Annotated in this window: 50 protein-coding genes (1 of these 50 running past the window's edge); 33 read left to right on the top strand and 17 right to left on the bottom strand. The window is 34.5% G+C overall.

From position 1 onward, the window contains the following. The 13 genes from sprA to AP058_RS11720 all read left to right on the top strand — a co-directional run. Window positions 1-4,353, top strand: the 3' portion of a protein-coding gene (gene sprA / locus AP058_RS11780) for a cell surface protein SprA (RefSeq protein WP_066310895.1). It extends 2,796 nt beyond the left edge of the window; the window shows 4,353 of its 7,149 coding nt (coding positions 2,797-7,149); its start codon lies beyond the left edge, outside the window; it ends in the stop codon at window positions 4,351-4,353. Between the two features lie 84 nt (window positions 4,354-4,437). Then, window positions 4,438-4,818: a glycine cleavage system protein GcvH gene (gene gcvH, locus AP058_RS11775; protein WP_066310891.1), complete on the top strand. Its 381-nt coding sequence runs from the start codon at window positions 4,438-4,440 to the stop codon at window positions 4,816-4,818. After that, window positions 4,811-5,188 carry a VanZ family protein gene (locus AP058_RS11770; RefSeq protein ID WP_066310887.1) on the top strand — a complete coding sequence of 126 codons (378 nt, stop codon included), beginning with the start codon at window positions 4,811-4,813 and terminating at the stop codon, window positions 5,186-5,188. The genes gcvH and AP058_RS11770 overlap by 8 nt, the downstream gene beginning before the upstream one ends. 168 nt (window positions 5,189-5,356) lie before the next feature. Further along, entirely contained in the window at window positions 5,357-6,100 is a 744-nt protein-coding gene (gene deoC, locus AP058_RS11765) for a deoxyribose-phosphate aldolase (protein ID WP_066310885.1), read from the top strand. Between the two features lie 19 nt (window positions 6,101-6,119). Continuing rightward, window positions 6,120-8,237: an energy transducer TonB gene (locus AP058_RS11760; protein ID WP_066310881.1), complete on the top strand. Its 2,118-nt coding sequence runs from the start codon at window positions 6,120-6,122 to the stop codon at window positions 8,235-8,237. Between the two features lie 150 nt (window positions 8,238-8,387). Continuing rightward, window positions 8,388-9,290, top strand: coding sequence for a heme o synthase (gene cyoE / locus AP058_RS11755; RefSeq protein ID WP_066310880.1), 903 nt, complete (start codon window positions 8,388-8,390; stop codon window positions 9,288-9,290). A gap of 4 nt (window positions 9,291-9,294) precedes the next feature. Continuing rightward, window positions 9,295-9,882, top strand: coding sequence for a cytochrome c oxidase subunit 3 (locus AP058_RS11750; RefSeq protein WP_066310873.1), 588 nt, complete (start codon window positions 9,295-9,297; stop codon window positions 9,880-9,882). A gap of 42 nt (window positions 9,883-9,924) precedes the next feature. Beyond that, window positions 9,925-10,905, top strand: coding sequence for a cytochrome c oxidase subunit 3 (locus tag AP058_RS11745; protein WP_066310870.1), 981 nt, complete (start codon window positions 9,925-9,927; stop codon window positions 10,903-10,905). Between the two features lie 19 nt (window positions 10,906-10,924). Next, on the top strand, window positions 10,925-11,275 hold the full coding sequence (locus AP058_RS11740; protein WP_066310867.1) for a cytochrome C oxidase subunit IV family protein: 351 nt from the start codon (window positions 10,925-10,927) through the stop codon (window positions 11,273-11,275). A gap of 78 nt (window positions 11,276-11,353) precedes the next feature. Next, window positions 11,354-11,995, top strand: a complete 642-nt coding sequence (locus AP058_RS11735; RefSeq protein ID WP_066310866.1) for a hypothetical protein — start codon at window positions 11,354-11,356, stop codon at window positions 11,993-11,995. Window positions 11,996-12,005: 10 nt separating this feature from the next. After that, entirely contained in the window at window positions 12,006-12,692 is a 687-nt protein-coding gene (locus AP058_RS11730) for an SCO family protein (protein WP_066310864.1), read from the top strand. 2 nt (window positions 12,693-12,694) lie between these two features. After that, complete coding sequence (locus tag AP058_RS11725; RefSeq protein ID WP_066310861.1) at window positions 12,695-13,237, top strand: DUF420 domain-containing protein; 543 nt, start codon at window positions 12,695-12,697, stop codon at window positions 13,235-13,237. Next, window positions 13,227-13,496, top strand: a complete 270-nt coding sequence (locus AP058_RS11720; protein ID WP_066310858.1) for a hypothetical protein — start codon at window positions 13,227-13,229, stop codon at window positions 13,494-13,496. Before AP058_RS11725 ends, AP058_RS11720 begins: the two co-directional genes overlap by 11 nt. Window position 13,497: 1 nt before the next feature. Here AP058_RS11720 and AP058_RS11715 read toward each other — a convergent pair whose 3' ends face one another. Next, window positions 13,498-14,907 carry a DUF4403 family protein gene (locus tag AP058_RS11715; protein ID WP_066310856.1) on the bottom strand — a complete coding sequence of 470 codons (1,410 nt, stop codon included), beginning with the start codon at window positions 14,905-14,907 and terminating at the stop codon, window positions 13,498-13,500. 171 nt (window positions 14,908-15,078) lie between these two features. On the opposite strand from AP058_RS11715, the gene AP058_RS11710 reads away from it, so the two are divergent. The 7 genes from AP058_RS11710 (at window position 15,079) to tsaB (ending at window position 22,937) form a co-directional block, all read left to right on the top strand. Beyond that, complete coding sequence (locus tag AP058_RS11710; RefSeq protein WP_066310853.1) at window positions 15,079-15,780, top strand: ABC transporter ATP-binding protein; 702 nt, start codon at window positions 15,079-15,081, stop codon at window positions 15,778-15,780. Next, window positions 15,773-17,017, top strand: coding sequence for an ABC transporter permease (locus AP058_RS11705; protein ID WP_066310848.1), 1,245 nt, complete (start codon window positions 15,773-15,775; stop codon window positions 17,015-17,017). The genes AP058_RS11710 and AP058_RS11705 overlap by 8 nt, the downstream gene beginning before the upstream one ends. A gap of 1 nt (window position 17,018) precedes the next feature. Then, window positions 17,019-18,284 carry an ABC transporter permease gene (locus tag AP058_RS11700; protein ID WP_066310845.1) on the top strand — a complete coding sequence of 422 codons (1,266 nt, stop codon included), beginning with the start codon at window positions 17,019-17,021 and terminating at the stop codon, window positions 18,282-18,284. Between the two features lie 46 nt (window positions 18,285-18,330). After that, window positions 18,331-19,455, top strand: a complete 1,125-nt coding sequence (locus AP058_RS11695) for an efflux RND transporter periplasmic adaptor subunit (protein WP_066310842.1) — start codon at window positions 18,331-18,333, stop codon at window positions 19,453-19,455. Between the two features lie 81 nt (window positions 19,456-19,536). Further along, window positions 19,537-20,904: a TolC family protein gene (locus tag AP058_RS11690; RefSeq protein WP_066310836.1), complete on the top strand. Its 1,368-nt coding sequence runs from the start codon at window positions 19,537-19,539 to the stop codon at window positions 20,902-20,904. 5 nt (window positions 20,905-20,909) lie between these two features. After that, the gene (locus AP058_RS11685) at window positions 20,910-22,205 is read left to right on the top strand and encodes an efflux RND transporter periplasmic adaptor subunit (protein ID WP_066310833.1); all 1,296 of its coding nucleotides are present in this window, start codon (window positions 20,910-20,912) and stop codon (window positions 22,203-22,205) included. A 63-nt stretch (window positions 22,206-22,268) separates the two neighbouring features. Then, the gene (gene tsaB / locus AP058_RS11680; RefSeq protein WP_066311157.1) at window positions 22,269-22,937 is read left to right on the top strand and encodes a tRNA (adenosine(37)-N6)-threonylcarbamoyltransferase complex dimerization subunit type 1 TsaB; all 669 of its coding nucleotides are present in this window, start codon (window positions 22,269-22,271) and stop codon (window positions 22,935-22,937) included. 2 nt (window positions 22,938-22,939) lie between these two features. Here the strand turns inward: tsaB and AP058_RS11675 are convergent, their stop codons facing one another. Both AP058_RS11675 and AP058_RS11670 read right to left on the bottom strand, forming a co-directional pair. Next, the gene (locus tag AP058_RS11675) at window positions 22,940-23,782 is read right to left on the bottom strand and encodes a mechanosensitive ion channel family protein (RefSeq protein WP_066310825.1); all 843 of its coding nucleotides are present in this window, start codon (window positions 23,780-23,782) and stop codon (window positions 22,940-22,942) included. 64 nt (window positions 23,783-23,846) lie between these two features. Next, on the bottom strand, window positions 23,847-24,746 hold the full coding sequence (locus tag AP058_RS11670) for a NifU family protein (RefSeq protein ID WP_066310820.1): 900 nt from the start codon (window positions 24,744-24,746) through the stop codon (window positions 23,847-23,849). Window positions 24,747-24,897: 151 nt separating this feature from the next. Between AP058_RS11670 and AP058_RS11665 the strand changes: the two genes are divergently transcribed. Together AP058_RS11665 and AP058_RS11660 are read left to right on the top strand one after the other, a co-directional pair. Next, window positions 24,898-25,884 carry a type IX secretion system membrane protein PorP/SprF gene (locus AP058_RS11665; protein WP_066310816.1) on the top strand — a complete coding sequence of 329 codons (987 nt, stop codon included), beginning with the start codon at window positions 24,898-24,900 and terminating at the stop codon, window positions 25,882-25,884. Between the two features lie 12 nt (window positions 25,885-25,896). Continuing rightward, on the top strand, window positions 25,897-26,421 hold the full coding sequence (locus tag AP058_RS11660) for a gamma carbonic anhydrase family protein (protein ID WP_066310814.1): 525 nt from the start codon (window positions 25,897-25,899) through the stop codon (window positions 26,419-26,421). A gap of 40 nt (window positions 26,422-26,461) precedes the next feature. Here the strand turns inward: AP058_RS11660 and murI are convergent, their stop codons facing one another. The 8 genes from murI to AP058_RS11620 all read right to left on the bottom strand — a co-directional run bounded on the left by murI (window position 26,462) and on the right by AP058_RS11620 (window position 34,812). Beyond that, on the bottom strand, window positions 26,462-27,238 hold the full coding sequence (gene murI, locus AP058_RS11655; protein ID WP_066310808.1) for a glutamate racemase: 777 nt from the start codon (window positions 27,236-27,238) through the stop codon (window positions 26,462-26,464). Window positions 27,239-27,354: 116 nt separating this feature from the next. Next, window positions 27,355-27,855, bottom strand: a complete 501-nt coding sequence (locus tag AP058_RS11650) for an OmpH family outer membrane protein (RefSeq protein WP_066310807.1) — start codon at window positions 27,853-27,855, stop codon at window positions 27,355-27,357. Between the two features lie 46 nt (window positions 27,856-27,901). Next, the gene (locus AP058_RS11645) at window positions 27,902-28,876 is read right to left on the bottom strand and encodes an OmpH family outer membrane protein (protein WP_066310804.1); all 975 of its coding nucleotides are present in this window, start codon (window positions 28,874-28,876) and stop codon (window positions 27,902-27,904) included. Between the two features lie 40 nt (window positions 28,877-28,916). After that, window positions 28,917-31,661 carry an outer membrane protein assembly factor gene (locus AP058_RS11640; protein ID WP_066310801.1) on the bottom strand — a complete coding sequence of 915 codons (2,745 nt, stop codon included), beginning with the start codon at window positions 31,659-31,661 and terminating at the stop codon, window positions 28,917-28,919. Further along, window positions 31,594-32,334 carry an isoprenyl transferase gene (locus AP058_RS11635; protein WP_066310799.1) on the bottom strand — a complete coding sequence of 247 codons (741 nt, stop codon included), beginning with the start codon at window positions 32,332-32,334 and terminating at the stop codon, window positions 31,594-31,596. The genes AP058_RS11640 and AP058_RS11635 overlap by 68 nt, the downstream gene beginning before the upstream one ends. Before the next feature lie 3 nt (window positions 32,335-32,337). After that, window positions 32,338-33,021, bottom strand: coding sequence for a DUF6089 family protein (locus AP058_RS11630; protein WP_066310796.1), 684 nt, complete (start codon window positions 33,019-33,021; stop codon window positions 32,338-32,340). Between the two features lie 173 nt (window positions 33,022-33,194). After that, window positions 33,195-34,079, bottom strand: coding sequence for an NAD kinase (locus AP058_RS11625; protein WP_066310794.1), 885 nt, complete (start codon window positions 34,077-34,079; stop codon window positions 33,195-33,197). A gap of 73 nt (window positions 34,080-34,152) precedes the next feature. Beyond that, complete coding sequence (locus AP058_RS11620; RefSeq protein WP_066310791.1) at window positions 34,153-34,812, bottom strand: CBS domain-containing protein; 660 nt, start codon at window positions 34,810-34,812, stop codon at window positions 34,153-34,155. A gap of 114 nt (window positions 34,813-34,926) precedes the next feature. Here AP058_RS11620 and AP058_RS11615 point away from each other — a divergent pair, with 114 nt between their 5' ends. From AP058_RS11615 to AP058_RS11605, 3 genes are all read left to right on the top strand, one after another. Then, entirely contained in the window at window positions 34,927-35,640 is a 714-nt protein-coding gene (locus AP058_RS11615) for a pyridoxine 5'-phosphate synthase (protein WP_066310786.1), read from the top strand. A 219-nt stretch (window positions 35,641-35,859) separates the two neighbouring features. Then, a complete protein-coding gene (locus AP058_RS11610; RefSeq protein WP_066310783.1) occupies window positions 35,860-38,136 on the top strand; it encodes a carboxypeptidase-like regulatory domain-containing protein in 2,277 nt (758 codons plus the stop codon). A gap of 4 nt (window positions 38,137-38,140) precedes the next feature. Next, window positions 38,141-38,995: a DUF4249 domain-containing protein gene (locus AP058_RS11605; RefSeq protein WP_066310781.1), complete on the top strand. Its 855-nt coding sequence runs from the start codon at window positions 38,141-38,143 to the stop codon at window positions 38,993-38,995. Window positions 38,996-39,046: 51 nt separating this feature from the next. On the opposite strand, the gene AP058_RS11600 is transcribed toward AP058_RS11605, so the two are convergent. Further along, window positions 39,047-40,399, bottom strand: coding sequence for a hypothetical protein (locus AP058_RS11600; RefSeq protein WP_066310779.1), 1,353 nt, complete (start codon window positions 40,397-40,399; stop codon window positions 39,047-39,049). 199 nt (window positions 40,400-40,598) lie between these two features. On the opposite strand from AP058_RS11600, the gene AP058_RS11595 reads away from it, so the two are divergent. The 6 genes from AP058_RS11595 to serB all read left to right on the top strand — a co-directional run bounded on the left by AP058_RS11595 (window position 40,599) and on the right by serB (window position 47,074). Beyond that, a complete protein-coding gene (locus tag AP058_RS11595; RefSeq protein ID WP_066310778.1) occupies window positions 40,599-41,363 on the top strand; it encodes an alpha/beta fold hydrolase in 765 nt (254 codons plus the stop codon). 48 nt (window positions 41,364-41,411) lie between these two features. Continuing rightward, the gene (locus AP058_RS11590) at window positions 41,412-41,750 is read left to right on the top strand and encodes a phage holin family protein (protein WP_066310771.1); all 339 of its coding nucleotides are present in this window, start codon (window positions 41,412-41,414) and stop codon (window positions 41,748-41,750) included. A gap of 126 nt (window positions 41,751-41,876) precedes the next feature. Further along, a complete protein-coding gene (locus AP058_RS11585) occupies window positions 41,877-43,202 on the top strand; it encodes a trigger factor (RefSeq protein ID WP_066310770.1) in 1,326 nt (441 codons plus the stop codon). 303 nt (window positions 43,203-43,505) lie between these two features. Continuing rightward, a complete protein-coding gene (gene clpP / locus AP058_RS11580) occupies window positions 43,506-44,180 on the top strand; it encodes an ATP-dependent Clp endopeptidase proteolytic subunit ClpP (protein ID WP_066310769.1) in 675 nt (224 codons plus the stop codon). A gap of 168 nt (window positions 44,181-44,348) precedes the next feature. Next, window positions 44,349-45,581 (top strand): ATP-dependent Clp protease ATP-binding subunit ClpX, encoded by a 1,233-nt coding sequence (clpX, locus tag AP058_RS11575; protein ID WP_066310768.1) that lies wholly within the window; start codon window positions 44,349-44,351, stop codon window positions 45,579-45,581. A 260-nt stretch (window positions 45,582-45,841) separates the two neighbouring features. Then, window positions 45,842-47,074: a phosphoserine phosphatase SerB gene (serB, locus tag AP058_RS11570; RefSeq protein ID WP_066310766.1), complete on the top strand. Its 1,233-nt coding sequence runs from the start codon at window positions 45,842-45,844 to the stop codon at window positions 47,072-47,074. 310 nt (window positions 47,075-47,384) lie between these two features. Here serB and AP058_RS11565 read toward each other — a convergent pair whose 3' ends face one another. Continuing rightward, on the bottom strand, window positions 47,385-48,893 hold the full coding sequence (locus AP058_RS11565) for a GH3 auxin-responsive promoter family protein (protein ID WP_066310764.1): 1,509 nt from the start codon (window positions 48,891-48,893) through the stop codon (window positions 47,385-47,387). Window positions 48,894-49,129: 236 nt separating this feature from the next. Here AP058_RS11565 and AP058_RS11560 point away from each other — a divergent pair, with 236 nt between their 5' ends. Next, window positions 49,130-49,924, top strand: coding sequence for a DUF2797 domain-containing protein (locus AP058_RS11560; RefSeq protein WP_066310762.1), 795 nt, complete (start codon window positions 49,130-49,132; stop codon window positions 49,922-49,924). Between the two features lie 142 nt (window positions 49,925-50,066). On the opposite strand, the gene AP058_RS11555 is transcribed toward AP058_RS11560, so the two are convergent. Together AP058_RS11555 and sppA are read right to left on the bottom strand one after the other, a co-directional pair. Further along, window positions 50,067-52,661 (bottom strand): AsmA family protein, encoded by a 2,595-nt coding sequence (locus tag AP058_RS11555; protein WP_066310760.1) that lies wholly within the window; start codon window positions 52,659-52,661, stop codon window positions 50,067-50,069. 460 nt (window positions 52,662-53,121) lie between these two features. Then, a complete protein-coding gene (gene sppA / locus AP058_RS11550; RefSeq protein ID WP_066310756.1) occupies window positions 53,122-54,879 on the bottom strand; it encodes a signal peptide peptidase SppA in 1,758 nt (585 codons plus the stop codon). 586 nt (window positions 54,880-55,465) lie between these two features. On the opposite strand from sppA, the gene folK reads away from it, so the two are divergent. Next, window positions 55,466-56,599 (top strand): 2-amino-4-hydroxy-6-hydroxymethyldihydropteridine diphosphokinase, encoded by a 1,134-nt coding sequence (gene folK / locus AP058_RS11540; RefSeq protein ID WP_066310745.1) that lies wholly within the window; start codon window positions 55,466-55,468, stop codon window positions 56,597-56,599. A gap of 19 nt (window positions 56,600-56,618) precedes the next feature. Here folK and AP058_RS11535 read toward each other — a convergent pair whose 3' ends face one another. Both AP058_RS11535 and AP058_RS11530 read right to left on the bottom strand, forming a co-directional pair. Further along, window positions 56,619-57,155, bottom strand: a complete 537-nt coding sequence (locus AP058_RS11535; RefSeq protein WP_066310743.1) for an RNA methyltransferase — start codon at window positions 57,153-57,155, stop codon at window positions 56,619-56,621. Between the two features lie 75 nt (window positions 57,156-57,230). Beyond that, on the bottom strand, window positions 57,231-57,653 hold the full coding sequence (locus AP058_RS11530; RefSeq protein ID WP_066310741.1) for a DUF1573 domain-containing protein: 423 nt from the start codon (window positions 57,651-57,653) through the stop codon (window positions 57,231-57,233). Window positions 57,654-57,671 lie beyond the last annotated feature (18 nt).

Below are 57,671 nucleotides of genomic sequence, written 5' to 3'. Positions count from 1 at the left end.
ACACGAAGAATTTTTAGCAACGAATTGTATCCGTTAACAGATATTGCACAAGGTCAATCTCAGGTGGTAAACACGCTTGATTTGAGTTTTTATCCTTCCGAAAGAGGACCGTACAATAATGACTCTACTGTTGGATTAAACCCCAAAGATAATTTTGGAGGAATTATGCGTGCATTAAATGCTACAAATTTCGAGCAGGGAAATGTAGAGTACATTCAGTTTTGGGTTCTTGACCCTTATGTTGGTGCGGGCGCCTCACAGACTGGAAATACTGGGAAATTATATTTTAATTTAGGTGAAATTTCTGAAGACATTTTAAAAGACGGACGCAAACAATATGAGAACGGACTTGGTCCTGATCAAATTTTAGCGACGCCACAGCCAATTTGGGGAGATGTTCCTGCCTCTCAATCTTTGGTATACGCTTTTGATACAAATGCAACGAATCGTACTAACCAAGATGTAGGTTTAGATGGTTTGCCAAATTCAAAAGAAGCAGCTATTTACACCAATTATGCGGGAGAAAATGATCCTGCTGGCGATGATTACACTTATTATTTGAATACTACAGGTGGCATAACAGCACGTTACAAAGGATATAATGGTGTAGAAGGAAATTCGAATATTGATATTAATGATCCAAACCGTGCATCTACTACCTTACCAGATGTGGAAGACATCAATAAAGACAATACTATGAATACAATTAATGCGTATTATGAGTATAGTGTTGATGTAAAACCGGGAATGACTGTGGGCGAAAATTTTATTACAGATGTTCGCAATACACAAGTTACAATGGCTAATGGAAGTACAACCGAAGCAAGATGGATTCAATTTAAAATTCCGGTTACGCAACCACAAAATACTATTGGAAATATATCTGATTTCAGATCCATTCGTTTCATGCGTATGTTCATGACTGGATTTAATGATAATGTTACCATACGTTTTGGTGCTTTAGATTTGGTGCGAGGCGAATGGCGAAGATACACCAGCACCTTAGATGCAAACGATACAGATCCTACAAATGATGGGACAGATTTTGATGTCGCGGCAGTAAATATAGAAGAAAACAGCGATCGCTGTCCAGTGAATTACGTAACTCCTCCGGGGGTTGAAAGAGAGCAATTGTACAATAACAATACAATCATCAATCAGAATGAGCAATCACTTTCGCTGCGTGTAGCGGGTAACGGTTTGGAGCCAAGAGATTCGAGAGCGGTTTTTAAAAATGTGAGTGTAGACATGCGTCAGTATAAAAAATTACAGATGTTTGTGCATGCAGAATCACTGCCTTTTGAGATGCCTTTGCAAGACAATCAAATGACTGCTTTTATCCGAATGGGTAATGACTTTACACAGTCCTTTTATCAAATTGAGATTCCATTAAAAGTTACAATTCCAAACAGTAGTTCTTCAAATAATTGTTCTAAATTAAGTGCTGATGTCGTTTGGCCCGAAGACAACAACATTAATTTGAGCATGGAATTATTGACGAAAATGAAAATTTTGGCAATGAGTGTGGATCCAAATACGCTTCCGCTTGACGGAATTTATTATCCAGATGATGACGCAAGTGTTCCTGGTGGAGACGGTGATCCAAATTTAAGATTGGGTATTAAAGGAAATCCGAATTTTGGATTGATTCGAAATTTAATGGTCGGTGTAAAAAATAATGACATTCGCCAAGACATAAAAGGAGAGGTGTGGTTCAATGAATTGCGTATGTCTGGAATGGACAATAAAGGCGGAATGGCTGCAATACTGAATGTGGATACTAATATGGCAGATTTTGCCACTATTTCGGCAACAGGAAGAAAAAGCACCATAGGTTTTGGAGCGCTGGAAGAAACTTCAAACGAAAGAAGTCGTGAAGATTTTCAGCAGTATAACTTTATTACGAATTTAAATTTAGGAAAGTTATTGCCAACAAAGTGGGCTATAAACCTACCTTTTAATTACGCTGTTGGAGAAGAAATCATTACTCCAGAATACGATCCTTTTAATGAAGATATTAAGTTGAAGCAATTGCTAGATGTCACAAAAGATAACGCACAAAGAGACTTGTATAAAGATCGCGCTATTGATTATACCAAGCGCAAAAGCATCAATTTTATTGGAGTGCGGAAAGACCGAGCGCCAGAGCAGAAACCGCATGTTTATGATGTGGAAAACATAACATTTTCGCAATCGTACAATCAGGTAGAACGACACGATTTTGAAATCGAGGATTATGAAGACCAACTTACAAGTACGACGGTAACCTATGCCTATACGTTTAAACCAAAATTGGTAGAACCTTTAAAAAACAATACATTTTTAAAGAAAAGCGATTATTGGAAATTATTAAGTGACTTTAATTTTAATTATTTGCCGAGTAATATTAATTTCTCTTCTAATATAAACAGACAGTACAATCGTCAACAATTTAGACAGGTTGAAGATGTGCAAGGAATTGGTTTAGATCCGTTGTACCGAAGAAATTATGAGTTTAATTACCAGTATGGCTTCAATTATAACTTAACCAAGTCGTTGAAATTGAATTACGTTGTTGCAACTGGAAATATTGTCAGAAATTATTTAAACGAAGATAACGAGCCGATACCAGAATTTAATATTTGGGATAGTTACTGGGATATTGGACAAGCCAATCAGCATTCGCAACAATTGGTTTTAAATTACGAAATTCCGATTAACAAGATTCCAGTTTTAAGTTTCATCAAAGCTAATTATTCGTATACGGGAGATTACAGTTGGCAAAGAGCATCAACTGCTTTGTCTAATATAGAAATTGATGGCGCAAATTATAATTTAGGAAACACGATTCAAAATGCTAATTCCAATACAATTAGTGCGGCATTAGATATGAATAGTTTGTATAAATATTTAGGAATAAACGGCAAGCAAAACAAAAAAATAGCTCCAAGACCTTCAGCTCCAAAGCCGGGTGAAAAAGTGGTCAATACAAACCAACAACCGACGCAGTTAAATAGTCCTTTTAAAGATGGTTTACTAGGAGTTTTAACCAGTATAAAAAATGTACAGATAAATTATACTGAAAATAGCGGAACTGTTTTGCCAGGTTATTTACCCAGCATTGGTTTTTTAGGATCGTCAAGACCTTCGCTAGGATTTGTTTTTGGTAGTCAAGATGACGTGCGTTACGAAGCGGCCAAAAACGGATGGTTGACCAATTATCAAGATTTTAATCAAAATTTCACACAAGTAAATAATAAGTTACTAAAAGCCAACGCTAATATTGATTTGTTTCCCGATCTAAAAATTGATTTAGCTATGGATCGTGCTTACTCTGAAAATTATTCAGAACAATATGACGTGAGTAGCAATGGGGATTACAATTCAAGATCTCCTTATAGCTTCGGGATATTTTCGATATCGACTGTTTTGATCAAAACATCATTTGCAGTAAGCGATGAAAATCAATCGGCAGCTTTTGATGATTTTAGGTCGAACCGATTGGTAATTGCGAACCGATTAGCATCTCAAAAAGGAATTGACATTAGCAATCCGATTAATTTAGATGCAGACGGATTCCCGTTGGGATATGCAAAAAACAATCAAGCGGTTTTATTACCTGCATTTTTGGCGGCTTACAGTGGTCAAAACGCTTCTGGCGAATCGCTGGGAATTTTTAAAAATTTTCCGATTCCCAATTGGAACGTGAAGTATAATGGTTTAATGAGATACCATTTCTTTAAAGAAAAATTCAAGCGGTTTTCTTTGCAACATGGGTATCGTGCTTCTTATACCGTGAGTCAGTTTAGATCTAATTTTGAATACGATGAAACTCCAGGAGGATTTGATGATAACGGTAATTTCCTGAATAAAATAATAATGTCTAATGTCAATTTAGTCGAGCAATTCAGTCCGTTAATTCGTATGGATTTTGAGCTCAAAAGTTCGTTAAAAATATTGACAGAAATTAAAAAGGATCGCGCCTTGTCCATGAGTTTTGATAATAACTTATTAACCGAAGTGCAAGGAGTGGAGTATGTGGTCGGAATGGGTTATCGTTTTAAAGATGTAATCATTTCATCGCAATTAGCAGACAGTCCAACCGGAATTATTAAAAGTGACATCAATATAAAAGGTGATATTTCATATAGAAACAATCAGACCTTGGTGCGTTATTTAGATTATAATAACAATCAGTTAGCCGCTGGACAAAATATTTGGTCTGTAAAATTAACAGCCGACTATTCTTTCAGTAAAAATTTAACTGCAATTTTCTATTACGATCATTCTTTTTCAAAGGCCGTAATTTCGACATCTTTTCCAATAACAAATATTCGTTCTGGGTTTACCTTGCGCTACAATTTTGGGAATTAATTTTGAAGAATAAAAGAGTAAATTATGAGAAGATTGTTACATTTGTGTCATTAAAGTTAAAACATCAATTTATATAACAGTAGTATGAGTATACCAGCAAATTTAAAGTACACAAAAGATCACGAGTGGATTAGTATTGAAGGAGATGTAGCAACTGTGGGAATCACACATTTTGCACAAAAAGAATTAGGAGATATCGTTTACGTTGAAGTAGAGACTTTAGACCAAACTTTAGAAAAAGATGAAATCTTTGGAACAGTAGAAGCCGTTAAAACAGTTTCTGACTTATTCCTGCCATTGTCTGGAGAAATCATTGAGTTTAACGACGCTTTGGAGAGTGCTCCAGAAGTAGTAAACTCAGATCCTTACGGAGCAGGTTGGATGATTAAAATTAAAATTTCAAATGAATCTGAAATTGAAGGGTTGCTTTCAGGAGATGCATATAAAGAATTAATCGGTGCGTAAATTAATTTATTTACTCTTAGCTTTATTCTGGACCGCAATTATTGCTTATGCCTGTTTAATGCCAAGTTCAAATATACCTTTAGTTACAATTCCTTTAATAGATAAAATTGTTCATTTTACGTTTCATTTTGGATTTACAATTATTTGGTTTTTATACTTTAGACGACAGTTTTTAACACCCAATACATACAAATCACTTTTGATGGCTTTCGTTTTTTCGGTTTTTTTCGGAATCATAATCGAAATGCTGCAAGGGTTTTACACCGCGACGCGGGCGCAAGATGTAACAGATGTATTAGCCAACACTTTTGGCGGAACGTTCGCTATAATAACGATCGTTTTTTATACTTCATATATAAGCAAAAAATAAATAAAAGCTCACTTCGGTGGGCTTTTTTACTATAACTTTCGTTCTGTTTTTAATCAGAACTCATTTTATAGTAATGAAATACAGAGAATTGCCTTTTTTTAAAAGCATACTTTCTTAATTTTAAGCGTATTTTTGCGTTTTAGAAACAACAGTTAAAGTGGTAAACCAATGGATGTCAAAAAATATTTAGATTCAACTTACTTGAAAACTCCAGAACAAGCTGGGTTGACCGTAGAAGAAAATACAGAAGTTGTTCGTCTTGCGGTGGCAGAGGCCATTCATGAAGATTTTAAATTGATTATGATTCGGCCCGAAATGGTGGTGTTGGCTCGCGAGATGGTTGTTGCCGCAAATTCGCGTCTTTTGGTAGGTACCGTAATTGATTTTCCTGAAGGAAGATCTAACTTAAAAGCTAAAATCATAGAAGCGCAAGCTGCAATCGAAAATGGTGCAGACGACTTAGATTTTGTTTGCAATTATACCGCTTTTAAAAACGGTGAAGTAGAACTCGTGAAAGAAGAAATTCTGGAAGGAACGCGATTAGGACTGGCCAATTTTAAAACGGTGAAGTGGATTATTGAAGTTGCAGCATTGACGGAAAAAGAAATTATACAGTTATCAGCTTTAATAAAAAATGTTGTAATGTTGCATTTTGAAGAAAATCAGTATGCATCAGTATTTGTAAAGTCGTCAACTGGGTTTTATAAGACGAAAGACGGAAAGCCAAACGGCGCGACATTACCAACGATTACCATGATGATAGAAAATGCATCTCCTTTGTCAATAAAAGCGGCAGGCGGTGTTCGAACTTTTGAAGAAGCGATGCAAATGATTTCTTTGGGAGTTAAACGCATTGGAACTTCTGGAGCAAAAGCAATTGCTGGCAAACAAAGCAGTATAAACGAATATTAAAATACCATAAATACCTACAATGAATAAAAGTCTCGTTACTTTATTTTGTATTTTGAGTACGCTTTCTCTCAAAGCACAACAAACAAATACTATCATTGCCTCAACCACAGTCAATGAACGTTTTCCTGCTTTTTTCTCCTGTGCGACTTTAGATAACACTGCGTTGCAGAATTGTTTTTACTATGAAGTGCAGCAATTAGTCTTCCAGAATTTTAATGTACCTAAAAGCGCCATAGAGAACGGGTACAAGGGAAACGTAAAAGTTTTATTTGAAGTAGATGCGACAGGCGAATTTAAAGTTTTGTACGTTAATGCAATAAATGACGATTTAAAGATTGAGACTCTTCGTGTATTTCGACAATTTCCAAAAGTTATTCCTGCAACTTATGATGGAAAACCAACGTATTCTAAATATACAATCGCAATTGGTATTCCGCTGAAAAGCCCAGAAGCTGTCTCTAATGAAGCTTTGGCAACCACTAATTTTTTAAAGCCAGATAACAAGCCTTTAACTGAATTGGATAGTATTATTTATAAGAAATACGATAATCCAGAATTTGAAAGCCATTTAAATATTCCTTTTTCTCATAGTTATTATGCAAAATTTGATGGTGCTATTAATAAAGTAGGAAGCAATAACCACACGGCATCAAAGCCATACTCGTACGCCGAAGTTGCTAAATATTATGATTTTATGGCCAAAAATGAAAGCCTTAAAAAAGAGGTTTCAGGTTGGTGGGGCAAAAAATTGTGGAATGAAAGTTTGGTAGAAATTCAAGGAGATGGGTATTGGTTTACATTGAATCCTATTTTAGATTTACAAGTGGGTTCTGCAACTCATACTAAAGAACGAACGTACATTAATACTAGAGCGCTTAATTTTCGCGGTGGTTTAGGAAAACAATTAAATTTTACAACTACTGTTTATGAAAGTCAAGGTCGATTTGCTACTTATTTCAATAGCTATGCCGAATCTATAAAACCTTCGGGAGGTAATCCTGCCATTATTCCAGGCATGGGAATCGCGAAGGAGTTTAAAGAAGATGGATATGATTTTCCGTTAGCGGAAGCGAATTTAACTTTTGCTCCAACCAAGCATTTTGATTTTCAATTAGGTTACGGACGTAATTTTATAGGAGACGGTTATCGCTCTTTGTTAGAAAGTGATGGTGCGAGTCCCTATCCTTATTTTAAAATTAATACTAATTTTTGGAAAATAAAATATACGAATACGTACCTGTGGCTTAAAGACGTTCGGCCAGAGGTTACGGTAGATAAAACCTATGCTTCCAAATTTATGGCGAATCATTATTTGAGCTGGAATGTTTCCAACCGATTAAACATTGGACTTTTTGAATCTGTGATATGGACCGACAGCAATAACAGAGGTTTTGATATGAATTTTGTCAATCCGATCATTTTTTACCGTTCGGTTGAATTTGCTTCTTCTTCAAGAAGTGGAAATGCTATGTTGGCCATTACTTCAAAATACAAATGGAATAATCAGATTAATTTCTACGGGCAGTTTTTATTAGATGAATTTTCTTTGGGAGATGTTAAAGAAAGAGACAACAGCTGGAAAAATAAATTTGGTTATCAATTGGGGGTTAAATATTATGACGCTTTTAATGTTCAAAACTTACTGCTGCAATTAGAGTACAATCATGTACGTCCATACGTATACGAGCACAGCAATATCATTACCAATTACGGACACAACAATCAAAACATTGGGCACCAATGGGGCGGAAATTTTGAAGAACTTATAGCTATTGCACGTTACCATAAAGGCAGACTCTTTGCGGATGCTAAAATCACATACGGAGTTAGAGGGTTAGACTTTAATACTGCCGAAGATTCGTTTAATTACGGCAGTAATATTTATATCGATTATGACGAGAAGAGACCTTTTGACAAAGGAGTTAAAGTAGGTCAAGGAAATAAAACGACCGTATTTATTAGCGATGTTCAAGGAGGTTATTTAGTAAATCCTGCTACTAATCTAAAACTGTATGGAAGTTACATTTTTAGAAATTTTGATCCGACACAGAATACAGTAACGACATTTAAAGAAAGTACCAATTGGTTCTCTATTGGTTTGCGCTCGGATATTTTTAATTGGTACTTTGACTATTAATAAGACTTTTCTAATTTAAACCGAAGCAAAGTTGAAAATGTGACTAATTATCGTTGGATTTGCTTTTAAATCTAAAGGTATGATTCTCCTTTTCATAATCAAATTTGTACATTTGCAGCAGTTTTAAAAAAACCACAAAATAAATTAGCATTGAGCGCAACTACAAATACACTTTCAATTAAATCTATTTTTAATGATTTTAAAGAAATTACCAAAGCAGGGTTAGCTGTAAGTGTACTATTTTCATCCATTGCAGGATATTTATTAGGCTTTGATAAGGATCACCCTTTTCAATGGTGGGTTTTGGGTTTCTTGTGCGTGGGAGGCTATTGCATGGTAGGTGCCTCTAATGCGTTCAACCAAGTGATCGAGAAGGATATTGATAGTTTGATGGATAGAACCAAGAACAGGCCAGTGCCTTCTGGAAGAATGTCTCCAAGATTAGCGCTTTTTGTTGCTTCTTTGTTGACTATTATTGGTTTGGGATTGCTTTATGCAATTAATCCCAAAACAGCAATGTTTGGTGCGATTTCAATATTTTTATACACAAGTGTTTATACACCATTAAAAACAGTAACGCCTTTATCCGTTTTTGTAGGTGCTTTTCCAGGTGCAATTCCATTTATGTTAGGGTGGGTAGCCGCAAGCGGTGAATTCGGTATTGAAGCAGGAACATTATTTTTAATTCAGTTTTTTTGGCAATTTCCTCATTTTTGGGCAATTGGATGGTTTTTATATGACGACTATGAAAAAGCAGGTATATTCATGCTACCAACAGGTAAGCGGGATAATGGGACGGCTTTACAGATAATTTTATACACGGTTTGGTTGATCGTCGCGTCGTTAATACCAATGATCGGTTATACCGGTCAATTGTTTCTTTCTCCAATTGCAGCAATTTTAGTGTTTTTATTAGGAGTTTGGATGTTGTTCTACGCGGTTAAATTATACAAAATTAGAACTGCCAAGGCAGCGAGAACATTGATGTTAGTTAGTGTTTCTTATATTTCATTATTGCAACTGGTTTACATAATTGATAAATTTTTAAGATAGTTATATGGATATGACAATGGTTAAAGACGAAAGTAGAATACGGACAGATAAATCATATAAGTTGATTTTATTGTTTGCCATGGTGAGTATGACCATGATGTTCGCAGGGTTAACGAGTGCCTTTGTGGTTAGTAAATCACGCGCAGACTGGTTGAAAGATTTTCAGTTGCCACCAGCTTTTTACTGGAGCACTTTGGTTATTTTAGGTTGTAGTGTTGCTTTTCACTTGGCTAAAACAGCCATAAAAAAAGACAATTATAAGCGCACAACAAATTTCTTACTAGCTACTTTAGGATTAGGTATTTTGTTTGTAGTTTTGCAATTTGTTGGATTTGGACAAATCGTAGAACAAGGGTTTTATTTTACGGGAGCAGGAAGTTCGATAACGACTACGTTTTTATATGTAGTTACCGTTACACACCTTTTGCACCTTGCAGGCGGAATTATTTCACTACTAGTAATAATTTATAATCATTTTAAACAAAAATACAATTCAACTCAAACTCTTGGAATAGAACTAGGTGCGATGTACTGGCACTTTCTTGATTTCTTGTGGGTTTATTTATTTTTATTTTTATATTTCTTTAAATAAGAAAAAAACGTAAATTTGGGAACTTTTTAACGAATAACTTTTATGGACACGACAGTTACTACTGCAAACAACGAAGAGAAGACCTGGGGAGGTGGAAATGAACCTTTAGGAGCGGGTTATGGTAAAATGATGATGTGGTTTTTTATCGTATCAGATGCTTTAACATTTTCTGGATTTTTAGGAGCTTACGGTTTTTCAAGATTTAAATTTATTGAAACTTGGCCTATAGCCGATGAAGTTTTTACTCACTTTCCTTTTATGCACGGCAATCCACAACCAATGTTGTATGTTGCTTTAATGACTTTTATTTTAATTTTCTCTTCTGTAACAATGGTTTTGGCTGTTGATGCAGGACATCAAATGAAAAAAACAAAAGTTGCTATTTATATGTTATTGACCATTATTGGTGGTTTGATATTCGTAGGCTCACAAGCTTGGGAATGGAAAAACTTTATAAATGGTGAATTTGGAGCTATTGAAACTAAAGGAGGCAGTATTCTTCAATTTGTGAATAAAGAAGGAAAGCAAATTGCTATAGCTGATTTTGCAGTAAAGCAAAAAGACGGCAGAGTTCCTTTAAGAGGAAATGACGCCAAATGGTTTATGAGCGACGCTGAAACTTTACCAACGTATTCTGTTGCTGAAGTACAAGCTGGATTTACAGCACATCCTGATTTATTAATCAGAACTGAGCAACTTACAGATAAGAAGAAAAAGACAATTCTTTCAAGAGAAGAGTCAGTAGCAAGATTAGGCGATGCCAAATATGTTGTTGAAGGAGCTAATTTAATAAGAAATGAATACGGAAATAAATTATTTGCTGATTTCTTTTTCTTTATTACAGGTTTTCATGGTTTTCACGTAGTTACCGGTATTATAATTAATATTATCATTTTCTTTAATGTATTGTTAGGTACATACGACAAAAGAAAAAGTTATGAAATGGTTGAGAAAGTTGGACTTTACTGGCACTTTGTCGATTTAGTTTGGGTATTTGTATTTACAGTTTTCTACTTAGTTTAATTTTAAGATTTATAGCATTATGTCACACGAATATGTTTCTAATACAAAAAGAATTTGGGTTGTTTTTGGTCTACTTTCAGTAATAACTACTGTAGAAGTTGTACTAGGAATTATTAAGCCAGGTGCATTAGAGTTTAATCATTTTTTTGGTTTGAACTTGTTGAACTGGATTTTTTATATCTTAACTATTGTCAAAGCATACTATATTGTTTGGGCTTTCATGCACATGGAAGGCGAGAAAAGTTCATTACGATCTTCAGTAGTTTGGCCATTGGTATTTTTAATTACTTATTTATTGTTTATTCTGTTAACAGAAGGACATTATATTTATGAGGTTTTTAAAAATTCTACTATCAAATGGAATTTTTAAGATCATATTAATTCAAAAAAAGGGTACGCATTGCGTACCTTTTTTTATTTTTGCAGTTAACCTATTTTTTTACGCTCCATGAAAAAAAACATTGTTCTTTTTGTTTTATTTGTTCTCCCTATTGTTGCTTATCTTTTCTTTGCATCGGGAGTAAATAGTTTTACGAAACTTCCTATAGTTACGGCAAAAGTGCCCGATTTTGGCAAATGGGAGTCTTTGAGAGGAGAGCCTGTAACCTTGAATGATAAAATCACTATATTGGGCTTTGGTGGTTTTGATATTGTAAAAAACCGTGGAAATCTTTTCAATTTAAATGAAAAAATTTACCAGCGCTACCATGAGTTTAAAGACTTGCAGTTTGTAATGGTTTGCCCAAAAGGAACCGAAGCTGATGTTGCTGGTATTTTAGATGCTTTGGATGATTTTACAGATGTGTCTCAGTGGCATTTTCTTTTCGCAAACCCAGAAGAAATTAAAGCTTATTTTGCTGAATTAAAGTTAAGAGAGAAATTGGATGTAGGTCACGGAACATCAAATGTATTTATAATAGATAAAGCACGCAATTTAAGAGGTAGAACAGAAGAAAAGGAATATAGAGAAGGATATGATACTTTTCATCCATCTGAGTTGAATAATGAGATGTTAGATGATTTTAAAATTGTATTGTATGAATATCGTGCTGCTTTAAAAAAGAATCATAATGCTACTAAGCAATTGTAAATAGTTTATCATGTTTAAAAATAAATCGTATATCGGTATATCGTTTGTTATTTTAATTTTTGGGATTTATGCCGTTCCTAAAATTATTGATCGAATTCAAGATGGTTCTATCGTTAAAGGTGCTCGACTAGACAATGTGAGTAACGAGGAGACAAAAGGGGATAAATTAGTACTGATCGGACCTGTTCCTAAATTTGATTTGAGCAATCAGGACAATCAAAAAGTGACCAATGAAGCCTACAAAGGGAAAGTATATGTTTTAGAATTTTTCTTCACCAAATGTCCTTCTATTTGTCCTAAGATGAATGTGAGTATGTTGGAGATAGAAAATAAGTTTTTTGGAAATCCTAATTTCGGAATTATTTCGATTACGATCGATCCAGAGCATGATACTACAAAAGTTTTAAAAGAGCATGCAGCCGAATTAGGAGTGCGCTCGTCCAGTTGGAATTTTTTAACTGGCGATAAAGCAGCTATTTTTGACCTGTCAAACAAAGGGTTTAATTTATATGCAGGCGAAAACGATAAGGTAAATGGAGGTTTTGAACATTCGGGACTTTTTGCTTTGGTAGATAAAGAAGGAAATATTCGTTGTCGTAAAGATGATTTCGGAAATCCGATTTTGTATTACGATGGTTTAGATAAAAAAGGCGTTCGCGAGATACAACAAGACATTACAATATTATTAGCAGAATAGAAATGGAAACCACTTCTTTAGAAAAAAAATACAATAAATATATTATTGCAGTTTCGATAATTATTCCTGTTGTAGTTGCAATATTATTCGGAATCAAATTAAAAGATTTTGGTTACGATGTAGAACCGCTTTCGTTTTTACCGCCAATATATGCCTCAATTAATGCAATGACAGCAGTGGTTTTGATTGTGGCAGTCATTGCCATTAAAAATGGTAAACGAAAGTTACATGAGCGGTTGATGACTTTGGCAATTGCATTTTCAGTGTTGTTCTTGATGATGTATGTTGCCTACCACATGACCGCAGATTCAACCAAATATGGTGGAGAAGGTACCATGCGCTTGATTTATTTTATTATATTAATTTCACATATTTTATTGTCAATTGCAATAATTCCTTTAGTATTAATTACGTATGTTCGCGCTTTGTCACAACGTTTTGATCAGCATCGAAAAATTGCACGAATCACCTTTCCGTTGTGGCTTTATGTGGCCATTACGGGTGTTGTAGTATATTTAATGATTTCTCCATATTATGTCAATTAAAAAATTAAATAGATTTCAATCTTTCAATGTAAGATTTCAATCGCTGTTTTTGGGACTTTGTTTTTTCTTTATCGGAATGTCTGCTAACGCTCAATGTGCGATGTGTCGTGCCGCTTTGGGTGGCGATGCAAATGTTAAGCAGGCAGAAGCGGTAAATGATGGTATTGTCTATTTAATGCTTGTTCCGTATTTATTGGTAGTAGTTATTGGTTACTTTGTGTACAAAATGTACCAATCAAAAAAGAGTAAATCAGAATAGTTTATTCAAGCCCATCAACCGAAATATTAACGGTTCCGTTTATTTTCAAAAAAGCAATAATTGCCTGATTCGTTAATTTTAACTTATCAAATGTAATTTCGTTTAGTTTTCCATTTACAAACACACCTTTCATTGGCGAGTAGTTATTTAAATAAGTAAGCATGGTTTGTTTACCTTCTTCAAGATTTGGAGCGATAGAATAGCGGCAACTTTCTTGAATTTTCTTTAAAATATATCCTTGCATCAGCCAATTCGCAGTGCGAGTCAATTTATTCTTTGTATCTAAAACATAATCCAGCTGATCAAAATAAAGCTCTTTAGTTGCGCTATTGTATTGTGGAAATCCACTTAAATAAATAGCTCCATTAATCGAGCCTGAAAGGTCTAGCGCAATAATCATCTTGCCGTTTTTGTGCCAAAGTTGTACGTTTTTCACAAGTACTTTTTTACCTCCCGACCCAAATTCTTGACCTACAAAATTTTTACTCATAATTTTCGAAGCTGCACTATAGGTCGAAATAGCAGCAATACTTGCGTTCACTTGTTTTGGAATTTTACTAACCGGTTTGATTGCAATATTGGCGGCATTAAATTTTGATTCTGGTTGTTTTCCGATGATCGTTTCCATGGTACATTTTACGCCCATTTCGAGCATAAAAGCATCTTTTTTAATACTTGCCTCAGTCGAATAAATTTCAGTTGGAGCAATTCGCAACCAACTTTCATAATCTTCATTCATCAAAAAAGGAGTGCAAATTTGTTCTAATGCAGCGAGTACATTGGGTTTAAAGTCCATTGCTTTTTCTATGGCCGAATCAATACTAGTTGTAATATCCGATTTGAATAGGGATATTGCAGGATTCGCGAGATAGGTAATCGGCATGTTTTTACCAAAAACAGTCATCGTTGGACTCTCTGTCCATACCAATGATTTTATTTCCGTCTTTGTCCTTAATTTCCAGTTATTTAGCGCGACATCACTATTCAAAATCACAGTACCAGTTAAATTAAATTCTCGAACATCATACATCTTGAGGCCTAGTCTTTCGGTTCCAATTCTATATTTTATAAGTGCTTTCAATGGTAGGACCGTTTCTAGTTTTCCATTGGAGTTTTTAGACACATTCCGCATTTGGATTGAAGCAGTTTTCCAAACTTTCATTTCTATATCATCGTCAGTAATGTCATTGTCTTCATAGATCAAACCTTTTAAATGGGTATTGGTTTGATTTTCGATATCCTTTATTTGTACAGTGATCGGTAAGTTAATGAATGACGGAGTGCTTTGGTAAGTTAAAGGTGTTGCGTCATCGGGTTCTGGTTTTAACGTAGACAACTGGTTAGTGCTCGAGCAGCTGCTGATAAAAAGGAGAATGAAAAGCGAATATATAATAGTTTTATTTTGTGCCATTGGTAATCTGTTTTATATGGTAAAATTAAAAAAAGAAAGATATGTTTGTTAAAAAGTGTAACAATTTGCAACTTTTGTTTACTTACATATTGTGAGTTATAAACTATTAACGTTTTATTATCATAAACTATTTAACAAAATTAGTAGTATTGCTACTAAAAATAACCAACTATGATTGAGATTAAAGACTTGCATAAGTCCTATAAAATGGGAAATTCTAAATTACACGTATTGAAAGGGATTAATTTCAATATTAAAGAAGGAGAATTGGTTGCTATTATGGGGTCTTCAGGTTCTGGAAAATCGACATTATTGAATATTTTAGGAATTTTAGATGAAGCTGATCTGGGAAGTTATACTTTAGATAATGTACCCATCAAAAACTTAAACGAGACCATTGCTTCTCGCTACCGAAATAAGTTTTTAGGTTTTGTTTTTCAGTCTTTTAATCTAATTAATTACAAAAACGCATTAGATAATGTTGCAATGCCGTTGTATTATCAAGGAATAAAAAGAGCAGAACGCAATGAAATCGCAATGAGTTATCTTGAAAAAGTAGGATTAGCTACTCATGCGCACCATTTACCAAACGAACTTTCTGGAGGTCAAAAACAACGGGTAGCTATTGCTCGTGCCTTGGCATCAAATCCAAAAGTTTTATTGGCCGATGAGCCGACAGGAGCTTTGGACACTAAAACGTCATATGAAGTAATGGAATTAATTCAAGGCATTAATGACGAAGGTAAAACCATTCTTATTGTGACGCATGAGCCAGATATTGCTGCAATGTGCAAGCGTAATGTGGTGTTAAAGGATGGATTAATTATAGATGATAAAATGGTCGAACAAGTAAGAGCGTCGCAATATGTTTAATATCGAGCGATGGCAGGAAATATTTGAAGCAATTGCCAAAAACAAGCTCCGAACTTTTTTAACGGGGATTTCAGTTGCGTCAGGTATTTTTATACTTGTGATTTTGTTGGGAGCAGGTAAAGGACTTCAAAACGGTATCGAGAAACAGTTCGAAGGGGATGCAAAAGGCATCATCGAAGTGTGGTCCAATACCACTACAAAAGAATACAAAGGTCTTAATCCAGGACGTGAAATTCAGCTCCGAAATAGTGACTATAATTTAGCAATTCAAAAATTTGGTGGGGAAATCGATAAAAAATCTGCTTCACTAAGTTCTTGGCGCGGATTAATTAGCTACGGTAAAGAATCAGGAAATTATCAATTTAAAGGTGTGAATCCCGACTATGTGGATATTGAAAATGCAACAATTATTCAAGGACGATTTATCAACAATACTGATTTAATTCATAATGAAAAAGTGGTTGCAATTGGTCTGAAAGTCAAACAAGATTTGTTTAAAGATGCCGATCCCATCGGAAAACAAATTGCAATAAATAATATAAATTTTAAAGTGGTAGGTGTGTTTACCGATCCTTCTGGAGAACGGGAAGAATCGCGTCTATATATTCCAATGACAACCAACCAACGCGCTTTTGGTGCGGGTGATAAAATTGATGGATTGCATTTTGTATTAGAAAAAAAAGACAATTACATAGATGCATTAGCACAATCTAAACTATTTACAGAGAAGGTCAGCACAGCGCTTAAAAGTAAAAACATCATTGCTCCAGATGATGAGAGCGCTTTGGGTGTTTACAACTCTGTTGAACGGGCGAAGCAATTTTATGATCTGAATTTATATATCAGATTGTTTTTTTGGTGGGTTGGAATTTGTACCATTATCGCTGGTGTAGTTGGAGTCAGTAACATTATGTTGATTATTGTAAAAGAACGAACCAAAGAAATCGGAATTAGGAAAGCACTAGGTGCTTCGCCAGTATCAATTATTGGAATGATTTTACATGAATCGATTTTTATCACCACGATTGCTGGATTTGTAGGTTTGTTAGCAAGTTTGTTGTTATTAGAATTTGTGGGACCAATGATACAAAGTGACTATTTTAGAAATCCAGAGGTAGACTTTGGCGTAGCATTAAGCACGTTAGGCATACTTGTCTTTGCGGGAGCATTGGCAGGTTTTTTTCCTGCTTATCGCGCAGCACAAATTAAGCCCATTGTAGCACTTAGAGACGAATAATATGTTTAGTAGAGACAGTTTAAACGAAATTTTAGAAGCTTTAACAGCAAATGTGTTTAGAACCATATTGACTGCTTTCGGTGTGTTTTGGGGTATTTTTATTTTGGTGATTTTACTGGCCGCTGGTAAAGGTTTAGAAAATGGAGTAAAGCAAGGGTTTTCAGGAATGGCGACAAACTCCATGTTCATGTGGACCCAAACTACATCTAAAGCTTATAAAGGTTTACCAAAAACGCGTCGATATGACTTTAAAAATAGCGATGTTGCTGCTTTAAAGCAAAGTTTACCAGATCTTTTGTACGTTTCACCGCGCAATCAATTAGGAGGATTTGGAGGTGCAAATAACGTAGTTCGCGGTACTAAAACTTCTGCTTTTGATGTATACGGAGACTATCCAGAGTTGATCAAGCAACAACCCATGGACATCTCAAAAGGGCGATTTATAAATTATCAAGACATTAATTTAAAAAGGAAAGTAGCTGTAATTGGCGAAGGCGTTATTAAAGAGTTATACGATAAAGACGAAGAAGTGATCGGAACGTACCTCAAGGCAAACGGTGTTAACTTTTTAGTTGTTGGAACTTATAAAGCAAAAGGAAATAATGGGAATGCAGAACAAGAGCAAAAAAATATATTTGTGCCTTTTACTTCTTTTCAGCAAGCATTTAATTATGGAGATAGAGTCGGTTGGATGGCAATTACAGCACATGACGGAGCTTCAATCACCCAATTAAAACCAAAAATTTTAGAAATTATGAAAGAAAGGCATTTCATAAATCCTACTGACGATCGAGCAATTGGTAATTTTGATTTGTATGAGCAATTTAGCAAAGTGCAGAGTTTGTTTACCATTTTACAATTTATTGCCTTTTTCGTCGGAACATTAGTGCTTTTGTCTGGAGTAATTGGAATTTCAAATATCATGCTGATCGTGGTGAAAGAGCGAACGAAAGAGATCGGAATTAGGAGAGCCATTGGTGCGACTCCAGGTGCTATTCGAAAACAAATCCTGTTAGAAGCCTTGTTTTTAACCATCATTTCAGGAATGCTCGGTATTGCAGTTGCAACGGGAATAATTGCCTTATTGAATATGGTATTGGATTCAATGCCACCTGGCGAAAACACCATGTTTGCGAATCCAAGTGTCGATTTAGGGGTAGTGTTTTTTGCCTTAGTAATTCTAGTAGGATCAGGATTGTTAGCTGGGTTTATTCCGGCGCAGACCGCTATTAATATTAAGCCAGTAGACGCATTAAGAACCGAATAAATAAATTATCTAATTATAATTGATTAAATCATAAACCAAAAACAAAATGAAAAGAGGAGTTACCATAACTATTTTAATTTTAATTGCTATTGTTTTTTTTGGAGCACTCTATTATTTGTATGCTAAAAATCAAGAATCACCAGTGGTTTTTAAGACAGACAAGGTAGAAAACAAAACCATTGTAAAAAACACTATCGCCACAGGAAACATTGTTCCGGATGAAGAAGTATTAATTAAACCCAACATTTCAGGAATTATCGAAGCGGTTTACATTAAAGCAGGAGAGCACATCAAAGCGGGCGATATGATTGCAAAAATCAAGGTGGTGGCTAATGTTTCTAGCTTGAGTAATACTCAAAATCAAGTTCAAACGACTAAAATTGAATTGGATAATCAAGAAAAAATGTACCAACGTCAAAAAACGTTATTTGATAAAGGGGTCATTTCTGCCAATGATCATGATGCGGCTCTATTGAATTACAAACAAGCCAAACAAAATTATGCAGCTTCAAAACAAAGCTTAGATATTGTTAAAACGGGAACTACTTCTGGTTTGGGTCAATATGCAAATACGGTAATTCGTTCTACAGTTACTGGGATGGTTTTGGATGTTCCTGTAAAAGTAGGAAATCAAGTTATAGAAAGTAATAATTTTAACGAAGGAACAACTATTGCAAGTGTTGCTGATGTTGGGAGAATGATTTTTGTTGGTAAAATTGATGAGTCTGAAGTAGGAAAAATTAAAGAAAAAATGGCAATTGAAATTACAATTGGTGCGATAGAAAACAAAAAATTCGATGCTAATTTAAGATATATTGCTCCAAAGGGAATTACAGAAAATGGTGCAATTCAATTTGAAATAAAAGCCGATTTGGCTAATAAGGATGCCACTTTTATTCGTGCGGGTTTGAGTGCTAATGCGTCTATTATTTTAGAAAAGGCAGAAAAAGTAATGGCAATTAAAGAGTCGTTAGTTCAATTTGACCAAAAAACGCAAAAGCCCTATGTAGACGTACAAGCGGGACCTCAGAAATTTATTCGTAAAGATTTAACTTTAGGGGTGAGTGACGGAATTTATGTACAAGTCAAAAGTGGACTTAAATCATCTGATAAAATTAAAGTATGGAATCAGGGTTTATTGAGTGATGATAAAGAAGATAAAAAAGGATAAAAGCGTAGTGTAAAGAACTTTAGTTTTTAAAATAAATGTTAAATTTGTGTGGTACATTTACTGCACTTTCATTATAAGTATATGAAAAATATAAAATCTATAAGTATCGTTTTTAGTTTCTTCTTGGCCTTTTCCGCGCAAGCGCAAACCAAACAGTGGACTTTAGAAGAGTGCGTAAAATATGCGATCGATAATAATATTTCAATTAAATTATCTGAATTAGACACGCAAACTGCCGAAATTAATAGGAAAGATGCCTTTGGTAATTTTTTGCCTTCTGTCAATGGTAATGCTTCCCACTCTTGGAATATTGGTTTGAATGTGAATCCAGTAACTAATATTGCAGCAACAAAAACGACTCAGTATTCGTCAATGGGTGCGGGTGTTGGCATTAATATTTACAAAGGATTGCAAAATCAAAATACTTTACGCAGACAAAAACTTGCCGTATTAGCTTCTCAATATCAACTGACCAAGATGCAAGAAGATGTTGCCTTAAATGTGGCTAATGCATTTTTGCAGGTACTTTTTAATAAACAAAATTTAAAGGTGCAAGAGCAACAGTTAGCCATTAATCAAAAGCAGTACGATCGCTCGGACGCTATGGTTAATGCAGGAACAATACCGCGTGGCGATTTGTTAGATGTAAAAGCAACAGTGGCATCTGATAAACAAAATGTAATTAATGCAGAAAACACATTATTGATTTCTAAATTAAGTTTATCACAATTACTGCAATTAAAGGAATTCGCTGATTTTGATGTAGCCGATGAAGATACTTTTCAAGATAAAAATAATATTCTCGCACAAACGGCATCGGAGGTTTATGTGAAAGCTAAAGAAACAAGAACAGAGTTAAAAATTGCTCAAACTAATCTGCAAATTGCAGAGAAAAATGTAGCGATTTCAAAAGGTGCGTATCAACCCACTTTGCAAGGTTTTTACAACATAAATACTAGAATCTCTTATGCAGATATGGCTGCTTTTAATCCGGATGGAACTATTGTGAGTGTTGGAGCTCCACCTTTTTGGGATCAGTTTGCCGATAATAGAGGGCAAGCTTTTGGTGCGCAACTTTCAATTCCTATCTTTAATGGACTTAGCGTGCGAAATAATGTTGAGCGTTCGAAAGTAGATTTAGAGCGCTCTAAAATAGATTTAGAACAAAAAGAACTAGATTTGCAGCGTAATGTTTTTACAGCGTTTACAGATGCAAAAGGCGCTTTAAATGCACATGAATCGGCAATTGTCGCCCTTGAAGCCCGGCAAGAAGCGTTTAATTACGCCAAAGAAAAATACGAAGTGGGTTTGATGAATTCATTTGATTTTAGTCAATCTCAAACCTTGTTTACGAATGCGCAGTCAGAAGTGTTACGAACTAAATACGATTACATTTTTAAAATTAAGATTCTAGAATTTTATTTTGGAATTCCAATTATTCAAAATTAAAAACAATGTCAAAAAAAACAATATACATAGTATTAGGAGTTGCAATCGTTGTCATTGTCGGCCTCATTATCTTGTCTAAATCGGGAGTTATTGGCAGTAAAGATGAAGGAACAGAAGTTGAAGTCGCCAAAGTAATCAGTTCTACCATTGTGGAAACGGTTTCTGCTACAGGAAAAATTCAGCCAGAGATTGAAGTTAAAATATCATCGGAAGTTTCGGGAGAAATTATTTCTTTAAATGTAAAAGAAGGTCAAGTGGTAAAAAAAGGAGACTTATTGGTTAAAATAAATCCTGATTTATACACCTCAAGTTACAATCGTTCGGTTTCTAATCTGTCTGGAACAAAAGCAAGTTTAAGTCAGTCGGAAGCGTCATTTAGAGAAGCAAAATCTAATTATGGTCGCAATAAAACCTTATTTGATAAAGGAATCATTTCTAAATCTGATTGGGATAAAGTAGTAGCTTCTTTTGAAGTCGCAAAGGCAAGTCAGCAAAATGCATACTTCAACGTACAAAGTGCCTCTGCATCTGTAAATGAGGCGAAAGACAACTTAGGTAGAACTACTATATATGCGCCAGCAGATGGAACGATTTCAGTTCTGAATGTTGAATTGGGAGAACGTGTTTTAGGAACGCAACAAATGGCAGGAACAGAAATTTTGCGTGTCGCAAACTTAAATAATATGGAAGTTGAAGTGGACGTAAATGAAAATGATATTGTTAAAATTAAAGTGGGTGATGAAGCGCACGTAGAAGTTGATGCGTATTTAAAAAAGCAGTTCCAAGGAGTTGTAACAAGTATTTCAAACTCAGCAAGTAGCGATCTAAAAGCAGATCAAGTAACAAATTTTAAAGTAAAAATTCGTATTGTAAAAGAATCGTATGCTGATTTGACAGAGGGTAAACCGGCGGCTTATTCTCCTTTTAGACCAGGAATGACTGCGACGGTTGATATTGTTACTACGACTAAGAGTAATGTTTTAGCGGTGCCAATTAGTTCGGTAGTGGTAAAAACTGATACGGCTGCAGTAGCGGTGAAAGACCTTAAAGTGGAGCAAGAGACGCAAGACGAAAAAGGTGTTCCTAAACCAGATAAAAAATTCGAATGTGTTTTTGTTAAAGTGGGAGACAAAGCAAAAATCAGAGTGATTAAGACAGGAATTCAAGATGATATGAACATTGAAGTGATGTCGGGATTAAAACCTGGAGATATTGTTATTACTGGGCCTTATACCACGGTCTCCAAAGACCTAAATTCGGGTGATAAAGTGAAAGTCAAATCGGATCAGATTAAAAAATAAATAAATTTCAGCCACATTTTAAACTTTTAGAATGTGGTTTTTTTCAATTTAAAAAATAATAAGTTGGCTTATATTTTAAATATCGAAACAGCAACTAAAAACTGTTCGGTTGCATTAGCAAAAGATGGAGTAGTAATAATTTGTAAAGAAATTGCCGAAGAAGGCTTCTCACATGCCGAAAAATTACATCTTTTTATAGAAGATTGTATAAAAGAAGCTGATGTTACTTTGCAGGATTTATCGGCTGTTGCAGTCAGTCAAGGACCAGGTTCATATACGGGTTTGCGTATTGGAGTTTCGGCTGCCAAAGGCTTGTGTTTTGCACTTTCGATTCCCTTAATTGCAATAGATACACTGCAAAGCTTAGCCTCTCAGGCCCACGTTGCTGATGGTGTTATTATACCTATGATTGATGCCAGAAGAATGGAAGTGTACAGTGCTGTTTTTTCAGCAGAAGGAGAACGATTGCGAGAAGTGCAAGCAGAAATTATTACTGAAGACTCATTTTCCGACTATGAAGAGAAAGTTTATTTTGTTGGAGATTGTGCCGAAAAATGCAGTACTCTTTTAACGAATAGTAATTTTGTTTTTTTAGTAGAATTTAAATATCCTTCAGCAAATGAAATGGCGCAATTAAGCTTTGAAAAATATAAAAAAAACGACACTGTTGATGTCGCTTATTTTGAGCCTTATTATTTAAAGGACTTTATGATTACTACTTCAAAAAAATAAATTTATACCTTTTTAGTTTCGATAATGGTTTTGCTCAATTCTTGAACGTACGGTTGTATTCTAATTCCTTCTTTTTCGAAAGCAGCTTTACAGCTTTCAAGCGTATCTGTAAATACATTGCCATAATCTTCATTAGTAGCCCAAGGACGAACGGCCAAAACCACCGCGGTGTCATTTAGGCTCAATACAAAAACACTGGGTGCTGGAGTTTGTAAAACCTTCGGATTGTCAGTTAAAATTTTCATGATGATACTTTTTGCTTCTTTTAAATTTGTATCGTAAGAAACAGAAAACGTGAAGTCCGCTCTGCGCTGTCCTTGCATCGAATAATTGATAATGTTTCCGTTGGACAAAGAACCATTCGGAATGAAGACGGTTTGATTGTTTCCGGTAATTAGTTTGGTGACAAAAATTTGTATCTCTGCAACCGTTGCGACCACACCTTGCGCTTCGATTACATCTCCAACTTTAAAAGGTTTGAATAATATGATTAGCATTCCCCCAGCAATGTTCGAAAGAGAGCCTTGAAGCGACAAACCAATTGCAAGTCCCATTGCTCCTAAAATAGCGACGAAAGACGAGGTTTCGACTCCTAATTTAGAGATAAACGTCACAAACAGTAATATGCGCAGTGCCCAAAGTAAAAGGTCTCCTAAGAAATTTGTCAGAGTGGGATCAATATGACGACGTGCCATAATTCTTCGAATCAATCGGTTGACAAATCGAATAAAGTAAAGTCCAATTATTAAGATAAAAAAAGCGGAGATTAATTTCGGAGAATACGCCAGCAAAGATTCTAAGATAGTCTCTATGTACGTCTTAAGTGGATGAGGATCTAATTCCATAATAGGTAATAAAAAAACCTTCTAAAAGAAGAAGGTTTGAATTTGTATTTTAAAGATATAAAAATTATCCATTAACTGATTCTACTTTTATCTGCTCGTCGTTCAACATGCTTTTTAGCATATTTTCAATTCCGCTTTTTAAAGTAAAGGTAGAAGAAGGACATCCACTACACGCACCTTGCATAATTACATTTACGGTTTTGGTGCTTTCGTCATACGATTCAAAAACTATGTTTCCACCGTCAGCAGCAACGGCGGGCTTCACATATTCTTCTAAGATATTAATAATTTTTTGTGAAGTTTCATCTAGTTTGTCAAAAGCTTCATCTTTTTTATCTTCACTTTTTAGAGGAGCAGCAAGCAAACTATCATCTAGAACAGTTCCTCCGTTCTCAATGTATTGTTTGATGAACGTCCTAAGCTCTAATGTAATTTCGTCCCAACTATTAATCTCATATTTGGTAACTGAAATGTAATTCTCATCCATGAAAATTTCCTTTACATACGGAAATTTGAATAATTCTTGTGCTAAAGGAGAAGCCGCAGCTTGATCTATATTTTTAAATTCAATTGCATTTTTAGTTAGCATTTTGCTCACTACAAATTTTAACGCAGATGGATTTGGTGTCGTTTCTCCGTAAACAGTAACCGGTAATTTTTTTGATTTATTCTCACTCTCCGTGATAATAACTCCGCCTTTTTGAATAAATTCTTCAATTTGCTCGGCAACATCTTCTTTAACGTCGTCCCATTCAACAATGCTGTAACGCTCTACCGCTACAAAATTTCCCGAAATGTAAACGGTTTTTACAAAGGGTAAATAAAATAATTGTTGTGCTAAAGGAGAATCTGTAGCCTCGTCAATATTTTTGTATTCGTAACTTTGATTGCGCGTAATAAAATCAGGAAATTCAAATTTTATTATGGCAGGATTTTGGGTTTCTTTTATAGTAAGTTTTGTCATGATGCGTGTAATTTTGTGCAAATTTACTAAAGATATTTTCGACTAATAGTTATATTTGGTTTTTATTATAATATTAAAGGGAAATAGCTGTGATTTTCAGCGCTTTCGTGACTTAGAATGCTTTTTCGGTGTAACGGCTAAATACTATTGAATGTCCTTTAAAATTAAATTTGTAGCCTTCTTTTTATCGGTCATTTCTTTCGGCTTTGCTCAAGAAGGGATTCCGGTTTATTCTGATTATTTAACTGACAACTATTACCTTATCCACCCTTCGATGGCTGGCGCTGCAAATTGTGCAAAAGCACGATTGACTACCCGCAAACAATGGTTTGGTCAAGATGATGCTCCTGCGATGCAAACTCTTAGTTTTAATGGCAGAGTTACTGAAAAAGCTGGAGCAGGAATTATTTTATTCAATGACAAAAATGGCTACCATTCGCAAAAGGGCGTAAAGCTAACGTACGCATATCATATATTATTTTCGAGAGATGAAATCGATTTAAATCAATTGTCTTTTGGACTAAGTGGTGGTATGTTTCAAAGTCAATTGGACGAAAGTACTTTTACAGGATTCGATCCTATTGTATTTGGAGAAATTCAAAAAGATACGTACTTTAATATCGATGTAGGTGCTTCGTACAATTATCTTGATTTTTATGCTCATGCCACCATTCAAGGTTTGGTAGAAACGAGAAGAGAGTTGTACACTAAATTTGAAAATGATAATTTAAGAAAATATTTATTGAGTGCTGGTTATGTTTTTGGAGAAAAAGATAAACTTTATTTTGAACCGTCTGTATTATTTCAGTGGATTGATGCGAGCAAAGAGAAAATAGTTGACGCCAATATTAAAGTCCACAAAGATTTAGATTTTGGGAGTATTTGGGGCGGTCTTTCTTATCGAAGAAATTTTGACGGTACACAATATTACAATGGCAATGGTATTTCTACTCAAAAAATGCAATATTTTACGCCTTTTGTTGGAGTTAATTACAATAAATTCATGATAGGGTACACTTATTCTAATATTGTAGGAAATGCGAAGTTTGACAACGCAGGCTACCACCAAATTACAGTGGGAATTGATCTGTTTTGCAAACGTGCGCGATACGATTGTGCTTGTCCTGCAATTAATTAAAAAAATAAAATTATGCTTATAAAAACGGTAAATGGAAAAACACCTCAAATTCCAACTGATTGTTACGTAGCCGAAAATGCTACTATTGTGGGTGATGTAACGTTTGGAGAATCATGTAGTGTTTGGTTTAATGCTGTAATTCGTGGGGATGTAAACTTTATAAAAATTGGCAATAAAGTAAACATTCAGGATGGTGCTGTGGTACATTGTACCTACCAGAAACACCCAACAATTATTGGTAATAATGTTTCTATTGGTCACAATGCTATTGTGCACGGTTGCACGATTCACGACAATGTGTTAATTGGAATGGGAGCGATTGTGATGGATAATTGTGTGATTGAAAGTAATTCTATTATTGCTGCGGGCGCTGTTATAACTCAAAATACAGTAGTCGAGTCAGGAAGTATTTATGCTGGAGTACCAGCCAAAAAAGTGAAAGCGATAGATCAATCTAATTTTGCTGGGGAGATCGAACGTATTTCTAATAATTACGTAATGTACTCGAGTTGGTTTAAAGAAGAAGAAAAAGAATAGCTTCATATCCTCCTTTAGGAAGAAGTTCTGTGAATAATGATTAAAATACTTTTTCTATCACTTCGTATTTATTTGCTAGTATCGAACGTAAAACAGAAGAATCAGTATTGCTGTAAAATATAGGCTTTGGATTTAGTAAGGTAGATAGGCCAATGGTGTCATTCAATACTTTTTTAGTCTGACGAGCAACGGCTTCTCCTGAATCAATAATTTGTATGTGTGTCGGAAGTATCTTTTTTATTTGGGGGATCAAATAGGGATAATGACTGCATCCTAACACCAAGTAATCAATATTGGCGGCAATCATCGGTTGTAAGTAGGAAGTAAGCAAAAGAGTCATTTCTTTACTGTATAAATCTCCCTTTTCGATCAACTGCACTAATCCATAGCCTATTTGCTCAACGATCTTAGTTTGGCTAAACATTTCTGCGGTTTTGTTAAAAAGCTCACTGTTTAGGGTTCCTTTAGTGGCTAAAATACCAATTGTTTGGGTTTGCGAATTTTGGGCAGCTGGTTTTATGGCGGGTTCTATCCCGATGAAAGGAACTGTATAATCCTTTCTTAGCTCAATGATAGCATTTGTCGTTGCTGTGTTGCAGGCGATAACGATCAATTTACATTGTTGTGCCAGTAAAAAATCTACATTTTTTCGACTCAATGCAATAATTTCTTCTTTTGATTTTTGACCGTACGGAGCGTTTATGCTATCAGCCAAATAGATTGTTTGTTCATTGGGCAACAAATTATGAATTGCTTTCCAAATTGAAGTTCCGCCGATACCCGAATCAAAAATACCTATAGGATTGTTATTGGTCATAAAACAAATTTAGAATATTTTTTAATTGATACTATTGAAGTGAGAATTTTTTGTAAAAAAAAAACTGCTCCGATCTGAAATTTCAGTGGAGCAGTTTTTATGTATTTTGGCTTATATTAGAAACCTAAATCTTTTTTTACATCAGCAGTCAAGTTTGGACCATCCGCTAACAATAAAGAAGAACCATCAACAATATACTGGAACCCTTTTGCTTTTCCAACTTTTTGAATAGAAGCTTTTACTTTATCCATTAATGGTTTTACGATATCAGATTCTTTTTGTTGCAATTCTTTTTGAGCATTGTCTCTATAATCAACAATTCTTTTTTGCATGTCTTGCACTTCTTTAGAACGATCTGCGTTCACAGCATCAGTCACAGTAGCAGACTCCGTTTCGTATTTTTTAAGTTTAGTTTGATATTCATCAACCATCTTTTTGTATTCTGCGTCGTATGTTTTACTTAATGCTTCCAATTGCTTTTGAGCGTCAAGCATTGCAGGCATTTTAGCCATGATTTCGCCTGTATCCACGTGTGCCATTTTAGCTTGTGCTGTAATAGTTTGGCTAGCACCTATTAATAAAACGGCTGCTATTAGTAAAGTTTTAATTTGTTTCATCATTTTAAATATTAATTAATTATTGGTCGAATTTATTTTAATCTCTTTATGGAGTTGTTCTTGGCGTTTCTCTTGCTTTTTTGGCAGCTTCTCTTTCTTCTAATATGCGCTGGCGTCTTTCTTCTAGTTCTTTTTTACGTTCATCAAAAAGGCGCTGTCTTTCTGCTGCTTTTGTTTCAGCTCCTTCTACTGCTGATGCGTTACTCGAAGTAGCAGCCGTTGTTTTTGCATTCTCTTTCGTTTCTACACTTTCAGAAACCGTGCTATTCTTTCTAGCTTCACTTTCGGCAGCTTGCCCATTTCGTCGTGCTTCGTATTCTTTTTGTTTCTGCTGTTGCTCTAATTTACGATCTTCTAATAACTTAGCTCGAACGGCTTTTCGTTCTTCTAGCAATTTTTGTCTGTCGTTTAGAGCTGGATTTTCATCTATAGCATCCAACTTTGCCTGCTGCTCTTCTTCTAATTCTAATTGTTTCTTAGAAACTTGTTCACGTTTATCAGCTCTAGTGATAATTCGCAATACTTGGTCGCTGATATCATATCTTTTTGCTGCGAATAACATGGTCAAGTCTGAAGATCTATCAAAAATAAAATCATATTTTTTAGCTTCAGCGATATCTTGCACGGCTGTAAAGACTTGATCTTGGATTGGTTTCGTTAAAGCTGTTTTTTGATGGATTAAATTGCCATTTGGTCCAAACTGCTTTTGTTGAAAATCCAACATTTCATCTTCTAAAAACTTTATTTCTGTTTCTCTTTCGTCTATTAGCTCTTTTGTTAGTAGTGCTTTTTCGGCTTGCAATGCTTCCCGTAGGCTTGCAATATCTTTTCTCTTTTCGTCAACTTCTTGCTTCCATTTTTGTGCTTTCAGTTCGAGTTGTACTTTGGCTTCTTTGTAATCTGATACATTTTCTAAAATGTACTCCATATCTATATAGCCAACCTTGGTTGATCTGGTTTGCGCCTGATGAACACTTACTGAAATCAGGGCTAAAAATATAAATAAAAACTGTTTTCTCATAACATTTATTTTATTTGAAATTTTTTAACCAATATTATTTTTAGAACTGTTGGCCAATGATAAAGTGGGTTTCCCAACCATGTGCGCCAGGTAGTCTGGTACCGTTACCATTTGGAACATTATCAAATCCATAACCCATATCAATTCCTAACAATCCAAATGCAGGCATAAAGACACGCAATCCAGCTCCGGCAGAACGATTCAAGTCAAAAGGATTGTATTCTTTAAAAGAAGGATACGCAGATCCTGCTTCAAAAAACGTCAATGCATAAATCGAGGCCGATTGTTTCAGTGTAATTGGGTAACGCAATTCAAACGAAAATTTATTGTAAATAGTTGCTCCAATTTGATCTCCACGATTATTTACTGGTGTTAAGGTATTGTTTTTATATCCTCTCTGTGCGATCGTTTCACGACCATCCATCGAGTAACTTGCCATTCCATCTCCACCTACGTAAAAACGCTCAAATGGTATAATTCCTCTATCTTGGTTATAAGCTCCTAAGAAACCAAATTCGGCTAAAGATCTAAATACTAATTTACCATATACTTTCGTATACCAATCTGCTTTAAATTTTACTTTGTAATATTCTAACCAATTGTATTTCTGTTGGTCAACTTTTGCTGGATCTGCTGCAGCATCCTGAAAGTTAGTGACACGGTTTCCAGTTCCATCAATATAATCTCCAGGCTGAACAATTATACCATTACCATCTGGATAGCTACTCGTACTTTTCATTTTGTACTCTTTTTCATCACCTAACTTAGCGTAATCAATTCCGTTTAATAATGAGTAGGGTGGGCTAAATTTAGCAGAAACACTAAACTCTGATCCGTAAGTTGGAAAAATTGGATTCGTTCCTTTATTGTTACGTGTTAATCCGATTGTGTACGCTAGATTTCTTGAGGTACCATTTCCAAAAGTGAACAGTCCTGTGAAATAATTCTGCAAATCATAATGTTGGTAACTAATTGCCTGCGACAGTACGAAAAAGTCATCGGGAACAGAAAGTCTTTTTGCTTGCCCAATAGAGATAGTAAAGATGTTAAAACTTTTACTTTTATCCACTCTTTGTGTAATATAGTTGTTGTTGAATTGCTTACTATATGAAATAGATGAATTAAACTGAACGGGTTTTTTTCCTCCAAACCAAGGCTCTGAGAACGACAAACTGTACGTTTGGAAATACGTACTTCCTTGTAAACGCAAAGCTACTTTTTGTCCGTCACCCATAGGTAAAGGTTTGTATGAATCTTTTTTAAATATGTTTTTTGTCGAAAAGTTATTAAATGACAAACCTAATGTACCAATAAAACCACCACCACCGTAACCACCTTGTAGTTCGATTTGACTGGCTCCTTTTTCAATCAATTTGTATTCAATATCTACAGTTCCTGCTCCTGCATCAACGTTTTTAAACTGTGGGTCGATTGCTTCAGGATCAAAGAAACCAAGTTGACCAATTTCACGAATGGTACGTACTAATTGCTCCTTACTGTATTTTTGTCCAGGTTTAGTTCTTAATTCACGGTAAATTACGTGATCGTTTGTTTTGTCATTTCCAGCAACAGTAATTTTGTTAAAATACGCAATTGGACCTTCTGTAATTCTAATTTCAAAATCAATCGTATCATTTGCTGTTCTCGTTTCAACAGCGTTGATGTTCGAGAATAAATAACCATTGTTTTGATATAAGTTAGTAATGTCTTCTGCATCTGGTTTTGACTTATCGGCAATACGCTCTTGCAATAAGACACCATTATATGTATCTCCTTTATTGATACCTAATAAACGATGTAATGATTGGTCTGCATAGATGGTATTTCCTAAAAATTTAATGTTACCGAAGTAATATTTGTTTCCTTCTTCTAAATTAATTTTAATAGCTAAACCATTTTTATCTTTATCAAAATGTACTGAATCTGAAGTAATTCGTGCATCACGATATCCTTTTGCTTTGTATTTGGCAAGGACTTTATCTAAATCCTCTTTGTATTTTGTTTTGATGAATTTTGAAGCTTTATAAAAGCGCAAAAACTTTCGCTCTTTCGTGTTTTTCATCGCGCTTCGAAGTTCTTTGTCCGTAAGTTGAGAGTTTCCAACAAAATCAATACTATTGATTTTTACTTTATCACCTTTATCCAGACGAACTAACATATTGATGCGATTGCCATCTGTAGTATCGGCCGGAGTAGTAGTAATGGCTACTTTCGTATTAAAATATCCTTCTTTTTTATATTTGTTTTCGATGTAGTTTTTAGAAGTAGTAATTAAGTTTTCGTTTACTATTTTGTTCTTCGTTAAACTGTTGTCTTTGATCAAGCCGTCAACTTTACTCTTTTTAACGCCAACAAATTTTACTTCGTTAAGTTTTGGTAACTCAACGATTTCTAGATCAAGATATATACTATCATTTTGAATGCGGTTGACATAAAAAGCGATTTCATCAAATAAACCAAGTTTTCCTAGTTTTTTAATTGCTCCACTAATTTCTTCACCAGGAACGGTAATTTCTTGCCCTTTTTGTAAGCCAGAAAATGTAACCACGGTTTGTGCGTTAAAACTTATTTTACCTACGATAGCAACATCAGCCAAAATGTATTTTTTACCCTCATCAAAAGGAACACGATCTTGTGCTTTTATTTGAGAAAATCCACTAAAAACCAGTACGGAAGCTACTATTACTCTTTTTAAATCCTTATGTAACACTAAAAAATTATTTAATTTGTTCGCTTGTTTTTCCAAATCTACGTTCTCGTTTTTGATAACTAATGATAGCCTCATATAAATGTTCTTCTTTAAAGTCTGGCCATAATACATTGGTAAAGTATAATTCTGCATAAGCTATTTGCCACAACAAGAAATTACTAATTCTATGTTCACCGCTGGTTCGTATTAATAAATCTACATCTGGTAAATTTTGCGTGTAAAGATGCTCATTAATAATTGAATCGTCAATATTGTCAATTGAAATTATATTATTTTTAACTTTATCACTAATCACCTTTATAGCGTTGACCAATTCCTCTCTAGACCCGTAACTTAGGGCTAGTGTAAGGGTTAATTGATTGTTGTTTTTGGTTTTTTCTATAACATCAAAAAGCTCTTTTTGTGCTTTTTTTGGCAGTTTATCGAGGTTACCAATTGCATTTAACTTGATGTTATTTCTGTTTAAAGTTTCTAATTCTTTTTTGAGAGAATTTATTAGAATCTTCATCAATGCTTCTACTTCTAATTTTGGACGATTCCAGTTCTCTGTAGAAAAAGCATATAACGTTAAATACTTGATGCCCATTTTAGCACAAGTTTCAATGGTGTTTTTTACCGATTTTGTGCCATTTTCATGACCAAAAGCACGCAAAAATCCTTGTTGCTTTGCCCAACGTCCATTCCCATCCATGATTATGGCGAGATGTTGAGGTAAATTATTATGATCGATATTCTCTAAATTATTCATTTTTTAATAGTGGCAATAGCAAGGTTTGTTTCCAAAAGTATACGTTAATGTTACTCCAGTAAAAACATACCAGTCATTATTATTTAAATTTCCAAAACGGTACTGATCTAAATTATTACTGTCAGGAAAACTGCCGTCTAAATTGTCAGTAAAAGTATATCGAGCTCCTATTTCTGCAGCTAATATAAAATGTGGACTTATATTAGATTTAACGCCCACTGTCATCGGGATAGCAAGCGAACTTGATTTTGAATCTTTAAAAGTTTCTCCTGAAATAATGTAAAGATCATCGTATCTAAAATAACTCAGTCCAGTATATACGTATGGTGTTATTTTTTTGTTAGAATCATGCAAATTAAAATCAAAAAAATTAAACTCTAATCCTGCAGATAGTTCTTTTATACTATTATCAAATCGATAACCTCTTTGATTTCTGCTACTTTCTTTCGAGTCGTTATCGTTTGCTGTTATCGTGGACTGCGTGTATGAAATGCGATACGCATGTCTGGTGCTGCGGTTCCATTTATATAAAACTCCAAATGCTAATTTATCAGGAGAAATAAAAGTAGTGGTTCCTACGTCGCCAATATAATTGCTTCCACCTACTAAAACACCGACCTCATGTATTTGAGCGTGCAGAGCAAAATAAGAGGAAAAACAGAACAGTAAACTAAAATATTTATTCATTTAATTCTTAGTTGCGTGCAAATATAATAATTCTCACTTCGAATCAATACCAATTCCACTAAATGTGAGATTTTTATCGAGCAAAGCCTTATATCTTCACCATTAATCTAGGTTTTACATCTACAAAACGGTGAAATAAGTACGAATAGTATAAAAATAGAAGCTGATTGCCATTAATTTCTCTTGTCTTCGCCCCAAAGTAATTTTTTGCGAAGTGTTTTTAAGAATGTCTCGCCAGGAATCTCGACCATATTGATCTTAAAATCTGTTTTTTTGATGGTGATGACCGATTCGTTTTTAACCGAGGTTATTCTAGAATCCAAAGAAACCAGGTAGTGGCTTTCTCTACCGCTCACTTTTAATTTAATCTCAGTATCATCTGCAATTACAAGCGGTCTCGTTGTTAAATTATGTGGTGCAATTGCAGTTATAATTAAACTCTCTACGGTTGGCGTTAATATGGGGCCACCGCAACTTAATGAATACCCAGTAGATCCAGTTGGAGTAGAAATAATGAGTCCGTCTGCCCAATACGAATTTAAAAATTCGTCGTTTAAGTAGGTGTCAACTGTAATCATCGACGTTGTGTCTTTACGGCTTACGGTAACTTCATTCATAGCAAAATTCATGGCGTCTATCGCCTCGTTTCTAGGCTCACAATCGATACTTAACAAAGTTCGTTGCGAAAAGGTATATTTTTTATCAGTTACAAATTGTAAAAAGGAGGAAATATTTTCCTTAGAAACACTTGCTAGAAACCCAAGTCTACCTGCATTTATTCCTAATATTGGCACGCCAGAATCGCGTACAAAAGTTGCGGCACGCAAAAGTGTTCCGTCGCCACCAATACTAATCAACATTTCGTAAGTAGAGTCCAATCCTGTTTCAATCGAAAAAGTTTGGTACTCTTTGGTAATTAGTTTCTTTTCATAAAGCATTTTTAAAAAATTTTCTTCAATGACCATTTCAGTATTATTGGTATTAAAGAAAACAAAAATGTCCTTTATAATAGGCTCGGTGCTGTTTTGGTAATATTGTCCGTAGATAGCGACTTTCATTCGTTTGAATTAGGTAATGATAAAATTAAATTGATGGAAGATGCAGTACTCAAAGTTCGTTTAAATTCGTGCCTTATATATTAAGGTATTTGTCGAGGTAATCCGAGCGTTCTTTTAAGTTCTCAATGTAAGCGTCTTCTTGGTGTTCTGAGATGATTTCGTAATTGTAGCGTCTAAACGTCTGAATTATTTCGTTTATAGCACCCATGCTTATTTTAATAGTAATTTCAATACTGCTTGAGTCGGCATTAGAAATAAAAACGCCCAAAATCTTGGCATTGTTGCTTTCTACAATTTGCACGACTTCACTCATAGAATAATCTAGAATTGGTTTTTGAACCGTTATAATTCCGCCTTGCTCCTTTAAAAAGGGAGTTTCATGAAAGAATTTCATGATGTCTTCTATTTCATAATAACCAACGTAGTCGTTTTTCTCGTCTAAAATCGGAATCAAGTTTGTATGATTTCTAGCAAATACTTCTAAAACGTCCAGCCAAATCATGTTTTTTCGAGCAAAAAAGTGATCTAATGTATATTTGTAATCAATAACTTTTTTATCGCTGTCAAACGTTTCAATGTCATCAGCTGAAATACTACCAATGTAAATCCCTTCTTCTACCACCGGAAAATGCGAGAAATGCAATTCGGCCAAAAAATCCTGTACCGAAGCAATGGTTTCTTGACTGTTTATCGCTCTAAAATCGTTCGTAATATAATCATGGATATCTGTCATAAATCAATCGGCTTTATTTTATGCAAAATAATCAAAAATTAGCAAAAACTCCTACCTTTTACTTTGTATTTTTGCAGTTGCAACTATAGTTTGACTATAATTAATTTCTTTTTTATGACAAAGTTAAGTGTAAATATCAATAAAATAGCCACCCTTAGAAATGCGCGTGGCGGAAATGTACCCGATTTATTAAAGGTGGCCAGCGATATTCAAGATTTTGGTGCGCAAGGAATCACCATTCACCCGCGTCCAGACGAGAGACATGTACGCTACCAAGACGCCCGTGATCTAAAAGCGTTGGTGCATACCGAGTACAATATTGAGGGAAATCCCCAACATAATTTTATTGATTTAGTTTTAGAATGTAAGCCCGATCAAGTTACTTTGGTTCCCGATGCCATTGGCGCATTGACGTCTAATGCGGGTTGGGATACCATTAAATACCAAGATTATTTGACCGAAATGATTCAAGAATTTCAACGAAACGGAATCCGTACTTCGATTTTCGTAGATCCAGAATTAGAAATGATTGAAGGAGCTAAGAAAACAGGAACTGATAGAATTGAATTGTATACCGAATCTTTCGCGCACCAATATGGTTTGGGAAACCAAAAAGGAATCGATCCCTACATTGCTGCCGCTATTCGTGCCAATGAATTGGGTTTAGGAATCAATGCAGGACATGATTTAAGTCTAGATAATATTCAGTTTTTTAAAGAAAACATTCCTGGTTTATTAGAAGTTTCCATTGGTCACGCCCTTATTTCCGAAGCACTTTATCTGGGCTTAGAAAATGTGGTTAATATGTATTTAAGAAAATTAAAATAAAGTAATTAGGACATTCCCCGCAGAAAAAGCGGGTCGGGCTATCCGTTCCCGCTTTTTTGGTCGGGCAAAAAAAGCCCAACCAAAAAGAGCTCCTCTGCTATCCCTAATGCAAAACAGTAGCTTAAAAATTGTTTTTTTTCTTGTATTTAATGTAGTATTCATAATGTTAAAAGCAGTTTAAAATTATTACTTTAGCCGTTTTCTTCTAAAATTCAAGCATTGAGACTACTTATTCTTTTTTTATTGTTTTCTTTTTCGAGCGTATTTTCGCAATCTAAATTTAAAATTTCAGGAAATATAAAATCTGTTGAAAACACCAATATAGTTGGCGCTTCAGTTTCACTAAAATCCGAAGATAAGAGTTCCTTCGCGATGAGCGATTCTTTAGGCAACTTCACAATAAATGCTGTTTCAGATACAATTACCCTCAACATTCAACATTTTGATTACACAGACAAAAAAGTACCGTTTTATCTACAAAAAGACACAACACTTTTCGTTGTGCTACAAAATAGTGCGGCTTACTTAAACGAAGTTATTGTCGAAAATAGTAAAAAAAGAGCTTTCGAAAACGGTACTGCAGGAAAGTTAAACTTTAATGTAAAAGAGTTTTCTTTAGTACCAACATTATCAGGAACCACAGATATAATCAAGTTATTACAACTTACTCCAGGAGTTCAAAATTCAGGAGACGCCAACGGTTATTTATATGTAAGAGGTGGTGATCCTGGGCACAATGCTATTTTATACGGAGAAACACCCATTTACGGAATGTCACATCTTTTAGGTGTTTTTCCTTTTTACAACGCCGATCACATTCAACAAGTGGAGTTTGATAAATCTAGTTCTAATGCAAAATATGGAGGCAGATTAAGTTCTACCACGGTTCTAAAAACAAACAAAAAACTGCCTGAATACTTTCAGGTACAAGGAAATGTGGGTATTCTTGCTTCGCAATTAACGTTGTCGGTACCGGTTTCTACCAATACCGGTTTTTATATTTCAGGTCGAAAAACATACATTGATGAAGTCATTGCACCGCTATTAAAGAAGGACACTAAAAAGAATGATGTTCAAGGAATGAAGTACGGTTTCTCTGACGCCAATTTCACCTTTCTTTCTCAGTTTTCAAAAAATAATTTATTGGCAGTTACTGCCTTTGCAAGCGCTGATGAATTAAAGATTAAAGATTCTAATTTAAACTTAAAGAGCAGCCTACGATGGAGCAACTTTGCGGTTTCGCCGTCTTTAACGTCTACTATTTCTCCAGCTGTAAGCATGTCCAATGCATTTTATTTTACGCAGTATTCTAACGACTTGAGTATGAATCAAGCCACAGTAGAAATGGGAGTTTCCTCTTATGTAAAAGATTTCGGATTTAATAATTCAATTAAATATGCTGTAAAAGGCATTCCATTAGAGTCTGGTTTTCAATATGTATACCATTATGTACTGCCGCAAAACATTGCTGTAGACAATTTAAATAGTGCGGTTACTATTGACGAAAATAGTGCAATCAAATCCAGTGAAGCGGCTGTTTTTATAACGGTCAAACCTACTTTATTAAAGAATGTAACTGCTGAGTTCGGTTTTCGAATTAATTATTACGCAGCAGTTTCAGACGTATCGTATTTGCATTTTCAACCGCGTGTAATTTTCAATTTTAAGCGAAGTGATTCGTATTCTTTCTACGCTGCTTACAACAGACAAAATCAATATTTAAGCCTAATTACGACTTCGAGCGTTGGTATTCCGACTGATTTTTGGATCGCGACTTCGGGCGGAATTAAACCGCAAGTTTCAGATGAATTTTCTTTGGGATCAACGCAGCTAATTTCAAATAAAATAACCTCTTCCTTTGGAGCTTTTTATCGTTCCATGAAAAATTTATTGGAATATCCATACGGTGTTACTCAATTTAATGAAGTCACTTCTTTTAAAGAAGATTTGTTGGTTGGAACGGGTAAAGCGTACGGATTTGAGTTTATGGTTCGAAAAAATAGCGGTAAGTTTACGGGTTGGTTGAGCTATACGTTAAGCTGGTCTGATCGTACTTTTGAAGAACTCAACAACGGAAAAACGTACTTTTCAAAATACGACAGACGTCATAATTTGTCTGTCGTAGGTATGTATGATTTGAATGCAAAATGGAATTTTGGTATCACTCAAATTCTCAGTTCGGGCAATCGTTTTACTATGCCAACGTCTTGGTACTTTGTCAACAATAATCCAGTAAAAGAATATTCTGAATATAATAATGCGCAAATGCCAAATTATATAAGAACCGATTTATCTGTAAATTATTTTTTTATAAAAAGTGCCAAAAAGGAAAGCGCTTTAAATTTTTCGATATACAATACGTTCAATATAGAAAATCCAATATACGTCGTTTTAGGAGTAAATATCAATGACGATAAAAGCAGTGTAGTGGTTACTCCAGAGAAAAAAGTGTTGTACAAAATATTGCCCTCCATAAGTTGGAGGTTTAAATTTTAAAGTGATGAAAAAATATATTTTATTTCTAATAATTAGTTTTGTGTCGAGTTGCAGCAGTGATGATTTTAAGAGTGACTTAAAAAAGGAATCGAAGATTGTAGTAGAAGGCTGGATCGAGCAAAATGATTTTGCACAGGTATTGTTGTCGAGCAGTATTCCGATTACAGATGTAATTGATTCTACAAATGTTCTAAATCACGTCATTCGTTCAGCAAAAATCACTGTTTCAGATGGTGTAACATCTGAAGTTTTAAGGGTTAAGAACGATAAGAACAGAATTCCACCTTTTGTATATTATGGGTCTGTCCTTAAAGGAGAAGAAGGAAAACAATATTCATTAAAGATTGAATATTTAAATCGCATAGTGCAGGCACAAACTACAATTCCTAAAACAGTTCCGCTGCAAAGCGCAGCGTATATAAAAAAGAATGTTACCGACACTACAGGTTACGTGTTTATCCAATTTGACGACCCAAAAAATGAAAAAAATTACTATCAAGTAGCAACTAAAATTGAAGGTAAAGAACCAATTTTTGTTCCTGCATTTTACGGTAATTTAGACGATAAAAACTTTAAATCACAATCGGTTTCTGTGCAAGTGAACAGAGGAGTTTTGCTTTTTCCAAAAACAAAATTTCAACCTTATTTTGTTGATGGGAATTTAATTTATGTCAAGCTAAGAACGCAGAATAAAGAGGCTCTGGATTTTTGGAACAGCTGGCAGAACGAAATTGTAAACAGTAAAAATCCTATTTACCCTTCCAATACGAGCTTAAAATCGAACATTAAAGGCGGATTGGGTATTTGGGCAGGTTACGGACAAAGTACTCTTAGTATTCAAACACCAGCAAAAAAATAAAGCCGATTTGAATGATTTCAAATCGGCTTTAAATAGAATGTTTAAAAGCTATTATTTTGTTTCGAAAGCTTTAATGAATTCTTCAAATTTCGCTTCAAAATTTTCAAATCCTTTAGAGAAATAAGCGCTCATTTCTACTTCAGTACTGTCACCAAATTTTAGGTATAATTCTTCGTCGTAATTTTGTACAATAAATGATCCACCAGCACCATCGTTTGCCCAAATACCGCCGTTAGCATAGTAATTATCAGTAACCCAAACAGGAAGGTTAGCGTCATAGCTGTATCCTTTTTTCGAGCGTTGAACGATGTCAGCAATCTTTGTTCCATCTTTTTTAGAAACTAAAATCAATTTCATGTTTTTGTTGAAACTAGTAACAGTAGCTTGGCTGTGTTTTTCGTTGTATGCATTTTCAGCTGTATAATAAGCTTTGTAGTCAGCTTTAGGATCTTCGTAATTAGGATACTTAGGGTGAACTAAACTTTTTTCTAAAGCCGCATCATCTTTTGCAGCAGTAGCTAAATCCATATCAGCAACAATTACAAAATTGTCCATCAATTGAACTAAACCATTTGCGGTTCCTCTGTATTGCGTTAACTCTTCATCTGTAATTAATGCATCAATGTCTGCAGTGCTTCCAGCGTTAAATTTTATTAAGTTTTTACCATTAAATGTTAAGCTTGCATTTGCAGAAGTTTCAACATTTTTTTGACCGCTCATTTCCCAAGTATACCCATCATTTACGCTCATTTTATAGCTAAATTCAACTGGTACTTCGTTTTTACTTCCGTATTTCGCGGCTTGAGAAAAAATAGCTGCTTCTTTATTGTCAATTTTTAACGTTGCGTTAGAAGAAGTAGGTAAGAAGAAATGATCGTTTGTCTCTATGTTATTTTCCCAGTTATAGCTGTCGCTTATGTAGACTTTTACATCAGAAGAAGTGCTTTTGGCTGATAAAGTGGCATTGTTAGCTGTCTGAGTTTTTGTAGCTGGAAAAACAAATTGTAAGTCAGTTGTTGAAGCAGTTTTATTCCACTTTTGTTGTGCATTATTCCAGGTGTAGATACCGTATACGTCAGAAACATTTAAAACATCTTCAATTTGATTGTCATTCTTTCCGTTAAAAATGTCAACAGAACTAATATCTAACAGGCGTCCTAAGTTCTCTATAGCATCAACAGCACTAGAGCTTTTTGATTTGTCTAATTGAAGCAACATGTCGTTTGCTTCCGCTTCTAGTTTAATTTTTTGTTGATCTGGAGTTAAGTCTGAATACGGTTGTTTAACAATTGCTGCAATTTGTTCTGTTAAACTTTGGTTTTCATCTACAGTGCTTTCATCACTTGAACAAGAAATGGTAAGTTGCGAAAGTAGCACAGAAGCTAGTACAAATTTTTTAATCATGATTTGGAATTTAGGTTAAATTATTTATTTTAAAATACATACGAAAATAAGTATCGCTGTGATATTGATAAGAAAAACCGTAATATTTTTTTGCAAAAATGATGTTTATTTGTGGAATATGCAATACCTAGAATTAGTGATATTCTTTTAATGCTTTTAGTTTTTTACCTTTGTATGAATCGTCAAAAACAAATTCATAATGTTATATTCAAAAATAGAAGGTCAAGGACAACCTCTAATTATTCTACATGGTTTTTTAGGAATGTCTGACAATTGGAAAACTCTTGGTGTACAATATGCCGAAAATGGTTTTGAAGTGCATCTTTTAGACCTGCGCAATCACGGTCGTAGTTTGCATGCTGACGAATTTACTTATGAAGTAATGGTGCAAGATGTGGTTGAATATTGTGCTGAGAAAAATTTAGTTAAAATTGATGTGATCGGTCATTCGATGGGCGGAAAAGTAGCAATGTTACTAGCAGCTACACATTCTGACTTGGTCGAGAAGTTAATTGTTGCCGATATCGGGCCTAAATTTTATCCGCAGCACCATCAAGAAATTTTGGCAGGATTGAGCGCGGTAGATTTTTCAGCTCAACCAAGTCGTGCTGAGGTAGAAGATATTTTGACTCCTTATATTAAAGATGCAGGAACTCGTCAGTTTTTAATGAAAAGTTTGTATTGGAAATCGCCGGAGCAATTGGCTTTCCGATTTAATTTAGCTGTTTTTAACCAAAATTTAGAAGCTATAGGAAAGCCCTTAGCGAGTGATTTAATTTTTGATAAACCCACTTTGTTTATTCGTGGCGGTGCATCCAGCTATGTTTTAGATTCTGATTTTGAAATGATTCAGCAGCATTTTCCAAAAGTGGTAGTCGAAACAGTTCCAAAAGCTGGACATTGGTTGCATGCCGAAAACCCAAAACTTTTTTACGAGTTGTCTACTTCTTTTCTTCGACAATAAATTTAAATCAAAATTTCATTACTTTTATTCCAAATAAAAACAGACAATATGAATCTTTTACTTCGAATTTTAATCACGGCAGTTTTGGTCGTTTTATTAGCTAATTTTTTGCCGGGCGTACATGTTGTTAGCTACGGCACTGCGATTATTGTTGCAGTAGTTTTAGGATTACTGAATCTATTTTTTAAACCAATCATGGTTTTACTTACGTTACCTGTAACCATAATTACACTGGGATTGTTCTTATTGGTTATCAACGCCATAATAATATTGTTGTGCTCAGAAATTGTTGGCGGGTTTAGAGTGGACTCTTTTTTAATAGCCCTATTGTTTAGCGTTTGCTTATCGGTTTTACAATCTATTTTCTTTAAAATTATTGGAGACTAATCCTTTTAAATAGTTTTTAAAAGAGAGTTTAAATAGCTTTCTTATCAATATATTAAAAAGCTTGGTTGGGTTGCAAAAATTTTATAATTTTGCAACCCAATTTTATTATGTAAATTAAAGACGACGATGGATATTAAAAGAGTAGCAATAGACACTGTAAATGAAACAATTGTAATGACAGTTGTTCAAATGGATTACAAAGGTCAAGTAACAAAAAGATTAAACGAAAAAATGCCTTTAGCTACCGTAAAAGGTTTTAGAAAAGGACAAGTTCCTAAAGATCTTGTTGAAAAACAATACGGAAAAGGAATTAAAATCGAAGAAGTAAAAAAAGTAGTTGACTTGGCTTTGGAGCGTTTTGTTCAATCGGAGCGATTAAATCTTTTAGGAACTCCTATTGCTAAAGTAAACGAAAACTTTGATTGGGATGCTGAAGAATTAACTTTCGAATACGAAATTGGTTTAGTGCCAAACTTTGTAATCGATTTGGAAGCTAAAAATGATATCGTAAAATATATAGTTAAGGCAGACGATAAGTTAATCGACGGACAAATCGAGCGCATCCAAAAACAATTTGGAAAAGCAAATCCAGTTGAAAAAGTAACCGCTGATTCTGATATTACAGGAACTTTTGTAAACGAAGAAAAAGGAATCGAAAACAAAACGACATTTACATTGTCAGTTTTCAAAGATAAAAAAACAGCTGATTTATTTTTAGACAAAGAAGTTGGTGCTGTTGTTACGGTAAACACAAAAGGTTTATTTGAAGACGATCATCAATTAATGGATTATTTAAAAGTAGGTCATGATGACGTTCATGGTTTAGATGTTGATGTAGCTTTCACTATTGAAGCAATCAACGTTTCTGAACCAGCAGAATTAAATCAAGAATTGTTTGATAAATTATTTGGAGAAGGAAAAGTTGCTTCTTTAGAGGAATTGAAAACAAAAATTAAAGAAGATGCTGAAGTGCAATTTGCACAACAAGCAGATCAGAAGTTATTAATGGATGTTCAAGATTTCTTGATCGAGAACACTAAATTTGAATTACCATCTGAATTTCTTAAAAAATGGTTGCAAACTGTTGGAGAGAAAAAACTTTCTCCAGAAGAAGCAGAAGCAGAATATGCAAGATCTGAAAAAGGATTGCGTTTTCAACTAATTGAAGGAAAAGCAATGGCTGAAAGCAACATTCAAATTACTTTTGAAGATTTGAAAGAATTTACAACTGCAGCGATTAAACAACAAATGGCACAATTTGGACAAACAAATCCAACGGACGAAGAAGTTCAAGGAATTGTAGCTCGCGTTTTGTCGAACCAAGAGGAAGTAAAAAGAATGTCTGAGCAAGTTGTTGCTGCTAAATTGTTAGAGGTGTTTAAAGAAAAAGCAAATCCAACAACTAAAGAAGTAACCTATGATGAGTTTGTTGCAGCTTCTTACGGAGAATAAGTAAAGTCGGGATCTCGAAAGTCCTAAAGTTTAAAGTAAAGTATATTTTGTATCTAACTTGAAAGTTTTATGATTTTATTACAGATACCAAACAACTAAAAATAGTTATATTTGAGCGTCAAAAGAGTTTCTTTGACGCTCTTTTATTTTATTGCAAATAATACATTTACAAACGGTGTTCTTTAAATTTTCAACTTGAAGATTTTTACCTATAGAATAGGACATATTGACACAATTTATAAAGAGGTACGACCTTTGTAATGAAACAACTAAATATTAAAGTAAAACTTAGAAAAAATACATATGAACTACGGTAAAGAATTTAAAAAATTTGCAACGAAACACCAAGGAGTAAATGCATTGTATTACGATAAAATAGTTGGAGCAATGACGCCAACCAATATGACACCATATATTATTGAAGAACGTCAGTTGAATGTTTCGCAATTGGATGTTTTCTCTAGATTAATGATGGATAGAATTATCTTTTTAGGAACTGGAATTGACGATCAAATTGCTAATATAGTGCAAGCACAATTGTTGTTTTTAGAAAGTGCAGATGCATCCAAAGACATTCAGATTTACTTAAATTCACCTGGAGGAAGCGTTTACGCAGGTTTAGGGATTTATGATACCATGCAATACATCAAACCAGATGTAGCAACAATTTGTACAGGAATGGCAGCTTCTATGGGAGCGGTTTTATTGTGTGCAGGTGCGGCAGGAAAACGTTCAGCATTGCCACATTCAAGAGTAATGATTCACCAACCATCAGGCGGAGCACAAGGAGTTGCTACTGATATGGAAATCAACTTGCGTGAAATGTTGAAACTGAAAGATGAGTTGTATAACATTATTTCACATCATACAGGACAGACTTTTGAGAAAGTGCACCAAGACAGTGAGCGTGATTACTGGATGAAAGCAGACGAAGCAAAAGAATACGGAATGATTGATGAAGTGTTGAGAAGAGGATAAGATTTTAAGGTTCAGAGAGGAAGAGTTGGTAATTTTCAAAGTTAGCAACTAAGTCTTTTGAAGTTTATTATTCAGATTAAAAAAAGGAAGTTTCAAATGTTAGATTTTCAAAGGCTTTTAAGTGTCTGTGAAACTCTTGGACTTTGAACCTTTGCAACTTAAAAAAAAATGGCAAAAGTAGTATTAGAATGTTCGTTTTGTGGGAGAAAAAAGCCAGAAACTAATTTATTAATTGCGGGTATTAATGCACACATTTGTGATAAATGTATTGAGCAAGCCCACGGAATTGTTTTAGAAGAATTAAAATCTAGTGGAAGTTCTAAATTAGTTGGTGATTTAATTTTAAAGAAACCGAAAGAAATTAGAGCGTTTTTGGATCAATATGTAATTGGACAAGATCAAACTAAAAAAGTAATGTCAGTTGCCGTTTACAACCACTACAAACGTTTAATGCAACAGCAATTGGACGACGAAGTAGAGATTGAAAAAAGTAACATCATTATGGTAGGGCAAACTGGAACAGGCAAAACATTGGTGGCTAAAACTATCGCAAAAATGTTAGACGTTCCGTTGGCAATTGTTGACGCAACGGTATTGACAGAGGCGGGTTATGTTGGAGAAGATGTGGAAAGTATTTTGACACGTTTGCTTCAAGCAGCCGATTATGATGTAGCCAAAGCAGAACGCGGAATCGTATTTATTGATGAGATTGATAAAATTGCTCGTAAGAGTGATAATCCATCGATAACAAGAGACGTTTCTGGAGAAGGAGTACAACAAGCTTTATTGAAACTGTTGGAAGGAACAGTGGTTAATGTACCGCCAAAAGGAGGACGTAAACATCCAGATCAAAAATTTGTTGAGGTAAACACTCAGAATATATTGTTCATCGCTGGAGGTGCTTTTGATGGTATAGAGCGCATTATATCTAAACGATTGAACCGTCAGGCGGTGGGTTATTCTACTTCTAAAAATGCCGACAACATCGATAAAGATAATTTATTGCAATACATTATTCCAAAAGACATTAAGGACTTCGGATTAATTCCTGAGATTATTGGTCGTTTGCCAGTTTTAACGCACATGGATCCTTTGGATAGAGAAACGCTTCGTGCGATTCTTACGCAGCCTAAAAATGCGTTGATCAAGCAATATCAGAAGTTGTTCTCTATGGATGAGGTTGAATTTACAATTACGGATGAAGCATTAGATTTTATTGTGAGTAAAGCATTAGAATATAAATTGGGTGCCCGTGGATTGCGTTCTTTATGCGAAGCAATTTTAACCGATGCCATGTACGATTTACCAAGTTCTGAGGTTAAGAAATTAGAAATTGATGAAGAATACGCCAAAGAAACATTGAATAAAAATTTATTAAAAAGATTGGAAATTGCTTCATAAGTAATCGATCACTTTATAATTATAAAACCTGTTGGAGTAATCGAACAGGTTTTTTTTTGCCTATTTATTTCCTGTAAATGTAAAATTCCTATTCTAATTTAGAAGTGTGCTTAAATCTCACGAACTGAACTGACACTGTTAAAATAACTTATAAACGCGTGTGGTTTTTTATTTTTTCTATACAAATAAACAAAGATTAAGCTTTTTTATAAACAATAGATTACCGATTTTTGCGCTACTAAAATCAATAGACAAGTAATATGGTAGCGATGGATAAGGAAATTATTTTATTAAAAGTTTCGGGTCAAGATAAACCAGGTGTTACTGCCGGTTTAACTTCGGTATTGGCGACTTACAACGCTAATATTCTTGATATTGGCCAAGCCGATATTCATGATACATTGTCTCTCGGAATTTTATTTGAAATTGAAGCGGGTTCGTCTTCAGCACCTGTCTTAAAAGATTTACTTTTTAAAGGATATGAACTGGAAATCAAAGTAAAATTCATTCCAATTTCTATCGCCGATTACGAAACTTGGGTCAAAGGGCAATCGAAACAAAGATATATTATCAATATTTTGGGCGAACGATTAGCAGCTTCGCAACTGGCTGCAGTTACCAAAATAATGTCCGATCAGAAGCTAAATATAGACTCTATAAAAAGATTAACAGGCCGAGCATCTGTGGTAGAACACGAAGACTATCCACGTTCTTGTGTACAATTGTCGGTGTCTGGTGTCGTTACTGATAAAACAGTTTTAACAGCTAGTTTTATGGCTGTTTCTAGAGCTTTAGACGTAGATATTTCATTTCAAGAAGATAGTATTTACAGAAGAAACAGACGCTTAGTTTGCTTTGATATGGATTCGACTTTAATTCAGACTGAAGTTATTGATGAGTTGGCAGAACTGAATGGAGTAGGAGCTCAGGTTCGCGCCATAACCGAAGCAGCAATGAATGGCGAAATTGATTTTAAAGAAAGCTTTAGACAACGCATGGCTCTGCTCGAAGGACTAAGTGAAGAAGTTTTGCAAAATGTTGCAGAAAATTTACCAATTACTAAAGGCGCTCGTCGTTTGATGAAAGCCTTAAAATACTACGGATATAAAACTGCGATCTTATCAGGTGGATTCACTTATTTCGGTAATTATTTGCAAAAAGAATTGGGTTTCGATTACGTACATGCAAATCAATTGGAGATCAAAGACGGAAAACTAACAGGTAATTATTTAGGAGAAATTGTAGACGGTCAAAAGAAAGCCGAATATCTTCAAGCAATCGCCGATAAAGAAGGAATTCACATCAACCAAACCATTGCAGTAGGAGACGGCGCCAATGATTTACCAATGATTAATTTAGCAGGTCTAGGAATTGCTTTTCATGCAAAACCAACCGTAAAAGAAAGCGCTTCGACCTCTATTTCAAGTTTAGGATTAGATGGTGTTCTATATCTTTTGGGGTATCATGATCGTTACATCGACATGATGGAGTAGTACATTTCGTAGATTCAATTTAATCTGGATTTAATCAGTTACATAGCTCGTTTTATAGCTCGTTTTATAGCATGTCCCTGCGGGCCGGGCTGTCCATTTCAATCTTTTGTGCCGAACACCGGCACAAAAGGATTTTCATTGCTATCCCTCATGCAACGTAGTAGTAGATTCGGTTGTACTTCTTTAAAGATGTTTTTTAGGACAGGTAAGTAGCACGATTATATGGAAATCAAAAAAATTTTGTTCAAAATTAGATATTCAAAGTATTGTTGTAGTTCCAATAGTAGTCAAAATTTATCTTTCCGAAATATTACATTTCCTTCAACTGCTCCAAATAATCCCGTTGATTGGATAATCTCGGAATTTTATGTTGCCCACCCAATTTGTTGCGGTCTTTGAGCCAATCGTAAAATAAGTTTTCACGTGCAATATTTATCACCAAAGGATTTAGCGTCATATTGTTATACCGTTTGGCTTCGTAATCAGAGTTTAAGGTTTGCAAAGAATCATCTAAAGCCTTTTGAAATTGATTGATGTCCAACGGTTTTTTCTTGAATTCGATAATCCATTCATGCGCACCTTTTTCTTTGTCTTGCATGAAAATTGGAGCAACGGTGTAATCAATCACTTCGGTTTGTGTCAACATACAAGCTTTGGCAATTGCTTGATCGGTATTCTCGACCATTAGTTCTTCGCCAAAAACATTAATGTGGTGTTTGGTTCGACCAGTAACCCTAATGCGATACGGGTCTAAAGACGTAAATCGAACCGTGTCACCAATTAAATAGCGCCACAAACCAGAATTGGTGGTAATTACGATTGCATAATTTTTATTTAATTCTACTTCCGCAAGTCGAATGGCTTTTTGCTCCAATGTTCCAAAAGTATCCATTGGAATAAATTCGTAAAAAATGCCGTAATCCAACATCAACAATAAATCACTTGAATTATTTAAATCCTGAATGGCGAAAAAACCTTCGGATGCATTATAAATTTCATAATACTTAAAATCTTTTTTAGGAAGAATTTTTTTGTATTGCTCGCGATAGGGTGAAAAATTCACGCCACCGTGAAAATAGACTTCCAGATTTGGCCAAATGTCAAGTAAATTATCTTTTCCAGCACTTTCTAGCACACGGTTTAATAAAACCAACATCCACGAAGGAACTCCAGCAAAACTAGTTACATTTTCATTTCGTGTCTCACTAATAATAGCAGCAATCTTCGATTCCCACTCGCTCATTAACGATGTTTTATTGCTTGGTGTACTGCTAAATTCTGCCCACATGGGCATATTCTCAATCAGAATGGCCGATAAATCTCCGAAATGCGAGTTATTGTCTTCGTAAATCTGTGAACTTCCACCCAAACGCAAACTTTTGCCTAAAAATAGTTGCGAATCTTCGTTATTGTTCAAATACAAGCACAGCAAATCTTTACTGCCTTTGTAGTGGCAATCTTCTAAAGCTTCATTGCTTACGGGGATAAATTTGCTTTTAGCGTTTGTCGTTCCACTTGACTTGGCGAACCATTTTATAGGGCTTTCCCAAAAAACATTTTGCTCGCCCAAACGAGTACGTTCAATCAACGGCTGCAATTCTTCGTACGTAGAAATAGGAACTCTTTCGGTAAACGTTTGATACGATTTTATGGTAGAAAATTCATATTGCTTGCCAACAACGGTATGTTCCGAAGTTCTAATTAAGTCCAATAAAAGTTCTTCTTGAACTTCATTTGGATATTTTAAAAAAAGTTCAATTTGATGAATTCTTTGTTTAAGAACCCACGAAGCAAACGAATTAATTATTGGTAAGGGCATGAATACATTCGGGTTTTAGATTATAGATTTTTAATTCCCGAATCTTACTATCGTAGCAAAAGTCGAATATTTAAAATTTGAATATCCTTGTACAAAAGACTAAATTTGTCTTTATACCAAAAATAGTGTTTTTTTGCAAAATACAATTTTTTATTTACGCTAAAAATCCCGTTAGTGTGTACTATAAGACTGGAACTAGCATAAAGTCACAAACGCAATCTTAAACTCAAATTTACATGCAATACCAAGGTGTTCTTACCAAAATGCAAACCGAAATAGGAAGCCCAATTCAATATTATCTGGTTTTTGAAGACAGTTTTATAAATATGAACCAGTTGTTGAACAAGGAAATCGAAATCAATTTTTTGGGTTACGAATGCTTGAGTTGTCATAAAAAAAAGAAGATTTTTAGACAAGGATTTTGTTACGACTGTTTTTATAGTAGTCCTGCTGTTGGCGATTGGATCATCAGACCAGAATTAAGTACTGCGCATTTGGGTATTGCTGATCGTGATCTAGATTATGAGACTAAAGTACAGCTGCAACCGCACATTGTTTATTTGGCTCTATCGAGCGAAATAAAAGTTGGAGTGACTAGAACCACACAAATGCCAACACGATGGATTGATCAAGGTGCCTGTCAGGCTATTGCCGTTGTTGAGGTTCCTAACAGATATTTAGCAGGAATTACCGAGGTGGCCTTAAAAAACCATTATGCGGATAAAACCAATTGGCGAAAAATGCTGAAAAATGATTTTGAATGTTGCGATTTAGTTGCCGAAAAAGCAAAAGTGGAGTCTTTAATACCAAGCGAAGCTCAGGAATATTTTTACGGTGAGAAAAATGACTTGTACGAAATGGAATATCCAGTAGTAGAGTATCCAAAAAAAGTAGCGAGTTTGAGTTTAGAGAAAACGCCGTATTTTAAAGGTAAGTTGATGGGAATAAAAGGGCAATATTTAATATTTGAAAACGGAACAGTTTTTAATGTTCGTGGATCTGAAGGCTACGTGATAACGCTCGATGTATAGCATCAAACACGTATCTTTTCCTTTTCAAATTAAGAGTCTATCAACGGTCGAAAATAATAATTTATCGCTGATCCGATAATTTAGAACATAAAAAAGCCTGATTGCGCAAACAATCAGGCTTTTTGGTATAGGGATGTAAAAATTATTTTTTCTTTTTAAATAGACCGTTTAATAGTTCATTCGCTTTTGCTTTAACCTCTTCGGTTTTTTGCTCTTTCTCTGTAGGCGGCGTTGCAGTAGAATCTTTTGGTTTTGTATTCTTAGTTAAGAAGTCGTTAACCAATGCATTTCCTTTCTCTTTTAATTTCTCTTTTTGTTGATTAGCCAACTGTGTCGTTAAATTGGTAATTGCAGTTTTGGTGTCTACAGCTACTTTTGGACTAGAGAAATCGCCTGTAATAATTGCATTTATTGGAATGTTTTGTAGTTTTTCTTGATCAGCCGGTGACATTTTAGATAAGAACGCAGCTGCTTCCTTTCCTAAATATTTGGCAGGAACATCAAATTTAATATTGTAATTCATCGTTTGATCGAAACCGTGAGTTCCTCCAATCGTTGCTTTTATATCTTGGTATTTAATGTCGAACGGTTGTACGTTTACTTTTCCATTATCAAATGTCACTCCTAGTTTTAAATCATTTAAATTCAGCTTAGTTAAATCGATGAAGCCAATTTTAGAATCTAAAGCGCTTAACAAAGTAGAACTTTTGGCATTGACAGTAGTAGAAAGCAATTGACCTAATAGATCTCCTGAAATTGACTTCAAATCTGGTGTCAACTCCTTAGCATCCAAATTACCGTGTACTTTTACATTCGAATTTAATTTTCCGTTGATAATTCCGGCCAATGGAGCAATTTTTTTAAACATATCCAATTGCGTAAAAGTTTGTGCAATATCGACCTGATTAAAACCTAAATCCATTACAAAAGTCGGTACTTTCTCTTTAGTAGAAACCGAACCATTCACGCCTATTTTTCCTCCAAAGATCGAAGTGGTAAAATTCTCTAATAATGCCTTTTCATCTTTGACAATTAATTTTCCTGATACGTCTTTCAATTTTAAATTGTCGTATAAAACAATATTGGCTTTTGCCGAAATGGTGCAGTTTAAAAAAGCAGGTATCTTCATGGCGTCTGAAGGTTTAGCTGCTTTGGTCTCGGTTGCTGGCTCGCCAGCAGTCATGAAATCGTCTACTGCCAACTGGTTCGAACTCATATTGAAGTTTCCTTTTAGCTCTTGTTTTTTAAACATAAATCCGTAAAAATTCTCTAAAACTCCCGTAATACTTAAATCACTTTTACCAGTAGTTGCATCAAATTGTTGCAAATCAATTCGGCTAGGATTAAATTGTACTAAAGCGGTTTTAATCGCCATCGATTTGTTGTTTTCGTCCGTGTATTTAAAACCAGATACGCTCATCGTTCCTGCATTTTTAATATTTTCGTATTGACTTTTTTCTACCGAAGCCATATCAAAATTAGTGGTCACATCTGCTTTTAAAATTCCGCTCAATGGCTTGTCTAATTTAATAGGATACGCTTGCGAAAGATGGGCTAAATTGATAGTTCCTTTTAATGCTGCATCAACAATAGGATTCTCTGTAATATTCTTGATTGTAGCTTTTGCGTTAAAAACGTCTTGATCAATTCTAAATGACAACTGATTTAAATTCACATAGGTGTCGTTTAAAACACCAGTTTCGTTGATGATTTTAGTGTCAATTACGATATTTTGAACTGATTTCGGCAAGCTCGGATATTGAAAAGAAGCATTGTTGGAAGCAATAGCTACGTTAAATTTAGGAACCGTAGTATCTGACAACAAGCCTTTTGCATAACCAGCCACTGTAAAGTCTCCTGTAGTTTTTACGTCTTTTAAACTAGCAGAATAAGCAGACGGAATTAAACCTAGAAAATTAGTAAACGAAGACGTTGGAGTCTTAAACTTCAAGTTGTATTCTTGTCCAGCGTCGACCATTTGAATAAAGCCATCAAATTCTAACGGCAATTGGTTAATCAACGCTTTGTTTTCTTTAAAGGTATATTTACTTTGGTCCAAATCAATTCCTAAAACAGCGTCTAAGGTCAACGCTACCTTTTTCATATAATTAATTTTGTCCAGATCTAGCGAAACATAAGCAGTCGATTGTGTTTTTAAATCAAGCTTAGAGTTTGTAAAATCGCCAGTTCCTTTGTGATTTAGACTGTCTATAACAAGTTCTATTTTAGAAGATTCATCGTAATAACGAAACTTAAAATTCTCAATTTTATAATCCTGAATCTTTAAAGCCATCGGGTTTCCAGCTTGTTTGTCTTCGGTCTGTGGCTGGTCTTTTAAGGCAATATCATAATTACCAACACCATCTTTATTGAATAAAATATTGATATAGCCGTTTTTGGAATCAATTGCTTGAATGTTTATCGGTTCATCTTTTGCTTTAAAAAGTTCTTTGATGCTCATCTGTAAATTCAATTCACCCAAAGAAACAAGCGTGTCTCCCTCAAATGGAGCTTTGTTGACAATAGCTAATTTTTGAATGGTCACCGTAGCATTGGGAAAGTCTGAAAACAAACTTAAATCGGCATCCGCAAAATTGACGTGAGCGTCTAGATTTTTATTGATGGTTTCAGCTATTTTCAATTTAATCGTATCCTGAAAAAAATACGGAATGGCAAATAAAGCGCCTACAATCAGTGCGAAAATAATTCCTATCGCAATTGCAATTTTCTTAAACATAATTCTTTTTTTGGGGTTATAATTTGTTTTTTTAGAACGAATGCTGCAAAAATAACGTATTCATTTGTAGAAAATTAAAATATTTTCACAATATCTTATGTGCTATAGTTTTATCCGAAGTATGAATGCGAAAAAAAAGACAGCTCGTCACAAATTTTTTAAAGGAAGAGTGTAAGTTATCCAAGACCAAACCTTTTTCTATTTGTATGTACGTTGTACTACGTCAAAAACACTTTACACCAGTCGTAAAACTTTTGGTTACCGTCGCATTACAGTAAGAGTTCCTAACGGTAGAGAGTTCTTGGTAGTTAAATAGGTTATCTATAATAGGATCAAATTGTTCTTACGTTTAATTTTGACAGTACATTCATTTCCATAGAAACGCAATAAAAAATCCGTTTGAAATTACTCTCAAACGGATTTTAATGTAGTTTTTTTTCAAACTGCTGTAATTATTTTTTTATTGAATGATAATTTCAAAAGGCATCAAGGCTTGAACACCTTTCATTTGCTGGCTTTTTTTAATTTGCTCTAAAAGCATGTAGTTTTCTGCACCAATTTCTTCCTTGATAAAAGCTTCTTTTGATTTTGCAAAAGGCAATCCGCTCAACAAATCATTAAGATTTTTTTTGTATTCTGGAAAGTTTTGCGTGCTGTAGTTTTTAGTTTTTCCCAATTTAGCTGCTTCTGCAATAGCATCATTTAGACCGCCAATTTGATCTACTAAACCAATTTTTAGCGCTTCAGAACCAGACCAAACACGACCCTGTGCGATCGCATCAACTTGATCAAAATTCATTTTTCTTCCTTCCGCTACACGAGTTACAAAAGTCTTGTAAATGTGCTCTACACTTTCTAAAGTTACAGCGGCGAATTTTTCGTCAAGTGGTACAAACGGACTATAATTTGCCGAATTTTCGTGTGTTTTTACTTGTTGTGTGTGTACTCCAACTCTCGTTGCTAATGCAGTGAAGTTGGGTAATACTCCAAAAACTCCAATAGAACCAGTAATCGTGTTTTTTTCAGCAAAGATTTTATTAGCATTACAAGCAATATAATAACCGCCAGAAGCCGCGTAATTTCCCATAGAAACGACTACAGGTTTTACTTTTTTAGTCAATTCGATTTCTCTCCAGATCAAATCAGAAGTTAAAGCACTTCCACCAGGACTATTAATGCGCAATACAATTGCTTTAATTTTTTTATCCTTGGCTGCTTCTTGCAAAGAACGACGCATCGAACCTTCTCCAATTGTATTTACGTCTCCTTCTCCACTACCAATTTCGCCTTGTGCATAAATGATTGCAATTTGATCTTCTGCATCTTTGTCAAGCGAGGTTGTTAATATATTGTGCGTGTAATCTTCAATAGAAATTTTATTGTAATCTTCATCAGCTTTTACTTTTAAAGCTTTTTTAATGTCATTGTGATATACATCTTCGTAAGCAATAATGTCAACTAATTTTTCTGCTTTTGCCATTTCGGGCGTGCGGGCTAAAAGTCCGTTGGCAATTTCGTTAAGTCTAGTTGTAGATACTTTTCTGCTGGTCGAAATATCAGCCACAATTACATCCCAAACCGAATTCAATAATGCGGTAGTCTGCTCTCTGTTTGCATCGCTCATTTCGTTTTGAAGAAAAGGTTCTACAGCACTTTTGTATTTTCCGTGTCGAATCACTTCCATATGAATGCCTGATTTTTCTTGCAAATCTTTAAAGAACATCAATTCAGACGAAAGTCCTTTAAAATCCATATCTCCCACAGGATTTATGTATATTTTATCGGCAACCGAATTTAAATAATATTCTTTTTGAGAATATGTATTTGCATAAGCCATTACAAATTTTCCAGATTTTTTAAATTCATTTAAGGCAGTACGAACTTCTTTGGCCTGTGCCATTCCTAAAGATGATTCATCGTTTAAGATCGAAATTCCTTTGATTTTTTCATCCTTTTCTGCCGCTTTTATCGCATTAATTACATCAGTTAATCCGATTGTTTTTTGTTCCGAAAAAATTGTAACCCATGGGTCTTCGTATTTACCGGCGTAATCATCACTAATTTTTTTAAGATCTAGCTCGATAACCGAATCACTTTTAAGTGTAACCTTATCAGAGCCGCCAAGCAATGCAGCAATAAAAACAATCCCGAAAAATGCAATCATTAGAAAGACAAAAATTCCGATAATCGTTGCTAAAACGTTTCCTAAAAACTTCATAGTATTTATTTTTATATATAAGTATTCAAAAAGAGCACTTCGTTACAAAAATAAGTAAAAGTTAATTTTATTAGCACTTATAAATCTGTAAAATAAATGGTGTTATTTTGTTTCATACTGAAAATTGTTTTATGTCCAAAGCTGTACCTGTCGGCTTTTGTTTTTTTGTTATTGATGCAAGCACAGTTCTATTAAAGTTTTGTATGAAATAAATACAAACAATAATAAATATTATAGGAGTGAGGTTGCATTTGTTGGGACTTTGGAGTTCGTTGATAATGATAATGTCGAGACATATTACAATTTTTCAACGAATTACACCACTGTCGCTAACTGTATTAATGAAGAAGTAAAATCTAATCTTCGGCCGCATAAAGATATATTTAAGGAAAAATTTGAGCATGATAAATTATTTTGGGAAAGTCAAAATCAGTTGCCGCTGACAATAAAGCTGAAACAGTTTTTAAAAAGTGTGGAGTTGAAAGAAGGGATAAAAAAGTATACAATATTATTGGTGATTTTTAATTTTTTTTGAAGCACTTTAGACAAAAGATCTAAATTAGATTTACTTACTTTGTGTTTAATTATGAAAGCACAACATCAAGTCGTTTTATCACTCGGAAGCAATCAAGGCAATCGCCTTGAAATTATAAAAGAATGCATAGCCAATATTCATCAAGAAGTTGGAACGGTTATAAAGGTTTCGAAGGTTTACGAAACTCCATCTTGGGGTTTTGAAAGTGACGCTTTTTACAATTGTGCGGTAGTTTTACATACATTTGATTCGGCTAAGACAATCTTAAAACAAATCTTAAAGGTCGAAAAAAAGTTAGGCCGTGTTCGAAAGGAAATGCTCGGTTATCAAGCTCGCATTATTGATATTGATTTGATTATTTTTGATGAAGAAATCATTCAGACCGAAAAATTGCATGTACCGCATCCATTGATGCAAAACCGAATGTTTGTTTTAAAACCGATCTTAGATTTAGATTTAAATTGGAAACATCCGATACTAAATCAAACAATTTCAGAATTAATTCATAATTGTACCGATGAGAGTTCTTGTATTGCGGTCAACACTGTAGAGGAGCCTTTACAGGAAATACGCTTAAATAATTTTAACTATATTGCTTTTGAAGGAAATATTGGAGCAGGAAAAACAACTTTAGTGCACAAGTTATCTGAAGATTTTAATGCCAAAATAGTATCTGAACGTTTTGCAGACAATCCTTTTTTACCGAAATTTTATAAAGATCCCAATCGATATGCTTTTCCGCTAGAGATGTCTTTTCTTGCCGATCGATACAAGCAATTGTCGGATGATTTGGCACAATTTGATTTGTTTAAAGATTTTATAATTGCCGATTATCACATTTTTAAATCGCTGATATTTGCGAATATTACGTTGACGGAAGATGAAAATCGTTTGTATCGAAGTTTGTTCGATATCATCGCCAAAGAAATGCCGAAGCCCGATTTGTATGTGTATTTATACCAAAATACGGAACGTTTACTGCAAAATATTAAAAAAAGAGGGCGCAGTTACGAGCAAAATATCGAAGCCGATTATTTGGATAAAATAAATACCGGCTATTTAGAATTTATAAAGTCGCAGACCAATTTAAACGTATTGCTCATTGATGTTTCCGACTTGGACTTTGTTAAAAATCACAACGATTATTTATTTATACTCGAAAAACTAAAATCAGCTTTGGTTTAAATCTTTAGTACTTATAGTTTTATTTAGGCCAATTCATTTTTTGAAATAAATCCCAAACGACAATTCCGGCACTTACAGAAATATTCAAAGAATGTTTGGTTCCTAATTGCGGAATTTCAATACAACCATTGCAAGCTGCAACAGCTTCTTGAGCAACGCCGTACACTTCATTTCCAAAAACTAGTGCATATTTTTGATCTGACGTAATTTTAAAATCTTGTAAAAAAACAGCATTTTCTACTTGCTCAATAGCCAAAGTAATAATGTTGTCTTTCTTTAATTTCGTTATTAATTCGACTACATTTTCAACATGTTCCCAACTTACAGTATCGGTCGCACCAAGCGCTGTTTTATGAATTTCTTTATTTGGAGGAGTAGCAGTAATTCCGCACAAGTATATTTTTTCGATTAAAAAAGCATCAGCAGTACGAAAAACCGATCCAATGTTATGCAAACTTCTCACATCATCTAAGATTAAGATCAAAGGAGTTTTTTGGGATTGTTTAAAATCGGATATTGATTTACGCTCTAATTCGCTATTTTCTAATTTTCTCATTGTTGTTGTTTTTTGGACATAAAAAAAGCTCCCAAAGGTAAGGAAGCTTTTTTAATTTATTTGTTATTTTGCAATTTAGCTTTTTGTAGCATCTGGCAAAACATTACCTTTTATTGTCAATACTTTTGATGGTTGACCGGCTGCGTTAGATGAAACTGTTACTGTTTTAGTAAAAGCACCAACTCTGTCAGTAGCATATTTTACACCAATAATTCCTTTTGCTCCTGGAGCAATCGGTTCTTTTGGTGAAGTAGGAACTGTACATCCGCAAGATCCTTGAGTGTTCGTAATAATTAATGGTTTTGTACCGTTGTTTGTAAAAACAAATTCACGTTTCCCGTCAGAATTGTGAGCGATATTTCCGTAGTCAATTACGTCAGTTTGAAAAGCCATTCCTGCACCGTCAATCTTGGCAACTTTAGCAGTAGATTTGGCTTGAGCGTTAGAAGTGGTAACTCCTAAAACAGTAAACATTGCGAGTAAAATTATTTTTTTCATTGTGGTAAAATTTTAATT

Source organism: Flavobacterium sp. TAB 87 (assembly GCF_001529295.1).
Taxonomy (GTDB): Bacteria; Bacteroidota; Bacteroidia; order Flavobacteriales; family Flavobacteriaceae; genus Flavobacterium.
Note: the sequence above shows the minus strand (reverse complement) of the source record. Positions and strands in the feature narration are given on the sequence as shown.

What these genes read in the sequence shown, in the direction of transcription:
- gcvH (WP_066310891.1), top strand. Translation starts at nt 4,438, where the DNA reads ATGAGTATACCAGCAAATTTAAAGTACACAAAAGATCACGAGTGGATT.
- deoC (WP_066310885.1), top strand. Translation starts at nt 5,357, where the DNA reads ATGGATGTCAAAAAATATTTAGATTCAACTTACTTGAAAACTCCAGAA.
- AP058_RS11760 (WP_066310881.1), top strand. Translation starts at nt 6,120, where the DNA reads ATGAATAAAAGTCTCGTTACTTTATTTTGTATTTTGAGTACGCTTTCT.
- AP058_RS11750 (WP_066310873.1), top strand. Translation starts at nt 9,295, where the DNA reads ATGGATATGACAATGGTTAAAGACGAAAGTAGAATACGGACAGATAAA.
- AP058_RS11745 (WP_066310870.1), top strand. Translation starts at nt 9,925, where the DNA reads ATGGACACGACAGTTACTACTGCAAACAACGAAGAGAAGACCTGGGGA.
- AP058_RS11740 (WP_066310867.1), top strand. Translation starts at nt 10,925, where the DNA reads ATGTCACACGAATATGTTTCTAATACAAAAAGAATTTGGGTTGTTTTT.
- AP058_RS11735 (WP_066310866.1), top strand. Translation starts at nt 11,354, where the DNA reads ATGAAAAAAAACATTGTTCTTTTTGTTTTATTTGTTCTCCCTATTGTT.
- AP058_RS11730 (WP_066310864.1), top strand. Translation starts at nt 12,006, where the DNA reads ATGTTTAAAAATAAATCGTATATCGGTATATCGTTTGTTATTTTAATT.
- AP058_RS11725 (WP_066310861.1), top strand. Translation starts at nt 12,695, where the DNA reads ATGGAAACCACTTCTTTAGAAAAAAAATACAATAAATATATTATTGCA.
- AP058_RS11720 (WP_066310858.1), top strand. Translation starts at nt 13,227, where the DNA reads ATGTCAATTAAAAAATTAAATAGATTTCAATCTTTCAATGTAAGATTT.
- AP058_RS11715 (WP_066310856.1), bottom strand. Translation starts at nt 14,907, where the DNA reads ATGGCACAAAATAAAACTATTATATATTCGCTTTTCATTCTCCTTTTT.
- AP058_RS11710 (WP_066310853.1), top strand. Translation starts at nt 15,079, where the DNA reads ATGATTGAGATTAAAGACTTGCATAAGTCCTATAAAATGGGAAATTCT.
- AP058_RS11705 (WP_066310848.1), top strand. Translation starts at nt 15,773, where the DNA reads ATGTTTAATATCGAGCGATGGCAGGAAATATTTGAAGCAATTGCCAAA.
- AP058_RS11700 (WP_066310845.1), top strand. Translation starts at nt 17,019, where the DNA reads ATGTTTAGTAGAGACAGTTTAAACGAAATTTTAGAAGCTTTAACAGCA.
- AP058_RS11695 (WP_066310842.1), top strand. Translation starts at nt 18,331, where the DNA reads ATGAAAAGAGGAGTTACCATAACTATTTTAATTTTAATTGCTATTGTT.
- AP058_RS11690 (WP_066310836.1), top strand. Translation starts at nt 19,537, where the DNA reads ATGAAAAATATAAAATCTATAAGTATCGTTTTTAGTTTCTTCTTGGCC.
- AP058_RS11685 (WP_066310833.1), top strand. Translation starts at nt 20,910, where the DNA reads ATGTCAAAAAAAACAATATACATAGTATTAGGAGTTGCAATCGTTGTC.
- AP058_RS11675 (WP_066310825.1), bottom strand. Translation starts at nt 23,782, where the DNA reads ATGGAATTAGATCCTCATCCACTTAAGACGTACATAGAGACTATCTTA.
- AP058_RS11670 (WP_066310820.1), bottom strand. Translation starts at nt 24,746, where the DNA reads ATGACAAAACTTACTATAAAAGAAACCCAAAATCCTGCCATAATAAAA.
- AP058_RS11665 (WP_066310816.1), top strand. Translation starts at nt 24,898, where the DNA reads ATGTCCTTTAAAATTAAATTTGTAGCCTTCTTTTTATCGGTCATTTCT.
- AP058_RS11660 (WP_066310814.1), top strand. Translation starts at nt 25,897, where the DNA reads ATGCTTATAAAAACGGTAAATGGAAAAACACCTCAAATTCCAACTGAT.
- murI (WP_066310808.1), bottom strand. Translation starts at nt 27,238, where the DNA reads ATGACCAATAACAATCCTATAGGTATTTTTGATTCGGGTATCGGCGGA.
- AP058_RS11650 (WP_066310807.1), bottom strand. Translation starts at nt 27,855, where the DNA reads ATGAAACAAATTAAAACTTTACTAATAGCAGCCGTTTTATTAATAGGT.
- AP058_RS11645 (WP_066310804.1), bottom strand. Translation starts at nt 28,876, where the DNA reads ATGAGAAAACAGTTTTTATTTATATTTTTAGCCCTGATTTCAGTAAGT.
- AP058_RS11640 (WP_066310801.1), bottom strand. Translation starts at nt 31,661, where the DNA reads ATGAGGCTATCATTAGTTATCAAAAACGAGAACGTAGATTTGGAAAAA.
- AP058_RS11635 (WP_066310799.1), bottom strand. Translation starts at nt 32,334, where the DNA reads ATGAATAATTTAGAGAATATCGATCATAATAATTTACCTCAACATCTC.
- AP058_RS11630 (WP_066310796.1), bottom strand. Translation starts at nt 33,021, where the DNA reads ATGAATAAATATTTTAGTTTACTGTTCTGTTTTTCCTCTTATTTTGCT.
- AP058_RS11625 (WP_066310794.1), bottom strand. Translation starts at nt 34,079, where the DNA reads ATGAAAGTCGCTATCTACGGACAATATTACCAAAACAGCACCGAGCCT.
- AP058_RS11620 (WP_066310791.1), bottom strand. Translation starts at nt 34,812, where the DNA reads ATGACAGATATCCATGATTATATTACGAACGATTTTAGAGCGATAAAC.
- AP058_RS11615 (WP_066310786.1), top strand. Translation starts at nt 34,927, where the DNA reads ATGACAAAGTTAAGTGTAAATATCAATAAAATAGCCACCCTTAGAAAT.
- AP058_RS11605 (WP_066310781.1), top strand. Translation starts at nt 38,141, where the DNA reads ATGAAAAAATATATTTTATTTCTAATAATTAGTTTTGTGTCGAGTTGC.
- AP058_RS11600 (WP_066310779.1), bottom strand. Translation starts at nt 40,399, where the DNA reads ATGATTAAAAAATTTGTACTAGCTTCTGTGCTACTTTCGCAACTTACC.
- AP058_RS11595 (WP_066310778.1), top strand. Translation starts at nt 40,599, where the DNA reads ATGTTATATTCAAAAATAGAAGGTCAAGGACAACCTCTAATTATTCTA.
- AP058_RS11590 (WP_066310771.1), top strand. Translation starts at nt 41,412, where the DNA reads ATGAATCTTTTACTTCGAATTTTAATCACGGCAGTTTTGGTCGTTTTA.
- AP058_RS11585 (WP_066310770.1), top strand. Translation starts at nt 41,877, where the DNA reads ATGGATATTAAAAGAGTAGCAATAGACACTGTAAATGAAACAATTGTA.
- clpP (WP_066310769.1), top strand. Translation starts at nt 43,506, where the DNA reads ATGAACTACGGTAAAGAATTTAAAAAATTTGCAACGAAACACCAAGGA.
- clpX (WP_066310768.1), top strand. Translation starts at nt 44,349, where the DNA reads ATGGCAAAAGTAGTATTAGAATGTTCGTTTTGTGGGAGAAAAAAGCCA.
- serB (WP_066310766.1), top strand. Translation starts at nt 45,842, where the DNA reads ATGGTAGCGATGGATAAGGAAATTATTTTATTAAAAGTTTCGGGTCAA.
- AP058_RS11565 (WP_066310764.1), bottom strand. Translation starts at nt 48,893, where the DNA reads ATGCCCTTACCAATAATTAATTCGTTTGCTTCGTGGGTTCTTAAACAA.
- AP058_RS11560 (WP_066310762.1), top strand. Translation starts at nt 49,130, where the DNA reads ATGCAATACCAAGGTGTTCTTACCAAAATGCAAACCGAAATAGGAAGC.
- AP058_RS11555 (WP_066310760.1), bottom strand. Translation starts at nt 52,661, where the DNA reads ATGTTTAAGAAAATTGCAATTGCGATAGGAATTATTTTCGCACTGATT.
- sppA (WP_066310756.1), bottom strand. Translation starts at nt 54,879, where the DNA reads ATGAAGTTTTTAGGAAACGTTTTAGCAACGATTATCGGAATTTTTGTC.
- folK (WP_066310745.1), top strand. Translation starts at nt 55,466, where the DNA reads ATGAAAGCACAACATCAAGTCGTTTTATCACTCGGAAGCAATCAAGGC.
- AP058_RS11535 (WP_066310743.1), bottom strand. Translation starts at nt 57,155, where the DNA reads ATGAGAAAATTAGAAAATAGCGAATTAGAGCGTAAATCAATATCCGAT.
- AP058_RS11530 (WP_066310741.1), bottom strand. Translation starts at nt 57,653, where the DNA reads ATGAAAAAAATAATTTTACTCGCAATGTTTACTGTTTTAGGAGTTACC.